Source organism: Myxococcus hansupus (assembly GCF_000280925.3).
Lineage (GTDB): Bacteria > Myxococcota > Myxococcia > Myxococcales > Myxococcaceae > Myxococcus > Myxococcus hansupus.
In genome coordinates, this window is the sequence record NZ_CP012109.1 from 3,960,147 (window position 1) to 4,017,817 (window position 57,671).

Sequence of the window (57,671 nt, forward strand, 5' to 3'; positions counted from 1 at the left end):
ACAGGGGCAGCGAGGAGGCACGGTCCACGGGCACCAGGGGCGGCAGAGCCTTGGCCGGAGAGGTGGGCACGTGCCGCTGTGCATCCAGGAACCCCGCGAGTCCCGCCACGGATGGCGCTTCGAAGAAGGTCCGGAGCGGCAGTTCGACGCCGAACTGCGCGCGCACGCGCACCACGACCTGGGTCGCCAGCAGCGAGTGGCCTCCCAGTTCGAAGAACCCATCGTGGACACCGACGCGGCGCACGCCGAGCACCTGGGAGAAGAGGTCCGCCAGGGCCTCCTCCGTGGGGGTTCTCGGGGCCACGTATTGGCCCTGCTGTGCCGTAGGGGCCTCGGGCGCCGGCAGGGCCTTGCGGTCCACCTTGCCGCTGGGGTTCAGCGGAAGGACGCCCAGGTGCATGAACACCGAGGGCACCATGTGCGAGGGAAGCTGCTTCTGCAGATGCGCTTGCAGTGCAGCGGGCGTCAGCGGCTCCGCGTCCCCCGTCACGTAGGCGATGAGGCGCGCGTCGCCTTGAGCTTCTTGGCGAACGACCGCCACCGCGTCACGCACACCCGGGTGTCCGCGCAGGGCCGCTTCGATTTCGCCCAGCTCGATGCGGAAGCCGCGCAGCTTCACCTGGAAGTCCGCTCGGCCCAGGTACTCCAACGTTCCGTCCGGCAACCACCGCGCCACGTCTCCGGTGCGGTACAAGCGCGCACCCGGTGTTCCGCTGAAGGCGTCCGGGATGAAGCGCTCCGCTGTCAGCTCCGGGCGCTGCCGGTAACCGCGGCCCACCTGCACGCCGCCGATGTGCAACTCACCCGGAATGCCCACCGGCGTCGGCTGCCCGTGCCCGTCCAGCACGTACAGCACCGTGTTCGCCACCGGCCCGCCGATGGGAATCCGCGCCAACTGGGCGTCACGGGGGCAGGGCCAGTAACTGACGTCCACCGCCGCTTCCGTCGGCCCGTAGAGGTTGTGCACCTCCACCGTCCTCGGCAGCCGCGCGTACGCCTTCTTCACCAACTCCGCGTCCAGCGCCTCGCCGCTGCACACCACCCGGCGCAGGGCGCCCAGTCCCTCCAGCCCGGGCTCTTCTATGAAGGCACGCAGCATGGAGGGCACGAAGTGCAGCGTGCTGACGCGCTCCTCCTTCACCACCTTTGCAAGGTACGCCGGCTCCTGGTGGCCTCCGGGACGGGCCACCACCAACCGTGCTCCCACCGACAACGGCCAGAAGAACTCCCACACCGACACGTCGAAGCTGAAGGGCGTCTTCTGCAGCACCACGTCCTCGCCGCCCAGCCCGTACTCCTGCTGCATCCACCTCAGCCGGTTGGCGATGGCTCCGTGCGCATTCATCGCCCCCTTGGGGCGGCCCGTGCTGCCCGACGTGAAGATGACGTACGCCAGCGCCTCCGGGCCCATCTGCGGCACGGACGGACGCGTCACTGGGAGTCGCGACACCTCGTCCCGCTGCGCGTCCAGCAGCACCACCCGCGCCGGAGACGCAGCCAACACGCCCTCGTGCTTCTCATGCGTCAGCAGCACCGTCGCGCCGCTGTCCTCCAACATCCCCGTGAGACGCTCTCGCGGGTACGCCGGGTCCAACGGCACGTACGCCGCTCCCGCCTTCAGCACGCCCAGCAGCGCGACCACCATGTCCACCGAGCGCTCCAGGCACACCCCCACCAGCGACTCGACGCCGACCCTCATCCCACGAAGCTGGTGCGCCACCTGATTCGCCCGGGCCTCCAGCTCCCGGTACGTCACGTGCTCCGACTCGAACGTCACCGCCACCGCATCCGGCGTCCGTTCGGCCTGCGCCTCCACCAACCCGTGCAGCGTGTCCTTCGCCGGGTACACCTCGCGCCGTCCCTGGAACGCCTCCAACACCTGCGCCCGTTCGACCTCGGTGAAGAGGGGCACACGGGACAACGAGAGGTCCGGGAACGCCACGACCTTCCGCGCGAGTTCAACCAAGCGCTGCGCGAGACGCTCCATCGTGTCGCTGTCGAAGAGACTGGACGCGTACTCGAATCGGCAGTTCAGCTCGCTCTTGTTCTCCAGGAGTTCCAGGCTCAGGTCGAACTTGGAAGAGTCCGCGGGAAGCGCGATCTGGCTGAGTTGCAGTGACTGATGCGCCACGTCGACCTTGGGCGTGTTGACCACGTTCAGCACGACCTGGAAGACCGGCGTACGGCTCTGGTCTCGCGGAAGCTGCAGCGCTTCGATGACCCGCTCGAACGGCGCGTCCTGATTCGTGAACGCGTCGAGCGACTGCCGCTTCACGCGGTGGAGCAGCTCCCGGAACGACGGGCCGCCCGCCAGTCGTGAACGCATCGCGAGCGTGTTCACGAAGCATCCCAGCAGGCCCTCCACCTCCGGTTGCGTGCGGCCCGCGATGGGGATGCCCACCGCGAAGTCCTCCTGACCGGACGTCCGCCCCAGCACGGCCTGGAACAGCGCCAGCAGGACCATGAACGACGTGGCGCCCTCGCGCCGACCAAAGGCCAACAGAGGCTCCGTCACATCGGACGGAATCAAGAACGAGCAGGATCCACCCGAGTACGACTGCACCGCGGGCCGAGGCCGGTCCGTGGGCAGCTCCAACGCGGAGACGCCCGCCAGCTCCGACTTCCACCATTGGATCTGCGCGTCCATGACCGCGCCCTCCAGCCACTCGCGTTGCCACACCGCGTAGTCCGCGTACTGCACGGGCAGGGGCGGCAGGGGTGACTCGAGGCCCGCGCTGAAGCACGGGTAGAGCACGGACAGCTCGTTGCCCACGACGAGCGTGCCCCAGGCGTCGGAGATGACGTGGTGCTGCATCAGGCTGAGGACGTGCTCATGGGGGCTGAGGCGCAGCAGCAACGCCCGGATGACCGGGCCTCGCTCCAGGTCGAAGGGCTCCGCGCCCAGCGCCTGGCAGCGGCGCAACATCTCGGCTTCCCGCGCCTCGGCCGTGGCGCCCGGGACGTCTTCCACCGGCAGGGGCAGCGTGAACTCGGGGTGGATGACCTGCACGGCGCCGTGCTCGGTCAGCGTGTACGTGGTGCGCAGGACCTCGTGCCGCCGCACCATTTCGTTCACCGCGGCCCGGAGCGCCTCGGTGTCCAGCGCGCCCACGAGCCGGAAGCTGGAGCCGTTGTTGTAGGCGGTGTTGTCCGGGTCGAGCTGCTGGAGGTACCAGAGCCGCTGCTGCGCGAAGGACAGGGGCAGGGGACGGTCCCTGGGCACGCGAGAAATCGCGGGCGGCGCGGCCGGCACGGGCTGGACCGGCTCAGGCGTCCGCGGCTTCGCGCCGGAGGTCGCGGGTCGGGCCACCGGCGGCTTGATGACTGGCGAGGCCGGAAGCGTCACGGGTTCCACGCGGCCATCCATCCGAATCCGGACGTGGCGCCCCGTGCGGAACAGGCGGGCACTCGCGCGGGCCGGGTGGGGCACCAGCCGGCGGTGCTCCTCCTCCCGCGCGCGCCACAACCGCCCCGGCAACCCGACGCCTTCCAGCGCCAGTTCACCGACGACGCCCGGCGGCACGGGCATCCCGGCGGCATCCAGCACCCACGCCTGGAGCCCATCCGGAATGCGCTCGTTCGGCATGCGCGGCAACAGCACGCCCTCGGACACGTCGCCCGCGAGCAGCACCTTGGTTTCAGACGCCTCCACCAAGGAATGGGCCAGCTCCGCCGACGCACCTTCGAGCACCACCGCGCCCACGGGCTTCAGCGCCTCGCGCGCCTTCGGCAGCTCCGCGAGCGTTCGGGCCAACCGCGCCGACGCCTGGAGCATCACCGCGCCGGACTGACGCGCCAGCTCCAGCAGCTCCTCCACGCCCTGACCGGCCTCCACGCGCACGTGTTCACGCTGATGGACGGCGGCCTGCTCCATCCGCTCACGCATCGTGGCCAGCCGGCGCAGGCCCTCCAGCACCACCGGCGTCTCCAGACCGAAATCGATGAGGCAGGCCACCTCATCCACGTCGGAGCCGCGGACCTGCTCCATCCGCCGCAGCCCGCTCTCCACGGTGCCGATGAGCCCCGTTCCCTTGGCGTGGTGCTCGAAGGTGTGCTCCAGCATGGCCTCGAGGTCGGCCTCGGACACCTTGTCGATTTCGCCCTGGAAGCCTTGGGCCGCCAGCAGCGACGCGGCGATCTCCGCCGAGCTTCGGAAGTAACGCAGCAGCGGCTTGCGGACGGTGTGCAGGACGTCCTGCTCGTCGTCGCCGATGAACGTGTGGAGCATCAACGTGACGTGGCCGCGCCCCGGGTGGCCATTGCGACGCCACGCCTCGCGGTACAGCGCCACCTTCGGCTTCAGATCCTCGAGCGACTGGGTCAGCAGTCCGGTGAGCACGCCCGCGCCTACCTCGCCCGCGAGCCGGAAGGTCTCCGGGCTGCTGGCGGCCGTGAGCCACACGGGGAGCTCTGTCTGGACGGGCTTGGGGCGCAGGCCGACCTCCACCGTCACGCCGCCGCCACCCGTGCGGCGGAGCTTCTCGCCGCGCCACAGGGACCGCAGCGTCTGGAGGTGCCGCATCAGGATGTTGCGGCGGTCCTCGAAGTTCTCCGGCGCGAAGGCGAAGTCCGCCACGTGCCAGCCCGTGGCCACCGACAGGCCCACGCGGCCGCCGGACAGGTTGTCCACCACGGACCACTGCTCGGCGATCTGCAGCGGGTCGTGCAGCGGGAGCACCACGCTGCCGGAGCGGAGCCGCAGGTTGCGCGTCACGGTGGCCAGCGCCGCCGCGACCACCGCGGGCTGCGGATAGAGCCCGCCGAACGAGTGGAAGTGGCGCTCCGGCGTCCACACCGCGGAGAAGCCGTGGGCGTCCGCGAACTTCGAGCCTTCAATCAGCAGCTCGTACTTGGGCCCCGAGAGCGAATCCTCGTCGTTGGCGAAGTAGAGCAGGCTCACGTCCATGGCGCCCTGGCGGGGGCCGCCGGAGTGCAGCCGGACCAGCCGCTCCGTCACCTGGGCGGAGGGGAACGCCACGCGCAGGCCGCGCGAGAGCGCCCACAGGGTCTCCAGTTCAGGCCGGTCCGCCGCGCCGTCCGTCGCCGCCAGCCACGTGGTGCCTTCCGCGGGGTGCAGGCGCGCGTCGAGCCCCTCGAAGAACGCCGCGAGCCCGTGATGGTCCAGGGCCCAGGTGGCCTGGTCCTTCTTCCCGACGGGGAGGAGCCACGCCAGCGAATCCACGGTGGGATGCCCCACCGCGCCACGAGTTCCCGAGGCCGCCCATGCGTCATCGAGGAACACGGTCCGCGCGGCGTCCAATCGGGCGGAGGTCGTCACGTCGTTCTGGGTGATGAGCACCGGCACCCGGGCGCCTTCCGGCGCATAGTCGGACAGCGTGCCGAGCTCGGAAGCCCCCAACGTCACCACGGCGGCGCCTGCTTCGAGCACACCCCACAGCACCGCCAGCTTCTCGGGGGAGGGCGGCAGGCACACCGCCACGGGTTCACCCGCGCGAACCCCCATCGTCCCCAAACAGGTGGCGACCGCGCGGGCCCGCTCGGCCAGCGTCGCCCACGTCCAGTGGGTGGCGCCTTGCACAGTTGCCATGGCCTGCGGCTGCTGCGCGGCGCGCTCCGCCAGCAGGGCGGGCACCGACGTGGAGACCGGCTTCGACCGGGGCGACGGCCAGGTCCGGCGGTCCGTCTCGGTGACGAGGCTCAAGCGGGAGACATGCTCGGACGGCTGGGCCAGCGCCGAGGCGAGCAGGGATTGCAGGTGCTCGCCCATTCGATGAACGGTGGCTTCGTCGAACAGCTCGGTGGCGTACTCCAGCGCGCCGTGGATGCGGCCCGCGTTGTCGCCCAGCACCAGGGTCAGGTCGCCCAGCGTGCCGCCCCACTGGACGGGCGCATTGGGGACCTCCACCACCGTGCCCCGAACGCCGGTCAGCGCCAGCGCCGCGCCGCCGACGCCCTCGTTCGCATGGAAGACGAAGAGCGAGTCCATGATGCGCTCACGGCCAATGTCCTTGCCGGGCACCAACGACGCGACCAGGTACTCGAAGGGCACGTCGGGACGGGATTGGACCTCGTTGACCTCCTGCCGCACGCGGTGCAGCAGCGCGGTGAACGACGGGTCATCGGAGAAGCTCACCCGGAAGGCCACGGAGTGGGCCACGTACCCGATGAGCGGCAACAGCTCCGGCCGCGTCCGGTTGGCGATGGGCGTGCCCACGATGATGTCCGTCTGGCCGCTGTAGCGATGCAGCAGCGCCTTCCACGCGGCCAGCAACACCATGTACGCCGTGAAGCCCTCGCGCTTACCGAAGGCGAGCAGCGCCTGTGAGAGCTCGGGCGTGAACTCCACGTGGATGCGCGCCGAGGTGAGCGGGCACACCGCGGGCCTGGGCCGGTCGGTGGGAAGGCCCAGGTGCTTCGGCAACGCGGTGAGGCGCTGGCGCCACCACTGCTCCTGCTCCTCCTGCAGCAAGCCCTCCTCGAAGACCTGCCGCTGCCAGGCGCCGAAGTCCGCGTACTGCACGGGGAGCGGCGGAAGCGGGGAGGGCAGTCCCTGCTGGAAGGCGACGTAGAGCTGGAACAGCTCGCTGATGAAGAGGGAGATGGAGAGGGTGTCGCAGACGACGTGGTGGATGTTGCCCAGCAGCATGTAGTGCTGGGTGTCCAGTTCGAGCAGCGTGGTCCGGACCACCGGCCCGTTCACCAGGTCGAAGGGACCCGCGGCATCCTCGCGCGCCAGACGCATGGCCTCGGCCTCGCGGTGCTCCTTCGGTCCCGTCAGCGTGACCTGGACCAGAGGGACGTGCATCTCCGCGTGGAACCGCTGCACGGGCTGGCCGTCCACCTCCGCATACGTGGTGCGCAGGGCTTCGTGGCGGCGGACGACCTCCTGCACGCAGCGTTCGAGCAGTCGCGTGTCGATAGCGCCTTCGAGCCGCAGGACGAACGGGATGTTGTAGGCGGAGAGGCCAGGGATGTGTTGCTCCAGTCGCCAGACGCGCTCCTGAACGAAGGACAGGGGCAGAGACTGGGTGCGCGGCCGAGGCGCGAGGGCCAGCATCCTCGTGGCCTCCGCCGCCGGAGCCTGACTCAGCAGCGGAACGATCCGCTCCGCGATGCCCGCGACCGTGGGGGCCTCGAACAAGGCGGCCAGGGGGAGCTGGACGCCGAAGGTGCTCCGGACATGGTTGAGCAACTGCGCCGCCATCAGCGAGTTGCCGCCGATCTCCAGGAAGTTGTCGTCTCGTCCGACGAACTCCACACCGAGGCGGTCTCTCCACAGTGCGGCGAGCCGCTCCTCGATGTCGCCTCGCGGCGCGTCCTCGCGAACGGGGAGAGCCCCCTCACTGGCGGAGGAGCTGACCGTGCTCGCACCGGAAGTTCCCGGCGCGAGGTGGGGCGCGGTTCCCGCCATGCCCGGAGAGTTCCCGCTCAGGGACGCTGCGGCGGTGACCGCTTCGGCGCCCGGCGTGGGGATGTGTGCCGGTTGAGCAAGGAGCGCCGAATGGGCCTGAGACGCCGAGTGAGGCTGGAGCCCCGAGTGAGGCTGGAGCCCCGAGTGAGGCTGGGGCGCCGAGTGAGGCTGGAGCCCCGAGTGGGGCTGGAGCCCCGATTGAGGCTGGAGCCCCGATTGAGGCTGGAGCCCCGAGTGAGGCTGGCGCCCCGAGTGAGGCTGGCGCCCCGAGTGAGGCTGGAGCGCCGAGTGAGGCTGGAGCGCCGAGTGAGGCTGGAGCGCCGAGTGAGGCTGGAGCCCCGAGTGAGGCTGGAGCCCCGAGTGAGGCTGGAGCCCCGAGTGAGGCTGGAGCCCCGAGTGAGACTGAGACACTGCATGGGCCTGGGGCGCCGAGTACGCCTGGGGCGCCGATTGGGCTTGGGGCGCCGAATGAGCGCGGAGCGCTGAGGAATCCTGGGGCGCAGAGCGAGCCTGGGACGCTGGGTACGCCTGAGGAGCTGAGTGAGCTTGGGACGCCGATTGAGCCTGATGCGCTGGGTAAGCCTGGGGGGCTGAGTGAGCGTGGGGCGCCGAGTACGTCTGGGGCGCCGACAAGCCCCGAGGCACCACGGTCGCGGCGCCGGTCGCGGGCGCCTCCACCCAGCAGCGCTTCTTCTGGAAGGGATAGCTCGGCAAGTGCAGCTTCTGGCGCTGCTCATGCCGATAGAACGCGCTCCAATCCACGGGCACGCCTAGCGTCCACAGCTCACCCACGGAGGCGAGCAGGCTCGCGTGCTCCGGCGTGGAGCCACCCCGGCGCAGGGTGGCCACGGCCTTGACGCGCGCCTTGTCCGCGCCCAGGCAGGCACGCACCAACGGCGTCAGGTCCTGCCCGGGGCCGACCTCGAGCAACAGGCTGCACCCGTCTTCCAGCAGCGAACCCACCGCGTCCAGGAACCGCACCGGCTCGCGCATCTGGTCGGCCCAGTACTCGGGCCGGGCCAGGGTGCCCGGCTGTGCCCAGCGTCCGGTGACGCTGGAGGCGTAGCGCAGCGACGGCTCCTCACGCTTCAGCGAGGCGACCACGCTCGCCATCGCGGGCATCAGCGGCTCCACATCGGCCGAGTGGAAGGCATGCGGCGCGGGCATCCGGACGGCGCCCACCTCCTGTTGCTTCAGCGCGGCCTGGAGTCGCTCCACCTCCGGAATGGGCCCCGCGACGACGCACCGGTCCGGCCCGTTGATGGCGGCCAGGGACAGCCTTCCGGTCACCATCGGACGAACCTGCGCCTCCGGCAGCGCCACCGCGAGCATGGCGCCCGGGGGCATGCGGTGCATCAGCTCACCGCGCGCCACCGCGAGCCGGAGCCCGTCCTCCAGTGACAGCACCCCGGAGAGGTGCGCCGCCGCGTACTCACCGAAGCTGTGGCCCAGCACGGCATGCGGCCTCAGTCCCCAGTCCATCCACATCCGCGCCAGGGCGGACTCCAGGATGAACAGCGCGGGCAGTGCCACGCGGGTATCGGCCAGCCAGGCCGCGGTCTCCGCGTCCTCGCTCGATGCGGCCAGCATCAATCCGCGGACACGCGCACGCAGGTCGGGGTCGAGCAACGCCAGGCTCGCGTCCACGGCGCCGCGGAACGCGGGCTCGGCTTCGTACAGCTCGCGCCCCATGCCGGCTTGCTGCGCCCCCTGGCCGGGGAAGATGAAGGCCACCCGGCGTCCGCGCACCAGGTCATCTGGCTTGAGCCGCACGGGCGTGTACGGCTTGCGCAGGACACGGGCCAGCTCCTCGGCGTCGCGCGCCACCACGGTGCGCCGGACCTCGAAGCCCTTGCGGCCCACCGCGTGCGTGAAGGCGAGGTCCGCCAGGGACAGGTTCCCCGCCTGCGCTTCCGCATGCGAGGCGAGCCGCTGGGTCGCCGCCTCCAGCGCCTCGGGCGTCCTCGCCGACAAGGTGACGACCTGATGGGAGCGGGTGGTAGTGCCACTGTGGGCCACGGGAGACTCCTCGAGCACGGCGTGGGCGTTGGTGCCACCAATGCCGAAGGAGCTGACGGCCGCGAACCGCGGCGCCTCGCCCCTCGGCCACGGCCGGAGGGTGGTGTTGACGAAGAAGGGACCGGAGTCGAAAGCGATCTGCGGGTTGGGGCGCTCGAAGTGCAGGCTGGGAGGGACTTCGCCATGGTGCAGGGACAGCGCGACCTTGATGAGGCCCGCGAGCCCGGCCACCGTGTCCAGGTGCCCGACGTTGCTCTTGAGTGAAGCCAGGGCGATGGTGCCCCGGTGCTCCGCGCCCAGGCCGTACGCCCGCTGGAGCGCCGCGACCTCGATGGGGTCGCCCAGCGGCGTCGCCGTGCCGTGGGCTTCCACGTAGCCAATGTCCTGGGGCTTCACGCCGGAACGAACGAGCGCCTGCTGGATGACCGCCGTCTGCCCCTGCACGCTGGGCGCCATGTAGCTGGACTTGTGGCGGCCGTCGTTGTTCGTCGCGCTGGCCTTGATGACGGCGTAGATGGCGTCGCCATCCCGCTGCGCATCCTCCAGTCGCTTGAGCACGACACACGCGACGCCACTTCCAATGACGGTGCCCTGCGCCTTGGCGTCGAAGCTGCGGCAGTGCCCATCCGGAGAATGGATGAGCCCCTCCTGATAGACGTAGCCCGTGCGCTGCGGCACCGCGATGCGCGTCGCGCCCGCCATGGCCACGCCGGACTGCCCCGCCAACAGGTTCTGGCAAGCGAGGTGGACCGCGACCAGACCCGTGGAGCACGCCGTGTGGACGAGCACGCTCTCGCCGGTGAGCCCCAGCTTGAACGACGTCTTCGTGGCCAGGCTGTCGTGCGTGGTGCTGCCGTAGATTTCGAACAGCGCCGCGCCGTCGAGTGGCACCGTCGCGTGGACGGACTCGGCGTACCCGGAGTCCATGGCCCCCGCGTAGAGCGAGATGGCCTCCGGGAAGCGCTCCGGATCGACGCCAGCGTCCTCCAGCGCCGCCCAGGCGCACTGGAGGAAGAGCCGCTGCTGCGGGTCCATCCACTGCGCCTCACGGAGCGACACGTCGAAGAAGCCCGGGTCGAACGCGTCGATGTCGTCCAGCACGCCGCCCGCTGGCACGAAGGCGGGGTGCTGTGACAGCTCCACGCCGTCCGGGAGTCCCGGCAGCCGATCCACCTCCTCGGGGGCGAAGCGGGAGATGGATTCGACACCCTCCCGCAGGTTCTTCCAGAACGCCTGGACGGAGTCCGCGCCCGGGAAGCGGCCCGACATGCCGATGATGGCGACAGCGCCGGAGACCGAGGCGGGCCGCGCTGGTTCGCGCGGGGCCTTCGGCTCGGGCGCCGCAGCGTGCGTGGGTGCCTCGCTCGAAGGCTGCGCGGCGGGCGCGCCCCGGGAGTCCGACTCCAGGATTCGCGCGAGCCGGTGCACGGTGGGGTGCTCGAAGAGCCACACCACGGGGATGTCCCGAGCCAGCGCCTCTCGCATGCGTGCAGAGATGCGGACCACTGACAGGGATGTGCCACCCAGGTCATCGAAGAGATGGTCGTGGACGCCGATGCGCTCGGCGCCCAGCTCCCCGGCCCACAGGCTCGCGAGCTGAGACTCCAGGGGGCTCGCGGGCTCCACGAAGCGGCCTTCGCGTCCGGTGGACACACGGTCCGGCGCGGGCAGGGCCTTCCGGTCCACCTTCCCGCTGGTGTTCAGGGGAAGCGCCGGGAGCACCACGAAGAAGGACGGCACCATGTACTCGGGAAGCCGTTCCCGCATCCCGGCGCGCAGGGACGACGCGTCCAGCACCGAGGCCCCCGCGCCCATGACATAGGCCACCAACCGCTTGTCGCCGGGGCTGTCCTCACGCACCACGGCCGCGGCATCCACCACGCCCGGCAGCGCACGCAGGCCGGCTTCGACATCCGCCAGCTCGATGCGGAAGCCGCGCACCTTCACCTGCTGGTCCGTGCGGCCCACGAACTCCAGCAGCCCGTCCGGCCGCCAGCGCACGATGTCGCCTGTCCGGTAGAGCCGTTCACCCGGCTGGGTGGCGAAAGGGTGGGGGACGAAGCGCTCCGCCGTGAGGTCCGGGCGGGAGACGTAGCCGCGCGCGAGGCCATCACCGCCGATGAACAGCTCGCCCGGCACGCCCACGGGGACGGGCTGAAGCTTCGTGTCCAGCACGTACGTCCGCGTGTTGTGCAGAGGCCCGCCAATGGGGACCGAGGCCCCCACCTGGGAGGCCTCCGTCATGGCGAAGGTCGTGGTGGCGACGGTGTTCTCCGTCGGGCCGTAACCGTTGATGACGGTGAGGCCCGGGGCGTTCGCCAGCGCGCGCCGGGTGTGCGGCGCGGACAGCACATCGCCGGCCACCTCGACGGTCCTCAGCTTCTGGAGCAGCGACGGCCGGTGCTCCACGGCCTGGGTGAAGAGACCGGTCGAGAAGTGGGCGAACGTGACGCGGTGCCGCTCCACGACCTGTTCCAGGCGGTCCAGGTCGCTGGGCAGCGCGCCCTCCGGATAGAGCACCAGCCGTCCGCCATTCAGCAGCGGTGCCCAGAGCTCCAGGACGGAGCCGTCGAAGGCCGTGGGAGACAGGTGGAGACTCGTCTCGCGGACGCCGATGCCGGCGTGGGGCTCGCTGTAGACGACACGCAGGAGACTCCGGTGCTCGATGCCCACACCCTTGGGACGCCCGGTGCTCCCGGACGTGAACATGACGTAGGCGAGCTGCCGCGGCCCCGCGCCCGATTCCAAGGCCGTCTCGGGCCAGGCCGTGAGGTCCAGTTCCTCCAGGAACAGCGTCTGGAGGTCTTGCTCCGGCAGGCGGAGCTTCTCGCGCAGTTCACGCGACGTGAGCAGCAGGCGAGGCGGCGCGTCCTCCAACATCGCGGTCAACCGCTGGGCGGGGAACGACGCGTCCAGGGGAACGTAGGCGCCTCCGGCCTTGAGGATCGCCAGCAGCGTGACGGCCCAGCCGGGGCTGCGCTCCAGGCACACGGCCACGAGGACCTCGGGGCCCACGCCGTGTGAACGCAGCAGGTGCGCAAGCTGGTTGGCTCGGGCCTCGAGCTGCCCGTACGTCAGGACCGTCTCGCCCGCCTCCAGCGCGATGGCGGAGGGTCGCAAGGTGGCGTGACGCGCGAACATCTCCGCGACAGAGACGTCGGACGGGTACGGCTTCGTGGTGGCGTTCCAGGTCACCAGCACCTGCTCGCGCTCGGACGGCGTGAGCAGGTCCAGGGTCCCCAGTGGGCGCTCGGGAGCGGCGGCCGCCGAGACGAGGAGCGACTGGAAGTGACCGGCGATTCTCCGGACGGTCGCGACCTCGTACAGGTCGGTGCTGTACTCGATGACACCGTGAAGGCCATCCGGGCCCTCCGTCAGCACCAGGCCCAGGTCGAACCGCGCGGTGGCGTTCTCGACTTCGACCGGGCGCAGCGTCAGGCCCGGTGCGCGCAGCGCCTCCGTGGGCGCGTTCTGGAGCGAGAAGAGGACCTGGACCAGCGGCGTGCGGCCCAGGTCGCGCTGGGGTTGCATCGCCTCGACGAGCCGCTCGAAGGGCAGCTCCTGATGCGCGTAGGCCCCCAGCGTCGTGTCCCGAACCTGCGCGAGCAGGGAGCGGAACGAGTCCCCCGGCCGCACCTTGGCTCGCAACACCAGCGTGTTGACGAAGAAGCCGATGAGGCCCTCCAGGTCACCGTGACGGCGCCCCGCGATGGGGGAGCCCACGAGCAGGTCTTCCTGCCGGCTGTACCGGGACAGCAGCACCTGCCACGCGGCGAGCAGCGCCATGAAGGGCGTCACCCCGGCCTGCCGTGCGAGCGCGAGGAAGGGCTCCGCGACCTGCTTCGGCACATGGATGGGATGAAGCTCACCGAACTGCGAGCGGAGTGACGGACGCGGCTTGTCGGTGGGCAGGTCCAGGAACTGGGGCGCCCCCTGGAGCTGCTGCTTCCACCACGCGACTTCCGATTCGAACGTGTCGCCCTGGAGCCACTGCCGCTGCCAGACCGCGAAGTCCACGTACTGGACCGGCAACGGCGGCAGCCTCGGCGCCTTCTTCTGGGAGAAGGCCTCGTAGGCCTGGGCCACCTCGCGAACCATGATGGCCAGGGACCAGCCGTCCGACACGATGTGGTGCATGACGAGCACCAGGACGTGAAGCTCCGGCTCCAGTTCGAGCAGGTGCGTGCGCAGCAGCGGCCCCTGGCTCAGGTCGAAGGGGCGTCCCGCCTCTTCGGAGGCGAACCGCTGCGCCTCCGTCTCCCGGTCGTGTCCGGACAGGTGGGTGAGGGAGGTCAACGGAAGCGTCCACGCCGCGGGCCCCTGGATGACCTGAACCGGGGCTTCGCCCTTCAACGCGAAGGTGGTGCGCAGCGACTCGTGGCGGGTGACCAGCCAGGACAGCGCCTGACGCAGGGCCTCCACGTCCAACACACCTTCCAGCCGCAAGGCGCCGGAGACGTTGTAGTTGCTGCTTCCGGGCTGGAGCTGGTCCAACACCCACAGCCGATGCTGGGCGAAGGACAGCGGCAGCGCTCCGTCCCGAGGGACGGGCCGGAGCTGGGGGCCCTGCGGCGGCGCGGCACGGAAGAGCATGCCCTCCTCGACGAGCTCGGTGACTCGCGCAACCGTCGACGCATCGAAGAGCGCCTGAAGCTCCAGCTCCACACCGAACATCGCGCGCACCCGCGAGACGAGCTGCGTCGCCAGCAGCGAGTGACCGCCCAGCGCGAAGAAGTCGTCGTGCAGGCCCACGTGTTCCACGCGGAGCAGCTCGCGGAACATGCCCGCGACGCGTTGCTGGAACGGCGTCAGTCGCTCCTTCACGGCGGGCGCCGGGGCCGCGCCAGTGGGAACAAGGGTAGGGGCGGGGAGCGCCTTCCGGTCCACCTTGCCGCTGACCGTCAGGGGCAGGGCCGGCAGGAGCATCACCGCCGAGGGCACCATGTAGGAGGGGAGCTGCTCCGCGCTCCGGGCGCGCACGGCGGCCACGTCCAGCTCGGCGTTCCCGGTCACGTAGGCGATGAGTCGCGCATCGCCCTGCGTCTCTTCGCGGACGACCGCCACCGCGTCGCCCACTCCGGGGTGGGCGCGGAGCACCGCCTCGATTTCGCCCAGCTCGATGCGGAAGCCGCGCAGCTTCACCTGGAAGTCTGTCCGGCCCAGGTACTCCAACGTTCCGTCCGACAGCCACCGCGCCACGTCACCGGTGCGGTACAGGCGTCCGCCCGGGACCTCGCTGAAGGCGTCCGGGATGAAGCGCTCCGCCGTCAGCTCCGGACGCCGCAGGTATCCACGGCCCACCTGAACACCGCCGATGTACAGCTCGCCCGGAATGCCGACAGGCGCCAGTTGCCCGGCCGCGTCCAGCACGTACAGCGCCGTATTCGAAATGGGCTTGCCGATGAGGACGCGCTGCAGCCGTTCGTCACGGGGGCAGGACCAGTGGCTGACTTCCACCGCCGCTTCCGTGGGGCCGTAGAAGTTGTGGACCCGCACCGTCTCCGGCAGCCGCGCGTGCGCCTTCTTCAGCAGCTCCGGGTCCAACGCCTCGCCGACGCACATCAATCGGCGCAGGGCACTCAGCCCTTCCAGCCCAGGCGCCTCCAGGAACGCGCGCAGCATGGAAGGGACGAAGTACACCGTGCTGACACGCTCCTCCTTCAGCACCTTCGCCAGGTACGTCGGGTCCTGGTGGCCTCCCGGCTTCGCCACCACCAGCCTCGCGCCCACCGACAACGGCCAGAAGAACTCCCACACCGACACGTCGAAGCTGAAGGGCGTCTTCTGCAACACCACGTCATCGCGGCCCATCGTGGGGTCATGCCGCGTCCACCGCAGCCGGTTGACGATGGCACGGTGTGCGTTCATCGCGCCCTTGGGGCGTCCCGTGCTCCCCGACGTGAAGATGACGTACGCCAACGACTCCGGTCCCACCCGCGGCAACGAAGGCCGCGTCACGGGATGACGGGACACCTCGTCCCGCTGCGCGTCCAGCAGCACCACCCGCGCCGGAGCATCCGCCAGCACGTCACGGTGCCGCTGGTGCGTCAGCACCACCGCCGCGCCGCTGTCCTCCAACATCCCCGTGAGCCGCTCTCTCGGGTACGCCGGGTCCAACGGCACGTACGCCGCTCCCGCCTTCAATACGCCCAGCAGCGCCACCACCATGTCCACCGAGCGCTCCAGGCACACGCCCACCAGCGACTCGACGCCGACCCCCATCCCACGAAGCTGGTGCGCCACCTGGTTCGCCCGGGCCTCCAGCTCCCGGTACGTCACGTGCTCCGACTCGAACGTCACCGCCACCGCATCCGGCGTCCGTTCGACCTGCGCCTCCACCAGCCCGTGCAGCGTTTCCCCAGCCGGGTACGCCTCCTGCTGCCCCTGGAACGTCTTCAGCAACTGCTCCCGCTCGGCGTTCGGCAACAAGGACAACTCGTGGAGCGGTACACGCGGGTCCAGGACCACGGACTCCAGCACCGTTTGGAAGTGGCGGACCAGTCGCTCGGCGGCCTCCGGCGTGAAGAGGTCCAGGCTGAACTCCAACGTGCCGTCGAGGCTCCCGTCGCGAAGCTCCATCATGGACAGCGTGAGGTCGAGCCGAGCCGTCTCGGTCGCAGAGTCCAACAACTCGAGCTCCACGCCCGGCCATGACGGCGCCTGCATGGGCGCGTTCTGGAGGATGAACATCGCCTGGACGAGCGGCGTCCGGCCCCCTCCGCGCTCACCGCCAATGGCCTCCACCAACCGGTCGAAGGGCACGTCCTGCCGCACGTACGCGGCGAGGGACTCCTCGCGCACCCGGGCCACCAACTCCGCGAAGGTCGGCGCGCCGTTCAACCGGGCCCGCAGCACCAGCGTATTGACGAAGAAGCCGATCAACGGCTCCAGCTCGGTCCGCGTCCGGTTGGCGATGGGACTGGCCACGCAGAAATCGTCCTGCCCCGAGTACCGGGACAGGAGCGTCTCGTACGCCGCCAGAAGCACCATGAAGAGCGTGGCGCGTTGCTCGCGGGCAACCGTGTTCAACGCCGTCGCCAGTTCAGGAGGCAGCGAGAAGGAGATGCTCGCCCCGCGAGCCGTCCGCACTGCGGGCCGGCCGAGGTCGCCTTGCACCTCCAAGGCAGGCGCTGCCTGGAGATGGGCACGCAGCTCCGCGAGCTGCGATTGGATGCCCTCGCTGCGCACCCACTCCTGCTGCCAGGCCGCGAAGTCCGCGTATTGCACCGGCAGCGGCGGCAAGGGCGAGGCCTGGTCCTCACGGAACGCCGAGTAGAGGGCGGCGACCTCTCGCATCAGCACGCCCATGGACCAGCCATCCGAGACGATGTGATGGAGGCACAGCAGCAGGACATGCACCTCCGCGTCCATGCGCAGCAGCACCGTGCGGAGCAACGGCCCCGTGGTCAGGTCGAACGCGTGGTGTGCCTCCTCGCCCACGCGCTGACGCAGGCGCGCTTCCCGGGCCGGGGCCTCGCACTGTGCCAGGTCCTCCACGGGCAGCGACCACTGCTCCGGGGCGGCGTGAATCTGCTGCGTGGGGAGTCCGTCGCGCGCGGAGAACGTGGTGCGAAGGACCTCGTGCCGACGGACCAGCTCCGCGAAGGTCCGCCGCAGCACGTCCACGTCCAGCGGGCCGGTCAACTTCAAGGCGAAGGGCACGTTGTAGACGGCCTGGCCCTTCTGGAGCTGCGCGAGGAACCACAGTCGCTGCTGCGCGAACGACAGCGGCAGCTCCGAGCCCCGCGGCACCCGCAGCAAGGGCGGCATGGACGCGCGCGACGACAGCAGCATCAACGCTTCAATGCGCTCCGCCAGCCCGGCGAGCGTCGGCGCCTCGAAGAGCGTCCTCAGCGGGACCTCCACGCCCAGCTCCGTGCGGACCCGCGTCACCAACTGCGTGGCCAGCAACGAGTGGCCGCCCAGCTCGAAGAAGTCATCCTGCGGGCGGATTCGCTCCACGCGGAGCACTTCACGGAAGAGCGCGGCGAGCTGTTGCTGAAGCAAGGGCAGCGAAGCCGCGTCCGCATCGTCCGCGCCCACCGACGACAGGTCCGGCGGCGGCAGCGCCTTCCGGTCCACCTTGCCGTTGGAGGACAGGGGCAGGGAAGCCAACGGGACCAGGGCCGAGGGCACCATGTACTCGGGGAGCCGCTGGCGCAGGTGTTCGCGCAGCGCCGTGGTGTCCACGTCGTCGGGCGTGACGTAGGCCACCAGTCGCTTGTCCCCGGGCGCGTCCTCACGCACCACCGCGACGGAGGACTCCACCGAGGGATGAAGCCGCAGCGCGGCCTCCACTTCGCCCAACTCGATGCGGAAGCCGCGCAGCTTCACCTGGAAGTCGGCGCGACCCAGGAATTGGAGCGTTCCATCCGGCAACCAGCGCGCCCGGTCTCCGGACCGGTACAGCCGGGAGCCAGCAGGGCCGAACGGGGAGGGCACGAAGCGCTCGGCGGTGAGCGCGGCGTTCCCCAGGTAGCCTCGCGCCAGACCGTCGCCGCCGATGAACACCTCGCCGGGCACGCCCACGGGAACGGGCTGCATCCCGGCGTCGAACAGGTACACCTGGGTGTTCGCGATGGGCCGGCCAATGGAGACCGAGCTCCCCACCGCGTCCCCGGGCCGCAGACGGTGGCAGGCACTGAAGGTGGTGCCCTCCGTGGGACCGTAGCCATTCACCAGACCGACGCCCTGGGCCAGTCGCTCGCGGACTCGCTCCGCTGGGAGCACGTCGCCGCCAGCGAGCAGTTGTGGCACGCGGCCCAGCGCCTCCGGCTGATGCTGCTGCATCTGGTCGAAGAGAGCCGCCGTCAGCCAGAGCACGGAGACGCGGTGCCGCTGGAGCGCTTGCCCCAGCTCCGCGAGGTCCGGCGTCCGCTGGGAATGCAGCACCAGCCGCGCGCCGTGGAGCAGCGCGCCCCAGAGCTCCAACGTGGACGCATCGAAGGCCAGGGGCGCCAACTGGAGCACCACCTCGTCGGGCCCCAGGTCCACGAAGCGCGAACCGATGAGCAGGCGCACCACGCCTCGGTGCGGAATGGCCACGCCCTTCGGCGTCCCCGTGGAGCCCGACGTATAGGTGATGTACGCGAGCTGCTCCGCACCCACCTGCGAGTCCGTGACGGGAGCGTCGGACTGAACGGCGATCCGCGCCCAGTCCGCGTCCAGGCTCACCACGAGCTGTGAACCCGCGGGCAGTTCGTCCTCCAGCGCTGACTCGGTGAGCACGACGGAGACGCCGGCGTCATCCGCCATGAACGCCAGTCGCTGCGCCGGGTAAGCCGGGTCGAGCGGCACGTAGCAACCGCCCGCCTTGAGAATGCCCAGCAGCCCCACCAGCAGGTCCACGCCTCGGTGCATGAAGACGCCGACGCGCGACTCGGCCCCGATGCCCAGCGAGCGCAGGTGCCGCGCGAGCTGATTGGAGCGCGCATCCAGTTCCGCGTACGTCAGGGTGCGGTCTTCGTGCGTCACGGCCACCGCCGTTGGCGTCCGTGCGGCTTGCGCCACGAACAGGGACGGAATCGTCGCGTCCTGCGGGTACGCGACCTGGGTGGCGTTCCAGGTCGACAGCACCTGCTCGCGCTCCCGCGCGTCCATCAACGGCAGCGCGCTGAGCCGCCGCTCCGGGGCGCCTTCTCCAATGGCCGTCAGGAGGACGCGCAGGTGCTCGACCATCCGCCGCGCGGTGTCCTCCGTGAAGAGGTCCAGGCTGTATTCGAGCTGTCCCTCGAGCCCTCCGTCACGCGCCATGAGCGACAGCGTCAAGTCGAACCGGGCCGTGTCCGTCGCGTGCGGGAGCACCTGCACGTCCACCCCTGGCAGCGCGGGGGCCTGGAGGTCCGAGCTCAACAGCACGAAGAGCACCTGGAACAACGGCGTGCGGGACAGGTCCCGTTCTCCGCCCAGGGCATCGACCAACTGCTCGAAGGGCACGTCCTGGTGAGCGAAGGCGCCCAGGGCTTCCTCGCGAACGGAGGCGAGGAGGTCCGCGAAGGACGGATCCCCAGCGAGGCGGCAGCGCAACGTGAGCGGATTGACGAAGAGGCCGACGAGGCCCTCCAGCTCCCGGTGGGCGCGCGCGGCCACGGACGTGCCCACGGTGAAGTCCGTCTGGCCGGAGTAGCGCGACAGCAGCGCCTGCCAACCGGACATCAGCACCATGTACAAGGTGGCATTGCTCGCCCGGCCGACGTGCTCGAGACGGGCGACCAGCTCGGCGGGAAGGGTGAAGAAGTGCGTCGCGCCCTTGGCGCTGCGCATGGGCGGCCGGGCATGATCGGTGGGAAGCTCCAGCGGCGGAGCCCCTTCGAGACGCGAGCGCCACCAATCCAACTGGGACTCCAGCGCCGGCCCCTGGAGCACGCGCCGCTGCCATTCGGCGTAGTCGGCGTACTGCACCTCCAGCGCGGGCAGCGCGGCGTCACGACCCAGCGCCAGGGCCTCGTACAGCGCGCCGACCTCACGCACCAACACGCCCATGGACCAGCCGTCCGAGACGATGTGGTGCATGCCCAGCAGCAGGACGTGGACGTCCGGGCCCGTGCGCAGCAACACGGTCCGGAACAGCGGCCCGGTCTCCAGCGGGAAGGCGCGGTGCGCCTCCTCGTTCATCCGGTCCTGGACGGCGGCTTCGCGCGCGGACGCGTCCAGCGTGCTCAGGTCCTCGACAGGCAGAAGCCACTCGCTCGGCGCCGGGTGGATGCGCTGGACGGGCTGGCCCTCCTTCGCCACGAAGGTGGTGCGGAGCGACTCATGGCGGCGCACGACCTCCGTGAAGGTGCGTCGCAGCAGGTCCACGTCGAGGGGGCCCGTCAGCCGAAGGGCCACGGGCATGTGGTTGACGGCGAGTCCCGGCTGGAGCTGCTCCATGAACCACAAGCGCCGCTGGGCGAACGTCACCTCGAAGGTGCCTTCGCCTTGACGGGTGCGCGGCAACGCCTTCAGCGGGTGCTCATTCACGGAGGGCGAGGCGCCCGCGTCTCCGTCGAGCCGGGCAGCGAGCTCCGCCACCGTGGGGGCCTCGAAGAACGCGCGGAGCGGCAGCTCCACTTGGAGCGCCGCGCGGATGCGAGCGACGACCTGCGTGGCCAACAGGGAGTGACCGCCCAGTTCGAAGAAGTTGTCGTTCCGGCCCACCACGGGGAGGTGGAGCACCTCTTTCCACACCTCCACCAGCCGCGCCTCCGTCGGCGTGGCGGGCGGCTCCGCGGAGGTGGTGCGTGCCAGTCGCGAGGTGTCGGGGGACGGCAGCGCCTTGCGGTCGACCTTGCCACTGGGCGTCAGCGGCAGGGACGTGAGCGAGACGAAGGCAGAAGGCACCATGTACTCGGGCAGCCGCTGTTGGAGATGCTGGCGCAGATGCTCCGGCGCGACGGTGGCTTCGGCGGCCTCGACGACATAGGCCACGAGCCGCTTGTCTCCGGGCACGTCCTCGCGAACCAGGGCGACGGCATCCCGGATGCTGGTATGTGCCTTCAGGGTGGCTTCGACTTCCCCCAGCTCGATGCGGAAGCCACGCAGCTTCACCTGGAAGTCCAGCCGGCCCAGGTACTCCAGCGTGCCGTCCTCGCGCCAACGGGCCTTGTCGCCCGTTCGGTACATCCGCGCTCCCGCCGTGCTGGCGAAGGGGTTGGGCACGAATCGCTCGGCGGTCAGGTGCGGCCGGCCCTGGTAGCCTCGCGCCAGTCCTTCGCCCGCGAGGTACAGCTCTCCCGCCGCGCCCAGGGGAGACAGGCGCAGGTCCTCGTCCAGGACGTACACCTGCGTTCCCGCCAGCGGCTGGCCAATGACGGGGACCGTCCCTCGGGCCTGCTGCACTGGAGCGAAGGTGGCGTACACCGTGCTCTCGGTGGGGCCGTACGCGTTGAACGCAGCCGTGCGTTCCGATGCCGCCGCCAGCCGCTGCCAGAGCGAGGCATCCATGGCCTCGCCCGCGCACACAATCCTCGCGGGCACGTGAGCGCGTGTGAGAAGGCCCGCCTGGATGAGCAGCGTCAGTTGCGCGGGCGTGCAGTCCAGGACGTCCACGCGCTGGGCCTCCAGCCACGACACCATGGCCTCCGGGTCCTTTCGCGTCGCCTCCGGAACCAGGCACAGGCAGTGGCCTCCATCCGCCAGGTGGATGAGCTGCCCAAGGCTGACATCGAAGTAGAGGGGCGCGTTGAGGCTCAGCCGTTGCCCGGAGGGCAGTCCTTCGAAGAAGGCCCGGGCCGTGGCGTGGTGCAGTGTCGCCAGTGCGCGATGCTGCACCACGACGCCCTTGGGCGTGCCCGTGGAGCCCGAGGTGTAGAGAACGTAGGCCGCATGGTCATCCTGGACAGTCCCTGGGACGTCCTGCACCGACAACGCCGCCAAGCGCGAGGCATCCGTGTCGAGAAGGACGCGGTGCCGAACCTGGGGCCGCCAGTCGTCGACGAGCCGCTGGTGCGCCACCAGCACGGAAGCCTGGCTGTCCTCGAGAACGAAGGACTTCCGCTGAGCGGGCGCCGCTGGGTCGACGGGGACGAACGCGCCCCCAGCCTTCATCACCGCCAGGACCGCGATGACCGCATCCGGAGTGCGATCCAGGCACAGGGCCACGCGCGACTCCGGGCCGACGCCCAGCGTCCGCAGGTGCGCGGCCAACTGATTCGCCCGGGTGTTGAGCTGGGCGTACGTCAGGACCTCGTCGCCCAGCACCACGGCGGGTGCCTCCGGAGTCCTCGCGGCCTGCTGCTCGAAACGCAAGTGGCTCAGGGCGCTGAGTCGTGGCGCGTCCTGCCCCAGCCGCTCGTGCGCCGGGGGCGCTGCCCGCCAGCGCCGCTCCACTCCACGAGCAACCGCTGACGCTCCAGCTCCGTGTGCAAGGGCAGGGTGGAGGTAGCGCGGTCCGGCGAAGCCACCGCGGCATCCAGCACCAGCGCCATGTGGGCGATCAGCCGCTCCACCCGAGCAGGCTCGAACAGCTCGGTGCTGAAGATGAGGTCTCCTCGGAAGCCATCCGGCGCCCGCGTCAGCGACAGCTCGAGCTCGAACTTGGTGACCGCGTGGGTCGGCTCCAGGGTTCGAATGGTCAGCTCCGGCAGTGACAGCTCGCTGTCCGGAGCGTTCTGCAAGGCGAACAGCACCTGGAACAGCGGACCGCGGCCCAGGTCGCGCGCGGGCTGAAGTTCCTCCACCAACCGCTCAAAGGGCAGGTCCTGATGCTCATAGGCGCCCAGGGTGGTGTCGCGCACTTGCGCCAACAACTGGCGGAAGCTCAGCCCCGGCGACAGCCGCGCGCGCAGCACCAGCGTGTTGACGAAGAAGCCAATCAGGCCCTCCGTCTGCGCATGACGCCGGCCCGCGATGGGCGAGCCCACCAGCACGTCCTCCTGCCCGGAGTGACGAGCCAGCACGCACTGGAAGGCGGCCAACAGCACCATGAACGGCGTGGCGCCTTCACGCTGCGCCAGCGCCTCCACCGCCTCGCTCAACGCCAACGGCAGATGCACCGGGACGGAGGCACCGTGGTGACTCAGCACCGCTGGGCGAGGCTTGTCCGTGGGCAACTCCAGCGCATGCGGCGCTCCCGCCAACCGCTGCCGCCACCAGTCGAGCTGCCGCTTCAGCGTCTCGCCCTGCATCCACTCCCGCTGCCACACCGCGTAGTCCGCGTACTGCACCGGCAGCTCCGGCAGCGGCGCCGGCTTGCCTCCGCAGAAGGACTCGTAGAGCGAGGCCACCTCCCGCACCAGCACGCCCATCGACCAGCCGTCCGAGATGATGTGGTGCATGCACACCAGCAGCACGTGCTCGGACGTCTCCAGCTTCAGCAGCGTGACTCTCAGCAGCGGGCCACGGGCCAAATCGAACGGGCGCTGGGCGTCTTCCGTGGCGCGCTTCACGGCCTCCGCTTCCCGCTGGGCTTCTCCCTGAAGCCCCGACAGGTCCACCACCTCCAGCGACACGGCAGTCGGTGGATGGATGACCTGACGCGCTTCACCGTTCTCATCGCGGAACGTGGTTCGAAGCGACTCATGCCGCCGCACGAGCTCAGTCATGACGCCGTGCAACGCATCGAGGTCCAGGGTCCCCGACAGCCGCAGCGCCGCGGACATGTTGTACTCAGACCCACCGGGCTGGAGCTGGTCCAGGAACCAGAGCCGCTGCTGGGCGAAGGACGGCGGGACCAACCCCTCTCTTGGCGCACGCGTCAGGGGCGGAAGCTGAGGCCCCACGGTGTCGCCCCGCAGGCGCTCCGCGAGCGCCGCCACGGTGGGCGATTCGAAGAAGGCGCGGAGGCTCAACTCCACATCGAAGGCTTCACGGATACGGGCGACGACTCGCGTGGCCAGGAGTGAATGCCCACCCAGCTCGAAGAAGTTGTCCCGCCGGCCCACCCCCGGGGTGCGCAGCAGCTCCTTCCAGATCTCGACGAGCCGCGCCTCGGTGGGCGTGACGGGGGGCTCCGCATCCTTGCCACCGGACAGGTCCGAGGCTTCGGGCGCGGGCAAGGCCCGGCGATCCACCTTGCCACTGGGCGTCAGGGGCAACGCCTCCAGGGACACGAAGGCGGCGGGAACCATGTACTCGGGCAGGTCGCGGCGAAGGTGCTCTCGCAGCGCGGCCACGTCCATGGGAAGCGCCGAGGACCGCTCGGGGCGTGGCACGACATAGGCCACCAGTCGCGTGTCGCCGGACACGTCCTCACGCGCCATCACCACGGCGTCGTGAACCGAGGCGTGAGCGCGGAGCGCGGCTTCGATTTCCCCTGGCTCGATGCGGATGCCGCGGACCTTCACCTGTGCATCGCCGCGACCGAGGTACTCCAGGCAGCCGTCTTCCCGCCACCGAGCCAGGTCTCCGGTCCGGTACAGGCGCTCGCCTACGCCGAAGGGGGAGGGCACAAAGCGCTCCGCCGTCAGCTCCGGCCTGCCGTGATAGCCGCGCGCCACGCCACTGCCGCCGATGAAGAGTTCCCCCGGCACGCCCACGGGAACGGGCGCCTGTTCACGGTCCAGCACGTACAGCCGCACGTTCGTCAGTGCGCGGCCAATGGTCACCTCACGCGTGGCGACGTGGGGCTCGGTGGACAGGTCCACGGCGGTGGCCACGGCCGTCACCTCGGTGAGGCCGTAGGTGTTGAGCAAGGGGACCCGAGTGCCCACGCTCCGTCGCCACTGCGCCACGCGTTCGGCGGCGGCACGCTCGCCGCCGATGACCACCCACTTCAGGTTCGAAGGAAGGCAGGCCGTTCCGGCATCGAGGCTCGCCGTCACGTCATGCCAGAACGCCGTGGGCAGGTTGAGCTGCGTCACGCCTGCCGCCTCGCACTTCGCGAGGAACACGCCGGGGACGTCGAGCATGTCCGGCGTCCGGAGGACCAGCGTCCCGCCGCGTGTCAGGCAGGGGTAGATTTCCTCCGCGCTGGTGTCCCAACTGATGGAAGCGAACTGGAGCACCCGGTCCCCGGGCTCCACCGGGAAGGCCGTCCAGGCCGAACGCGTGAAGTTGACCAACGACTGATGCGCGACGACCACGCCCTTGGGCCGGCCCGTCGAGCCCGACGTATAGAGCGCATACGCCGCGGCACCCGCGGGCACCGAGACAGCAGGGGCCGCGCGCTTTTCCTCCACGGACCGAGCATCCACGTCCAGCCAGACGCGGCCCGGTGCATCCCCCAATCGCGCACGGAGCGCCGCGCGCGCCATGACGACCTGGGCACCGCTGTCCTCCAACATGAAGCCCAGGCGCTCCGCCGGGTACTCCGCATCGAGCGGCACGTAGGCACCGCCCGCCTTGAGCACACCGAGCAGCGCGGCCAGCAGCTCCACCGAGCGATCCACGCACACCGCGACGCGCGACTCCACGCCCACGCCTGCTTCGCGCAGACGCCAGGCCAACCCGTTCGCGTGCGCATCCAGCTCCCGGTACGTCACCGTCCTGGCCCCATCCACCACCGCCACCGCATCCGGGGTTCGAGCGGCCTGAGCCTCGAACAAGGCGTGAATGCGAGCGTCGTCCGGAAGCGCCTCGATCGGGCCTTGCCACGCCTCGAGCAACCGCTGTCGTTCCGAGGCCGCCATCATCGGCAGCTCGGCGATGCGCGCATCCGGCTGCGCCACGATGCCGGTCAAGAGCTGCTGGAAGTGCGCGAAGAGCCGCTGGGCCGTGCCGGCGACAAACAGGTCCGTGTTGAAGTTGAGCGTGCCCGTGAACCCTTCCGTCGCGCGGGCCAGGTCCAGGCTCAGCTCGAACAACGCCACGCCGGTGTCCTGAACCTCCGCGGGCCGAGCCGTCAGACCAGGGAGGTCAAGCGCCGGCAGGGGAGCGTTCTGGACCGTGAAGAGCGTCTGGAACAACGGCGTGCGGCTCAGGTCGCGCGCGGGCTGGAGTTCCTCCACCAGCCGCTCAAAGGGCAGGTCCTGGTGCTCGTAGGCGCCCAGGGTGGTGTCGCGCACTTGCGCCAACAACTGGCGGAAGCTCAGCCCCGGCGACAGCCGCGCGCGCAGCACCAGCGTGTTGACGAAGAAGCCAATCAGGCCCTCCGTCTGCGCATGACGCCGGCCCGCGATGGGCGAGCCCACCAGCACGTCCTCCTGCCCGGAGTGACGAGCCAGCACGGTTTGGAACGCCGCCAGCAGCACCATGAAGGGCGTGGCCCCTTCTCGCTGCGCGAGCACCTCCACCGCCTCGCTCAACGCCAACGGCAGATGCACCGGGACGGAGGCACCGTGGTGACTCAACACCGCCGGGCGAGGCTTGTCCGTGGGCAACTCCAGCGCGTGCGGCGCTCCCGCCAACTGCTGCCGCCACCAGTCGAGCTGCCGCTTCAGCGTCTCGCCCTGCATCCACTCCCGCTGCCACACCGCGTAGTCCGCGTACTGCACCGGCAGCTCCGGCAGCGGCGCCGGCTTGCCTCCGCAGAAGGACTCGTAGAGCGAGGCCACCTCCCTCACCAGCACGCCCATCGACCAACCGTCCGAGATGATGTGGTGCATGCACACCAGCAGCACGTGCTCGGACGTCTCCAGCTTCAGCAGCGTGACTCTCAGCAGCGGGCCACGGGCCAAATCGAACGGGCGCTGGGCGTCTTCGGTGGCGCGCTTCACGGCCTCCGCTTCCCGCTGGGCCTCTCCCTGAAGCCCTGACAGGTCCACCACCTCCAGCGACACGGCAGTCGGCGGATGGATGACCTGACGCGCCTCGCCGCCCTCTGCCTGGAAGGTCGTGCGGAGCGAGGCATGCCGCCGCACGAGCTCAGTCATGGCGCTGTGCAACGCATCGAGGTCCAGGGTGCCCGACAGCCGCAGCGCCGCCGGAATGACATAGAGCGCCTGACCGGGCTGGAGCTGGTCCAGGAACCAGAGCCGCTGCTGGGCGAAGGACAGCGGCATCGGTCCTTCCACCTTGGCGGGGGCCAACGGCGGCAGGTGGCTCGGGGCGCTGGCCGCGCCCAAGCGCTCGGCGAGGGAGGACACCGTGGGCGCATCGAAGAAGTCGCGGAGGCTCAGCTCCACATCGAAGGCCGCGCGGATGCGAGACACGACCTGCGTCGCCAGCAGGGAGTGCCCACCCAACGCGAAGAAGTCGTCCTTCGCCCCCACGCGGGCCTGCCCCAGGATCTCCCCGAAGACACGGGCCACGGTCTCCTCGGTGGGATTCCGAGGCGTGACGAAGCCGTCCTCGGCGCCGAGCCGCTCCGCTTCCGGGGCGGGGAGGGCACCTCGGTCCACCTTGCCGCTGGGCGACAGTGGCAACGAGGGGAGCACCACGAAGGCCGACGGCACCATGTGCGCGGGCAGCGACTCCGCCAGCGCATTCCGGAGCTGTGCCACCGCGCGAGCGCTCCGGGCACCGCGTAGCGGGTCGCTCGCCAGTCCCTCCAGGGACGTGCGCGCGCTCGCGGACAGCGGTGTCAGGTCCCAAGTCGCCGCGGTGCCGGGCCGCGCGAACACCACGTCCATGGCGCCATCCCGGTGCGCGGCAGCCCAGCTCACGCGCACCTCGTAGCCAGCCTCCGCCCCCAGCGAGTACAGCGCTTCGGGCTCCACGCCGCGCGTTCCAGCGTCATCGCGCAGAACCTCGCGGAGGCCCGCCACCGTGGGTGGCCGAACCGCCGCCGCGAGCAACTCGACGAGCCGGGTGTGCTCCACCACGCGCGCGTTCGGGAGCTGGCGCACGGCGAGCTGTTCGGGCCGTGTGGCCAGACGCTCGCGCAAGGTGTCCAAGGTGAGGCCGGAGCCGTCCACCCAATCGGGGCGCGGCCACTGAACCGACGACCCGTCCGGCGTCCCAACGTGGAGGATGACCTCGTAGCGGAAGCGGCTCAGTTCGTTGTCGTAGCCACCGTGCTTGGGCAGCACCTCCACCCGCGCGATTCCAGGAATGATTTGGGGGAGCGTGGTGAAGAAGGCAGGGGAGAGGACCAGCTCCTTGTCCGCCAGGATGTCGCGCTGGATGCGGTAGGCGAGCTGGGACGTGGAGACCTGTGGCGCGGTCCGATGCAGTCGCACCGACGCCCGGAACGCCTCCAGCAGCTCCAGACTGCGCACGTCGCCCAGGAACACCCGGCCCCCTGGCTTCAGGACGCCCACGGCGCCCCGAAGCACGTTGAGCAAGAAGTCCACGCTGGAGAAGGTCTGGATGACCGAGTTGAGGACGACGGTGTCGAACGTGCCCGGCTCCAGGCCAGCGAAATCCTCCGCGCTCCGGTGCAGCAGGTGGACGGAGTCGAGCGCCCCGCCCATCCGCTCCCGCTGACGCTCGATGCGATCCAACGCGGGCCGGGCGAAGTCGACGCCCCAGTACGCTTCGCAATGCGGCGCCAGGCGGTACAGCAACAGTCCCGTGCCGCAGCCCAACTCCAGCACGCGCTTTGGCCGGAGCGCGAGGATCTGCGAAACGGTGGTGTCCACCCACTCGCGCATCTGCTCGGCGGGAATCGGCGCCCCGGTGTAGCTGTCGTCCCAGCCGATGATGTCGAACGTCGGGTCCACGTCCTCCGAGGCATCGCGGGCGTAGGCCTCGTCGTAGATGGCCTTCCATTGCGAGGACGGATCCCCGGCCTCCACCGGCGCCTTTTCGTCGAGGACGACATACGCCACGAGGCGCGTATCTCCAGGCGAGTCCTCCCGCGCCATCACGACCGATTCACGAACGGCACGGTGCGTGTGCAGCGCCGCCTCGACTTCACCCAGCTCGATGCGGAAGCCGCGCAGCTTCACCTGGAAGTCCGCTCGGCCCAGGTACTCCAACTTTCCGTCCGGCAACCACCGCGCCACGTCTCCGGTGCGGTACAGGCGCGCACCCGGCGTGCCGCTGAAGGCGTCCGGAATGAAGCGCTCCGCTGTCAGCTCAGGACGCTGCCGGTAACCGCGGCCCACCTGCACGCCGCCGATGTGCAGCTCGCCCGGAATGCCCACCGGCGTCGGCTGCCCGTGCCCGTCCAGCACGTACAGCACCGTGTTCGCCACCGGCCTGCCGATGGGAATCCGCGCCAACTGGGCGTCACGGGGGCAGGGCCAGTAACTGACGTCCACCGCCGCTTCCGTCGGTCCGTAGAGGTTGTGGACCTCCACCGCCTCCGGCAGCCGTGCGTACGCCTTCTTCACCAACTCCGCGTCCAGCGCCTCGCCGCTGCACACCACCCGGCGCAGGGCGCCCAGTCCCTCCAGCCCGGGCTCCTCCAGGAAGGCGCGCAGCATGGAGGGCACGAAGTGCAGCGTGCTGACGCGCTCCTCCTTCACCACCTTCGCCAGGTACGCCGGCTCCTGGTGGCCTCCGGGACGGGCCACCACCAGCCTCGCGCCCACCGACAGCGGCCAGAAGAACTCCCACACCGACACGTCGAAGCTGAAGGGCGTCTTCTGCAGCACCACGTCCTCGCCGCCCAACCCGTACTCCTGCTGCATCCACCTCAGCCGGTTGGCGATGGCTCCGTGCGCATTCATCGCGCCCTTGGGGCGGCCCGTGCTGCCCGACGTGAAGATGACGTACGCCAGTGCCTCCGGGCCCGCCTGCGCCACGGACGGCCGCGTCACTGGGAGTCGCGACACCTCGTCCCGCTGTGCGTCCAGCAGCACCACCTGCGCCAGGGACGCAGCCAACACGCCCTGGTGCCGCTCATGCGTCAGCAGCACCGTCGCGCCGCTGTCCTCCAACATCCCCGTGAGCCGCTCTCGCGGGTACGCCGGATCCAACGGCACGTACGCCGCTCCCGCCTTCAACACGCCCAGCAGCGCCACCACCATGTCCACCGAGCGCTCCAGGCACACGCCCACCAGCGACTCGACGCCGACCCCCATCCCACGGAGCTGGTGCGCCACCTGGTTCGCCCGGGCCTCCAGCTCCCGGTACGTCACGTGCTCCGACTCGAACGTCACCGCCACCGCATCCGGCGTCCGCTCGACCTGTGCCTCCACCAGCCCGTGCAGCGTCTCCCCGGCCGGGTACTCCTCACGCCGTCCCTGGAACGCCTCCAGCACCTGATGGCGGTCCTCGGCTGTCATCATCGGCAGCTCGGACAGGAGCGCTCCGGGCGCCTCCACCATGCCGCGAACCATTCGCTCAAGCTGGGCGAGCAGCCGATCCGCAGTCTCCGCGTCGAAGAGGTCCGCGGAGTACTTGCAGCCGATGAGCAAGCCCTCGGGGCGATGCGTCGCCTCGAAGGTCATGTCCAACTCCGCGGTGTGGTTGTCCACCAGCGACACGTCGAGCGTCAGCGCTCCACGAGCGGACAGCCCCCGGGGCCACGCGTAGTCGTCGAGGATGAAGCCCACGTTGTACAGTTCGCGCCGCTCCGCGCCGGGTTGCTGCACGGCCGCGAGCACCTGCTCGAAGGGCACATGCCCGTGGGCCAACGCGCCCAGCGTGCGAGACTTCACCTCCGCGAGCACGTCCGTCACGGTCGCCCCTCGAGGCAGGCGCACGCGCAACGGAACGAAGTTGGTGCAGTCACCCATCAACTCGCGAGTCCCCGCGGCGTCGCGTCCCGCGATGACCGTTCCAACGACGAAGTCGGACTGACCGCTCCACCGGTGCAGCACCGTGGACAGCGCGGACAGCACGCCCATGAAAGGCGTGGCGCCCTCACGCCGTCCCAAGGCGTGCAACCTCGCCACCAGCGACGCAGGCAACAGCCGAACCCTGCGCGCCCCATGCACGGAGAGTCGCTGAGGCCGAGGCCTGTCGGTGGGCAGCGCCAGCAACTGTGGCGCACCGGCGAGCGTCTCCCGCCACCACGTGAGCTCTGTCGAGAGGGCCTGGGGCGTGAAGTGGGCGCGCTGCCAGGCGGCGAAGTCTCCGTACTGGAACGCGGGCTCGGGGAGCGGTGACGGCGTGCCTTCCGTGAACGCGCCATACAGCGCGGCCAGCTCCCGGACGAACAGCGCCACGGACGTGCCATCCACCACCAGGTGGTGCATGACGGCCAGCAGGACGTGCTCCTCCGGCCCGAAGCGCAGCAGGGAGCACCGGACCAGCGGCCCCGACTCCAGGTCCATGGGCCGCCGCGCATCCAGCACGGCTTGCGCTTCGAGCGTGGCCTGCCGCGCCTCACCCGTCAGCCCGTTGAAGTCCAGGCACGGCAGGGACACGGGGGCCGGGGGCGACACCCGTTGCAGCAGCTCGCCATCGCGCGACACGAAGGTGGTGCGAAGGGCGTCATGGCGGCGCAGCACCTCCGACAGCGCCCGTTCCAGCGCGGACACGTCGATCGCGCCACGCAGCGACAACCCCACAGGGAGCTGGTTCGACGTCCACGCCGGGTCCAACTGAAGGAGGAACCACAGCCGCTGCTGCGCGAATGACGCGGTGGCCAGGCCCGCACCGTCCGGCCGGCGCTGAAGCGCGGGCAACCGCCGCCCGGGGCTCTCGGCGGACACCGTCTCTACCAGCGTCCGCAGGCTCAAGTCCTGAAGCAGCGCCGCGATGGAGACGCGCACGCCCAGCCGCTTCTCCAAACGGCCCTGAAGGTCCGCCGCGCCCAGCGAGTCCAACCCCAGCAGCGTCAACGGCGTCCCCGCGTCGTGGCCCACGGCCTCGCTGCCCAGGACGGCCACCAGTTCCTCACGCAGCGCCGCTTCCACGGCCTCCCGGGAGAGCGCCGGTTGGATGACGGGAGCAGGGGAGACCGCCGGGCCCGACTTCCCCCCCGTCCCGCTCCGCCACACCGTGGCCAGCGTGCCGGACGTCAGCGCCTCCCGGCAGGCGAAGCGCTGAATCTTCCCGCTCGACGTCTTCATCACCGCGCCCGGCGGCAAGAGCGCCAACGTGTGCGGCTGCACCTGGAACTCCGCGACGATGGCCTGCCGGAGCGTGTCCGCCACGGCCCCCAGCGCCGAGGCATCCGAACCTTCGGCCAGATCTCGCGCGACCTCCGCGACCACCGCGAGCGCCTCACCGTCCGGCGTCTCGATGGAGAACGCGGCGACGCAGCCGGGCCGAACCTTGCGGTGGGCCCGCTCGACGACGCTCTCCACGTCCTGCGGATAGAGGTTCCGGCCGCGCAGGATGATGAGGTCCTTGCGCCGCCCCGTGACGAGGAGCTGTCCGTCCTCCAGGAGCAGCCCCAGGTCCCCGGTGCGCAGGTACTTCGGACCGTCCTCCGCGCCCACGGGGACGGCGTGAAAGAGGGCCTCGCTGTCCTCGGGCTTGCGCCAGTACCCCTGCGCGACGCTCCCGCCCGACACCCAGATTTCGCCCACCTGGCCCGCGGCGCGCGGCACCCGCGACTCCGGGTCCACGATGAGCAGGCGCTGCTCCGCCAACGTGGTGCCGCAGCCGATATGCGTCCGGGCGCCCTCCGTCCCAGCGGCGGCATGAACCGCCTGACCCCGGCTCAGCGCGGCGGCATCGAGCACGTGCGCGCGCGGCACGCGGCCCTTCTGCTCACCGGTGACGATGAGCGTGCCCTCGGCCAGGCCGTAGCACGGGTAGAAGGCTTCGCGACGGAAGCCGCTCGGTGCGAACACCTCCGCGAAGCGGTCCAGCGTGGCGGCGCGAATCGGCTCCGCGCCACAGAAGGCCACGTCCCATGAACTCAGGTCGAGCGCCTGGACGTCCTCGGGCGTGGCCCGGCGCGCGCACAGCTCGAAGGCGAAGTTGGGCCCGCCGCTGACGGTGGCCCGGTACCGCGACACGGCCTCCAGCCAGCGCATGGGCCGCTGGAGGAAGGACATGGGCGACATGAGCGTCACCGGGAAGCCGGTGAACAGCGGCTGGAGGATGCCGCCGATGAGCCCCATGTCATGGTACGGCGGCAGCCAAATGACGCCGGAGCTCGCGGGCCCCGTCTGGAAGGCGCCCGTGATGAGCCCCAGGTTGTGGAGCAGGTTCGCGTGGCTGAGCATCACCCCCTTGGGCGTGCCCGTGGAGCCGGAGGTGTATTGCAGGAAGGCCAGCGAATCCGGGCCCACGCCCGGATCGCGCCAGGACGCGGCGCCCTCCGCGGGCAGGTCATCCGTGGCCAGCCAGTTCAGCGCCCGGAAGTCCGGGGCCTGTTCGAAGACGAAGTCCGCCAGCGACAGGATGCCGGAGGTGGTGAGCACCACCGTGGCCTGGGCGTCCTCGATGATGGCGCGCAGGCGGGGCAGGGTGCGCTCCAGCCGCATCGGGTCCGGGGGATACGCGGGCACCGCCACCGCGCCGGCATAGAGGCACCCGAAGAAGCCCGCGACGTAATCCAGACCGGGTGGATAGAGCAGCAACACACGCTGCCCCTGCGCTCCCTGGGATTGCAGCAACGCGCCGATTCGCGCCGCCTGTTCATGCAACGCCCTCGCGCTGAGCGCGCCCTCTTCACCTTCAGCGTCACCGAGGAAGACGTACTGTTTCCGGTGCGCCGCCTCTCCAAAGGCGCGGTGAGTGAGGACCTCGAGAAGGGTTCGCGGTGACTCGTGCATGGAGCGCGCTCAACAGTCCAGAAGTGGGCGAGGCGCTACACATAGCAGGCAATCTCAGATGCTCAGGATCTGTTACAAATATCGAAAAATTCCCCAAAACCCGATTCATGCGCGACCGAAGAGGCCCTTGAGCCACTCCATGAAACCGCGTTGCTTCGGAGTCGCAGTGGCCGACACGGACTGTATGGACGGCGGAGCGCGGAGGGCTGACTGCACCGGCCTGCTGGCACCTGGGAGCGCAGCGGACGCTTGCGCCCCCGTGCCTCCGACAGGCTTCACGGGCGCCGCGGGGCCCGTGGCCACCGCACCCGCATGCGCCGCGACCCGGACTGGCGCCACCGAGGGCCGCGCCGGAGCGGGAGCGATCTCCTCCTCCGCCAGCCGAGCCTTCACCGCTTCGGGGGTATCGCGCGTGGAGAACGTGCTCGTCACCTCGCGTCCGGAAGAGGCCTCACGCGCGGTGACCTTCAGCAGGGACTCGTTGCTGACCTCGAAGGTGACGTTCACCTGCACCGCGCCGCGCGGCAGCTTGGGCAGCCCCTCCAGCTTCAGCGTGCCCAGGTACTCGTTGTCCGCCGCCTTGTCGGAGTCACCCTGGAACACGGTGAGCTCCAGCTCCGTCTGGCCGTCGCGGTGCGTGGCCAGGGTGTAGCTCTTGGTGGACGGCAGCGACGTGTTGCGCTCCATCACCGCCTTGAAGCGCCCGCCGGGCAGCCCCACGCCAATGGCCATGGGGAGCACGTCGATGAGCACCACGCCTTCGAGCTGTCCCAGGCTGTGCGCCAGCAGCGCCGCGCCCAGCGCCACGGCCTCGTCCGGGTGGACGCCCTTGCTGGGCGGCTTGCCGAAGAACTTCGTGATCTTCTCGTGCACCAGCGGGAAGCGGCTCTGGCCACCCACCAGGATGACCTCGTCGATGTCCTTCGGCGTCAGCTTCTTCGCCGCCAGCACCTCTTCGCAGACCTGGATGGTGCGAGCCACCAGCCCCTCGGTCAGCTCGATGAGCTTCTGCCGCGACAACATGACGTCCAGGTCGCAGGGCTTGTTGTCGATCATCGTCACGAACGCGACGTGCACCCGCACCTCCGAGCGCTCCGACAGCGCGCACTTGGCGCGCTCGGCCGCGTCGTTGATGCGCTGCATGGCCACGCGGTCCCCCTGGAAGGGCCGGCCCACGACCTTCTGGAACTCCTCCAACAGGTACGTGACGATGGCGGTGTCGAAGTCGATGCCGCCCAGGAACGTGTCGCCGCCGGTGGAGATGACCTCGTAGACGTTGTCGTTCAGCTCCAGCACCGACGCGTCGAACGTCCCGCCGCCCAGGTCGTACACCAGCACGCGCTGGTTCAGCTTGCGCCCGTAGCCGTACGCCAGCGCCGCCGAGGTGGGCTCGTTGAGGATGCGCTCGATGTACAGGCCGGCCAGCTTCCCGGCCTCGCGCACCGCCTGGCGCTGGTTGTCGTTGTAGTAGGCCGGAACGGTGACGACGGCCCGGGACACCGGGTGGCCCAACTGGTTCTGCGCCACCTCCCGGACCTCACGGAGGATGAGCGCGGAGATCTGCTGGAGCGTGTAGACGTGCTCGCCCAGCTTCACGCCCGCGTCGCCATTCTCACTGGCGGCGATCTCGTAGTGGAACCGGTCCTTGATCTGCTCCACCACCGGCGACGCGAAGGGACGACCCACCAGCCGTTTGGCGCCGTACACCGTCTGGCGCGGGTTGGTGAGCATCTGCCCCTTGGCGGGGTGGCCCACCACCAGCTTGCCGCGCGTGTTCACGGCGATGATGGACGGAACCGTGTTGTGACCTTCGCGGCTGGGCAGGACGCCCGGCTTGCCGTTGCGCACGTACGCGGCACAGGAGTTCGTCGTCCCCAGGTCGATGCCGATGACGACCCCCGCGCGGCGCGGCTCCTCCGAGCTCAGGTTCAGCGCCGAGTTCTCGATCATCACCGGCGCCGCGGGAGCCGCCGTGCCGGCCTCACTGGAAGCCGCGGGCGGGGGCGTCTCGGGGAGGACCGCGACGGGGGCCTGCTCCTGGGGTGGGACGTTGTAGTCAGGCGGCCCCACACCGGAAGGCACCGGGGGGACGTCCGACTGGGCGTGGGGCAGGGTGACGACGACGGAGTCGAGGAAGCGACGGGTCGGGGCGTCGACGTTCAGGAAGCGCAGCCCCATGCCGGGCACGCCCTCGCCCCCCTGGCCTGTGACGAAGTGAACAACCGCCGCCGCGTGGATGATGCGTTCCCCGCCCGCCAGTTTGAGGTCCAAGGTGACAGCCGTGCCCGGCGGCTTCACCGCGCGTGCGCGCAAGTAGATGCCACCCCGGGTCACATTGGGGCCGTACTTCGCCAGAAACTCCTCGGGTGTCGAGAAGGGCAGTTTTACGACGAGCCCGACCGCACCCTGATTCGAATCCGTCAATGCCCGGTTCCTGAGACGAGAGGGGATACTGGGTTGCGATTATCGCCCGAACTCCGAGGGAACGGGCGTCAAAATCAGCGCCCTTCTCCGTTGCGCCGGGGCAGCGTACCTCGTATGGAACCGCACCCGCGGGCTGTGGTGCCCCGCGGGCATCTGCCCACGGGAGCGCCGCTCATGCTCAACCCCGATATCCGGCTCGCCCTCACTTTCGACGACGTCCTGCTGGTCCCGGCCGAGAGCTCGGTCGTCCCCAAGGACGTCGACCTCACGACCCGGCTCACCCGCAATCTCCGTCTCAATATTCCGCTCCTGTCGGCGGCCATGGACACCGTCACGGAGTCCCGGACGGCCATCGCCATGGCGCAGGAGGGCGGAATTGGCGTCATCCACAAGAACATGACGCCCGAGCAGCAGGCGCTCGAGGTCCTCAAGGTCAAGAAGTTCGAAAGCGGCATGGTGGTGGACCCGGTCACCATCGAACCGGGAGCCCCGCTGGGCCGCGCGCTGGAGCTGATGCGCCTGCACGGCGTGTCCGGCGTCCCGGTGGTCCAGGGCCAGCGCCTGGTGGGCATCGTCACCAGCCGTGACGTGCGCTTCGAGACCAACCTCACGCAGAAGGTCGAAGCGGTGATGACGCGCAAGCTCGTCACCGGCCGCGAGGGCATCACCCAGGACGACGCGCAGAAGCTGCTGCACGAGCACCGCATCGAGAAGCTGCTCGTCGTCAACGAGGCCTTCGAGCTCAAGGGCCTCATCACCATCAAGGACATCGAGAAGCGCCGCACGCACCCCAACGCGGCCAAGGACGGCAAGGGCCGCCTGCTGTGCGCCGCCGCCGTGGGCGTGTCCGCGGACCGCGAGGCCCGCGTCGAGGCGCTCCTCAAGGCCGGCGTGGACGTCATCGTCGTGGACACCGCGCACGGGCACTCCACCGCGGTGCTGGACGGCGTGCGCGACACCCGGAAGAACTTCCACGGCTTCGAGCTCATCGCCGGCAACGTCGCCACCGCCGAGGCCACCCGCGCGCTCATCCAGGCCGGCGTGGACGCGGTGAAGGTGGGCATTGGCCCCGGCTCCATCTGCACCACCCGCGTGGTGGCCGGCGTCGGCGTGCCCCAGGTCACCGCCGTGGATGACTGCGTCCGCGAGGCCCAGAAGCACGACGTGCCCGTCATCTCCGACGGCGGCATCAAGTACTCGGGCGACATCGTCAAGGCGCTGGCCGCGGGGGCCAACACGGTGATGATCGGCTCGCTCTTCGCCGGTACCGAGGAGTCCCCCGGCGACGTCATCCTGTACCAGGGCCGCAGCTACAAGAGCTACCGCGGCATGGGCAGCCTGGGCGCCATGAAGCAGGGCGCCAAGGACCGCTACTTCCAGGCGGACGTGGAGGCCGTGAAGCTGGTGCCGGAGGGCATCGAGGGCCGCGTGCCGTACAAGGGCTCCCTGTCCATGAACGTCCACCAGATGCTGGGCGGCATCCGCAGCGGCATGGGCTACGTGGGCTGCGCCTCCATCGACGAGCTGCGCACCAAGGCCAACTTCGTTCGCATCACCTCGGCCGGGCTCAAGGAGAGCCACGTGCACGACGTCATCATCACCGAGGAAGCGCCGAACTACCGCGTCGAGTAGGCCCCACCTGCTGAACGGATGCAGGCGCCGCATGGGCGCCTGCCGCCTCGCCCGGAGTGGGCGTTCGGGCACGAAAAAAGGGCCCGCGCCGCATGGGCGGGGCCCTGGTTGCCAGCCCGGAAGGGGCCGCGCGACCTACCGGCCGCGCTTCCGGCCACCGCCCGACGCGGGCGTGGCGGGCTCATCGGCGGCGGGGGTGGAGGGCACCACGCGCTTCTCCGCGGCGGCCACCCGGTTGAGCAGCGTCTCCTTGTCGTCCGGCTCCAGCGTCTCGATGGCCTGGCGCAGGGTGTTGAAGTCGAGCCGGGCGATGGTGACGGTGTTGCCGCCCTTGATCTCCTGGACCGTGGGCACGTCCACCAGCTCGCGCATGTAGGTCTCGAACTCCACCCGCACGTCGGCCGTCTGCTGGATGCAGGTGTCCTTCGCGTTGACCAGGTGCTGGGTGCCCTCGCGGTAGCTGAGGTCCGGGTTGCGGGTCATCGCATCCTCGAACGTGGCGGTCCGCTTCTTCAGCGAGGAGAACAGCTCGATGTAGTCCACCAGGCGGTCCGTCTCCGGGCGGTTCACGTTGCGCGCCTTGGCCAGCGCCTCCGTGGAATCCTCACAGGAAATCTTCTCGAGCTCGGCGGCCCCCGGCGTTTCCTTCACCGAGAGATTCTGGGTTTCGCGGTCCAGCCGCTCATCCGAGGAGATCTCCTTCACGCATCCGGTGGCGGACAGTAGGAGTAGGGTCGCTGCAGCAGTAGGGGCGAACAGGCGGCGCGGCATCCAGGCCTCGAACAATTGAAGGTACTTGGGCGTTGAATTCCGGAAGTTTGTAGCGATAAGGGCCCCCAGCCGTCAACGACGCCCCTCTCGGAGACCTCCCAGGTGGACCTGCACGCCGAAAAAATCCTGATCCTCGATTTTGGGAGCCAGTACACCCAGCTCATCGCCCGGCGCGTCCGCGAGCTGGGCGTCTACTGCGAAATCCACCGTCCGGACCTCCCGGCGGACGACATCCGCAAGTTCGCCCCCCGCGGCATCATCCTCTCGGGTGGGCCGGCCTCCGTGGAGGCGCCTGACTCCCCCCGCTGCGACCCCTTCGTCTTCGAGGCGGACGTCCCCGTCCTGGGCATCTGCTACGGCCTCCAGCTCACCGCCAAGCTGCTGGGCGGCAAGATTGACCGGAGCGCCCACCGCGAGTTCGGCAGCGCCGAGGTGGAGGTCCTCGCCCGCCGGGGCCCCTTCGCCGAGTTCACCCCGGGGGACAAGGTCCAGGTCTGGATGAGCCACGGCGACCGGGTGGAGGAGCTCCCCCCTGGCTTCGAGGCCATTGGCCGCAGCGGCAACTCGCCCTTCGCCGCCACCGCCCATGCGACGAAGCCCTGGTTCGGCTTCCAGTTCCACCCCGAGGTGGTCCACACGCCGCAGGGCAAGGCCATGCTGCGCGCCTTCCTCTTCAACGAGTGCAAGGTCACCGGCTCGTGGACGATGAAGGGCTTCATCGACGAGGCCGTGGCCACCATCCGCCACCAGGTGGGTGAGCACGGCCGCGTCATCTGCGCCCTGTCGGGCGGCGTGGACAGCTCCGTGGCGGCGCTGCTGCTGCACCGGGCCATTGGCCCCCGGCTCCAGTGCATCTTCGTGGACAACGGCGTGCTGCGGCAGAACGAGCGCGGCCAGGTGGAGGCGCTCTTCGTGGACCGCTTCCACGTGCCCCTGAAGACGGTGGATGCCCGCCAGCGCTTCCTGGACAAGCTGGCCGGGGTGACGGACCCGGAGAAGAAGCGGAAGATCATCGGCCGCGAGTTCATCGCCGTGTTCGAGGAGGCCTCCCGCGACGTGCAGGACGCGGAGTTCCTCGCCCAGGGCACGCTGTACCCGGACGTCATCGAGTCCGTGTCGTACAAGGGGCCGTCCGTCACCATCAAGAGCCACCACAACGTGGGCGGCCTGCCGGAGACGATGAAGCTCAAGCTGGTGGAGCCCCTGCGCGAGCTCTTCAAGGACGAGGTCCGCGCCCTGGGCCGCGAGCTGGGCCTGCCGGACGAGATGGTGTCCCGCCAGCCCTTCCCGGGCCCCGGCCTGGCCATCCGCGTGCTGGGGGAAGTCACCGAGCAGCGGCTGGAGCTGGTGCGGCGCGCGGACGCCATCGTCCAGGAGGAGATTCGCAGCGCCGGCCTCTACAAGGAGGTCTGGCAGGCGTTCGCGGTGCTCCTGCCGGTGCAGAGCGTGGGCGTCATGGGCGACGAGCGCACCTACGAGTCCACCTGCGTGCTGCGCGCCGTCACCAGCGTGGACGGCATGACGGCGGACTGGGCGCGGCTGCCGTTCCCCGTGCTGGAGCGCATCTCCACGCGCATCACCAACGAGGTGCGCGGCATCAACCGCGTCGCCTACGACATCTCGTCCAAGCCCCCCGCGACCATCGAATGGGAGTAGGGCGGAGGCGGGCAGGGCGCCTGCCCGGCTGAAATGAAAGAGGCTGCCCGGAACGAACCGGGCAGCCTCTTCTGCTTCCGGGGCCCTGGCGTCATGCGCCGGGGCCCCTTGCCGCGGTGGGAATCAGCCCGCCGGGTTCGCCTTCACGGGCGGGACCTTGGTGCTGCCCGGGCGCAGCTCCTCGAGCAGCCGCGTGGCGCCGTAGATCTTCGTCAGCGACTCGATGATGGCCGCGCTGTGGACGCTGACGGCGCGGTTCACGCTCTCGTCGAAGCCGTACTCGCCGCCCAGGGACTGGATGTTGCCGTCGAACACGATGCCGACGATCTCCGCGTCCTTGTTGATGACCGGCGAGCCCGAGTTGCCACCGATGATGTCGTTGGTGGAGACGAAGTTCATCGGCGTGGTGCCGTCGAGCGCCTTCTCGTTCTTCAGCCAGGACTTGGGCAGCGCGAAGGGCTCCTCACCCGTGGCGTGGTCGAAGGTGCCGGCCATCTGGGTGATGGGGGCCACCTGCTTGCCGTTCTCCGTGTAGCCCTTCACCGAGCCGTAGGACAGGCGCAGGCTGAACGTGGCGTCCGGGTACTGGTTGGTGCCGTAGATTTCGAACTTCGACTTGGCCACCAGCTCGCTGTTCTTGCGGATGACGGACTCGACGTTCTCCTCGTAGGTCTTGCGCACGGCGCGCATGTCCGGGTCCAGCGCGACGGCCAACTGGATCATCGGGTCCTTGGACGCGGTGACGGCCGCCTTGCCGCCCTTGTAGAGGGCCTGACGCGCCTTCACGTCACGCAGCTTGGTGCCCTTCACCAGACGGGCGGCCAGCTTCTCCGGGGACTCCTTGCCCAGGACCTTCTTCACGAAGGGGTGGTCCGAGCCGAGCTCCTCGCGCATCTTGGTGAGGCTGAACGTCAGGCGGGCGATCTCCAGCTCCGGGTAGATGGGGGCCGGGCTGAACAACTGGGCCTCCAGCGCCGGGACGTTGGCCTGATTGAACTCACGCAGACGCTGGCCGTTCTCCTTGGGCAGCTCGTCCGCGCCGCGCACCAGCGTGCGGGCCAGCGAGAAGAGCGACGAGGACAGGCCGCTGCCGCTCTCCATGAACGACAGCTCCTTGCGGATGTTGCCAAGCTGCACCTGGGCCTTGGCAATCTCCTCCCACGCGGCGCCGTACTTCTTCTTCATCTCCGGGTTCGCGTCGACCTTCTTGCGCAGCTCCTGCTCGGCGGCGACCTTCTGCGCGAAGAACGTCTTGTCCAGCAGGGCCTCGTGACGGCCCTTGAGCGCCTTCACCGAGTTCTCCACGCCGAACAGCATGTTGGTGGAGATGCGGCGCTGCTCGGCGCCACGGCGGCCGAACTCCGTCAGCATGCCGCGCATCTCGGACAGCGTCATGAGCGTCTTGGGCAGCACCACGTCGCGCTGGAACTCCAGCTCCGCGATGGTGAGGCCACGCGACGTGCGACCCGGGTGGCCGGAGATGAAGGTCAGCTCGCCTTCCTTGGCGCCCTTGTCGGACCACTTGAAGAAGTTGTTCGTGGTCGCCGGCTTGCCGTCCTCGTAGACGCGCAGGAACGTCACGTCCAGGTCGTACCGGGGGAACGTGAAGTTGTCCGGGTCACCGCCGAAGAACGCGATGCCGTGCTCGGGCGCCATCACCAGACGGACGTCCTGGAAGCGCTTGTACTCGTAGAGGTTGTACTGGCCGCCCTGGTACAGGGTGACCACGTCACAGCGCGCCTTGGCGTTGCCCGAGGAACAGGCCTGCTCCAGCTCGGACATCTTCGCCTTCAGGGTGTCGGCGTACTGCTTGCCGGACAGGCCCTGCGTGGCCTTGTTCAGCGTCTCCGTGACGTCGGTGATCTTGACGAGCTGGTTGAGCTCCATCGCCGGGCACTTCGTCTCCTCGGCCTGCGCCTTCGCGTAGAAGCCGTTGGCGATGTAGTCCTTCTTCGCCGTGGAGAGCTGGTCGATGCAGCCGCGGGCGCAGTGGTGGTTCGTCATCACCAGGCCGTTTTGCGACACGAAGCTCGCCGAGCATCCGCCCGCGAGCCGCGCCGACGACAGGCGCACGTTGTCCAGCCACTGCTGGGAAGGCTCGAAGCCGTACTTCTCCTTCACCTTCGCGGAGGGAAAGTTGTTGTAGGTCCACATGCCCTCGTCGGCCATCGCGGGAGCCGCGCCGAGGAGGGTGGCAATCACGAACAAGCGCTTCATGAAACGGTCCTTTCCAGGGCCATGGGTGTCGCGGTTCTGCGGGAAGCTCCTGGCTGGGTCAAGCCAGTAAAGAACGGGGAATTTTTCCCGGCGAACTCAACATGCGAGCGGGCTCGAGATTCCCGCCGTCAGGGGTTGGATTGCGAGGCGAAATGGACCTCATCGCAAGCCACCGGTGGAACAACGTGACGCGGCGGAAAAAGCCGCGAATGTGACGGGTTTTCCTGTCAACGCGACGTGTCAACCTGGCGCGTTCCATGACTGGGATTCCGCATCCCAGGCGTGGGACGCGCCTCAGTCTTTTCGAAGCGCCTGGAGTGGGTCCATCCGGGTCGCCCGCCGGGCTGGAACCCAACAAGCGAACAACGCCACGGCGGCGAGCAGTGCCGCCACGACCCCGAACGTCCAGGGATCCCGCGCACTCACGCCGTGAAGCTGGCTCGCGAGCACCTGGGACAGCCCGAGCGCCGCCCCCAGGCCCACCCCCAAACCCACGGCGGTCATTCCCGCGCCCTGGTGCAGGACAAGCCGGAGCACGTCCGCCGGCCGGGCGCCAAGCGCCATCCGGACCCCCAGCTCCCGCGTGCGCTGGGCCACCCGGAGCGAGACGACCCCGTAGAGGCCGTACGCCGCGAGCACGACGGCGAGACCCGCGAAGCCGCCGAGCAACCCCAGGGCGAGCCTGCGCGTCGCCAGGGACTGCGAGATGACCTGCTCCAGGGTGAGCGCCCTGTAGATGGGCACGGTGCCATCCACCCGGCGGATGGCCTCCCGGATGGCCGGCAGCAGCGTCTCCGGCGGCACGGAGGTCCTCGCAACCAGGACGAGCCCGTCGTCGCCCCAAGGCCTGCCATGGGGGACATGGAATTCGGCGAGGGGTTCGCGCTCCAGCCCCGCCTGGCGGACATCGCCCACGACACCGACGATGGCGTACGTCGTGGCCCCGACGTGCAGCCGCTGGCCCAGGGCACCTCCGGCCGGAAAGTGCCGGCGGGCCAGGGTTTCATTGACGATGACCACACCGGCCTGGTCCGGAGCGGCGTCCAGGGCCGTGAAATCGCGCCCTTGGAGCAAGGGGATGCCCATGGTGGAGAAGTAGCCCGGACTGGTGGCGCGCCGCTCGGCACGGGGCTCGTCGCCGGGCTCTGGCAGCGGGGCTCCTTCGACTTGATACCGGGCGTTGTTCCAAGCCCGTTGGATGGGGAGCACCGACGTCATGCCCGCCGCGGTGACGCCCGGGAGCGCGCGAACGGCTTCCAGCACGGGCTCCAGGAGCCGTCCCGGAAGCTCCGCGTCCAATGCGCCATCCTTGAAGAATCGGTCGTCTGGGATGGCGAGATGCAGTGTGAGCACCTGGCCCGGGGCGAGTCCGGAGGACGTCCCGAGCAGGTGCAGGAATCCGCGTCCGAGAAGCCCAGCGCCGACGAGCAGGACCAGGGAAAGGGCGATCTCGACAACCACGAGCGAGGCCCCCAGGCGACGGCCGAGGCCCGGCACCGAGCCGCCATCGCCCGCGGCGGCGAGCCCGCCACGGACGTCCAACCGGGAGACCTGGAGGGCCGGAAGCAGCCCGAAGACCAGTGCGCTGACGCTGGTGATTCCCAGGAGGAACAGGAACGCCGCGCCGTCCAGCGCGATGTCCTGACGCCGAGGCAGGCTCTCCGGAGCCAGGGCCAGGAGCGCGTCCAGACCCCAGCGCGCCAGGAGCGTGGCCAGCGCGCCGCCCAGGAGCGCCAACAGGAGGCTTTCGACCAGGAGCTGCTGGACGACTCGAGCCCGGCCGGCGCCCAGCGCCAGACGAACGGCCAGCTCGCGGCGCCGAGTGCCCGCACGCGCCAGCAGCAGGTTCGCGACATTCGTACAGGCGATGAGAAGCACCAGGGTGACGGCGCCGAGCAGGACCTGGAGCGGCGCTCGCCAGGACTGCGTCTGGCTTTCGTCGAGCGGAATGACCCGGGCACTCCGACCCCGGTGGGATTCTGCCTGGGCCAACGCGGCATTCGCGGCGACTTGCTTCAAATGGGCCTCGGCGGAGGCCCGTGAAACGCCCGGAGCCAACCGGGCCCGGAGGGACAACACCGTGGACCGGGTCCGGGCGGCGGCGTCCAGAGGCGCCACCAGCGGCAGCCAGACGTCCGTGGAACCATCAAATGAGGCTGGCATCACGCCAATGACGGTGTGGGCCACGCCATCCAGGCTCACGGAACGGCCCAGGACGGACGGGCTCGCGCCAAAACGGGCGCGCCAGAGACGCTCGCCGAGGATGGCGACTGGGGCCTGGCCGGGCAGGTCCTCATCGGGCTCGAACGTCCGGCCCAGCAAGGGCGGCACGCCATGTACCGAGAAGAAATCCGCGGTTCCTCGAACGGCCTGGAGGCGTTCAGGCGCATCCGAGTCCTGGAGCGTGACGCCGCCACCCGTGAACGCCGCCATGTGCGCGAAGGCAGGGCTGTTTTGGCGCCAGGCCCAGAACGTGGGCCAGGACACCGGGCCGCCATAGCCCTGGGGGCGAACCTCGACGAGGCTGACCAGCCGCTCGGGTTCCGCATACGGCAACGGCCGGAGGAGAACGCCGTGGACCACGCTGAAGATGACGGAGTTGGCGCCGATGCCCAGCGCCAGACACAGCACGGCGGCCGCGACGAAGCCGGGTGCGCGGCGGAACGTGCGGAGCGCGAAGCGAACATCCGCGGCGAGCGAATCAAGCAAGGGCAGGTCCGGAGGTCGGGGGTGGAGATCCTGCCGGAACGGGCTGCAATCGATGGACCGAACCTGGCCCGAAAGCGCCCAGGAACCGGGGAGGAGAACGGCCTGGATCAACCCCAGGGCTCGCGCCCGCTTAGTTTACATAACGCATGTTATCAGACCTTGCCTCTAGAGGGAGAGGTCGGGTCGCGGACGTCATCCACGGCCCCATGGCCACCAGGCTGCGGCCCGGTTGGCTGGCCGGCACTCGGCGCTTTCCGGTCCCCCGTTGGGCGCATACCGTGCGGCGCCACATGCGTGTTCTTCGATTCGGACTCGTCGCCGTCACGTGCTGTGGCGCTCTCGTCCTCGCGGGCTGTCCCGACAAGCCGGCCGCTGCTCCGGATTCTGGCGTCGTCGAAGCGCCCCAGGTCCCCGCCGAGCCGCCGCCCACCCGGTTCTCGCTCAGCTACCAGGCCCCGGCGGCCAAGCCGTCCGCCGGGCCTGATACGGGTTCCGGCACCACGGGCGCGGCCCTGGCGGACTCCGGTACCCCCGCCGCGAACCCCGGAACCGCCCAGGTGGCGCTTTCCGACGTCTCCCTCGCGCCAGATGAAGAATCCGTCATCGAGCCGACCACGCTCCTGGAGCTTCGGACGACGCGGCTGCTCAAGAACTACCGGGTCCGGCTGTTCGACGAGGCCGACCGGGCCATGATTTCCGACGACGCTGTCGAGGAAACCGACAACGGCCTCGTCTACCGCATCCAACTGCCGCAGCCGCTCAAAACGGGCTTCAAATACACGTTGGTCGTCGACGCCCAAACCGGCACCGGTTTCACCGATGCCCTCGGCCGCGACGTCGACGAGTTCCGGCAAACCCTTCAGATTGCTGGCGAAAAGGAAAAGCCCACGCCCCCAGCCAAGCAGACCGGCAAGAAGAAACGCCGGTAGCGCGGCCGGCCGGCGGGCTCAGGCGCGACGCCTCCGCAACGCGCCCGATTCAATCCGCGCCGCCTTGCTCAGCGGTCCGCGACTGGCGGCAGTCCCAATGAGCTCTTCAGGTCCCGCAGCTTGGCTTGAATGAGCCGCATGTTCTTGGGCCCCATTCGCAGCAAGTGCTTCTGCGCGGGGCTCAGGTCCTCCAGCTCGGGCGCCGCGTAGGCATGGAGCGCGCCCTCGGGAATGACTTCCACGGGGCCTTCCTGCACGGGCACCTTGAGCAAATGCTGGATCGCCGCGCTCAACGAGCTGTTGAACGTCTGTCCCGGCGGCGCAATCTCGGCATTGGCCTGGTCAATCAAGGGCTTCAGCTCGCGGTACACGCTGGCCGCGGACTGCGTGTCGATGGACCCGATGACCCGGGCCACCGTGTCGTAGCGCGCGTAGCTCGCCGGATCGATGACCGTCGTGCCATCCACCTCGGTCACCGAGAACGCCCCGGTGGGCGCCAGGAACCCGAGCATCGTCCGCGGGCTCGCGCCCTCCGCGATGCTCGTCACGGCCGCCGTGAAGCGCCGGACCAGATCCTTCTCGTTCATCCAGCGCGCGAGCTCGGGGTCTGGTGAGAGCTGGCTCGCATGGCTGCGAATCTCGGCATCCTGTTCGGTCAGCGACACCTCGGGAACGGTCGCGGGCGCCGGGGCGACATCCGCGACGCGCTCCGTGGGCGCGGCCGGAACCGCGTCCGTCGGCTGGGACTCCATTCGCCGGAGCCCAAAATACGACGCGACCAACGCCAGACCGGCCAGCCCGAGGACGACGGCCAACGTCTTGCCTTTCGAACTCGAAGTGGACTCAGGAACCTCGGCTGGCGTCGGATTCGTCGGGTCGCTCATTCATTCCTCCGTGGTGGACCCTACAAGCTACAAACGCCCCCCCAGGGCATTCCACCGCACCCACGCCTTTCGCGACCCCGGGTGTTCACCGTCCGGAAGTCACGAATGCACGGCTGCTGTCGGGACGGTGAACCGGGCACAGTCACCCTGCCCGCTCAGCCGTCCTGCTCCATGGCCCGGACCCGAGCGAGCGTCTGTTCGTCGCGCTCCGTCGGGCCCAACTCGAGGATGATCCGGCTCACGTCATAAAGCACGTCGCCGCGCTCGAACACCGGCAGCCGGGGAACATCCTGGTTCAGCTCGTCCGCGCCCCGGTTGTACGCCACGTCCATCAACGTCCGGAGCTGGAAGGCGTCGTAGAGGTTGTATTCGACGAGGAACCGCAGGGCCTCCACGTCACCGCGGCGCTGATACGCGCGCCACAGCAGCACCGCGTCGTAGCCGTTCACGCCCTTCATGTGCGGCGGGCGCTCGGCGCCAATCTTCCCTTCGATTTCCTTCAGGCCGCCGCCCATGCCCAATCGCCGCGTCACGAACCGCAGGTCGATGTGCGCGTCCGGCACCGGAAAGCGGCCCGCGCCGAAGTAGTCGCGGAGCACCGGCACGTCGAAGCACGAGCCGTTGAACGTCACCCACAGCCGGCGCGCCGCCATCGCCTCCGGCAGCGCGTCCATGTTCCGGCCCTGGATGAAGACGTGGAGCCCCTTCGAATCAAACAGGCTCACCACCGTGGGCGCCTGCGCCTCCCGGCCGTCCGTCTCGATGTCGAAGTAGACGGCGTCGTCCTGGAACTCAGGGTACAGACGCCAGTGCTCACGGGATGGGAGCAGCTCCGCGAGCTTCCTCAAATCCCTGCGGGCCAGCGCGTCCCGCGTCTCGGCGATGCGCGCCCGGGCCACGTCGTCCGACTTCCGGTTGAGCGCCACGCCTTCACCGGCGGCCGGAAAGTCATCCCAGGTCCGGATGCCGCGGGACCAGAGGTCCTTCTCCCGCCACGGCCCGACGCCCGGAATGTGCTGGAACGTCCGCTGAAGCATCAATCGAGCGAGCCCAGCCTTCCCGCCACCAGGTCGTCCAGGAGCGGAATGTCCGCCTCGCAGAACGGCAGTGACAGCATCTGCGCCGGCGTCTGGAACGCCAGGGCGTGGGCCCCCAGCGGCCGAGGCTCGCCGGAGACAATCCGGGACAGGTACAGCACCAGCTCCACCGTCAGGTCCGGATACGTGTGCTTCCCCTCCCAGAGCCGCCGGCCCACGGCGAGGTCCACATCCAGTTCCTCGCGGCACTCACGGGCCAGCGCGGCCTCGTCGGACTCCCCGGCTTCCACCTTGCCACCGGGGAACTCCCACAACAGGGCGCGGCTGCCACCGGGGAGCCGCTGCTGCACCAGGAACTGGCGCCCGTCGTCCGGCCGAGGAATCAGGGCCGCCACCACGCGGACCGTCCTGCGCGCCGGCGCCGTCACCCCTGAATCCCGTTCAGGTCAATCGAATACAGGAAGCCGTTGTTCGACAGCACGAAGACCTGCCGGCCGGCCACGAACGGCGGCGCGGTGATGCCGCCGCCCGGATTCCAGGCGATCCGGGAGCGGCCCGTCTTGGGCTCCAGGAACAGCAGCGAACCGGACGTGGGCACCATGAGCATTCCCTTGGCGAACACCGGAGTGAACGCCGCCCGTTCCCCCAGGGGATGCGACCAGAGAAGCCGGCCCGTCTCCGCCAGATAGGCGTCCACACGGCCGTCACCGGTGGCGAAGAGCACCTGGCCGCTGAGGAGCAGCCCCGTCATCCCCGGCACCGAGGTGCTCCAGACGACGTCCCCGGAGTCCGCCTCGAGCGCGAAGATGCCGCTCTTGTACGACGTGACGTAGAGCTGCCCGTTGGCGTCCATCACCGGGCTGCTGTCCACGTCCAGGAACTCGGAGCCCGAACCGGACAGCGAGCGCTCCCAGGTGACGCCGCCGTCGTCGGCGCTCAGCGCCACGATGTAGCCGTCCGAGAAGCCGATGTACGCGACGCCCTCGCGGACCAGCGGCCGGGACGCGCCACGAACCGTGAAGCCCGTCGGGGGATCCCTCCGGTACTGCCAGGCCCACTGGCCGTCCGTGACCTTCACCGCGAACAGCGTGTCGCTCTCGGAGGCCACCAGGACCAGGCCCTCGGACACCACGGGCACGGTCGCCAGGGCCTCGCCCGCGACGTACTTCCACTTCTCGTCGCCGGTGGCCGCATCCAGCGCGTACAGCACGCCGTCACCGCCCGGCACGTAGACGATGCCGTCCACCACGCGGGGACCCGCGCTGAAGCGGCTGGCCGTCTTGTACAGCCACTTGACCTTGCCGTCCGGCCCCACGCCCCGGGCGTACCCGTCGCGGGTGAGCGCGATGGCCGTCCGGCTCACGGGGTCATACGCCGGCGACGCCGTCTCGCGCGGCCCGTACTCCAGCGTGGCTGGGGGCGACAGGGACGCCCACCAGTTCACGGAGAAGTAGTCGAGCGGCGTCTGGGACGCCGGCCGGGGGTACTCCGGGTTGCCATAGAACTGCGTGCCACTGCAGCCGCCCAGAAGCCCCGCCACCAAGGTGCTACCCAGCCAACGCTTCCAGCTCACGAGCCGCATCGTCATGGCGTGTGTTTCTACTCCGCGACCGGAGCGGGCGCAGCCGCCGGTGCCGCGGGAGCCTCCGGGGCAGGAATCTTCACACCTTCGGACGCCAGCACCGCCAGGCGCTCACCGGCCTGGCGTGCCGCGGCCGTGTTCGGGTGCGCGGCGGTGAGCTTCGTCAGCACCTGGGCCGCCTCCTCCTTCTTGCCCAGGAGGATGAGCATGCGGGCCTTGTGGTAGTCGCCCATGCCCACGAGGAACGCGCCGCCGGCGGCGTTCATCTGCTCGAAGGCCTTGATGGCGTCGTCGAACTTGCCCTCGGCCTCGAGCGCGTAGCCCTGGCCCTCGAAGGCCTCGGCGCGGAGCGGATCGTTCTGGGCCGCGCCCTTGAGGAACTCAGCGAAGGCCGCCTGCGCGCCCGGGTAGTTGCCCAGCCGGAACTGCGCGTTGCCCTCGGTCAGGGCCGCCGTGGCCGAGGACCGGGTGCCGCCGTGCTCCTTGCGGAACGCGTCCAGCGCCTTCACCAGTTCCTGGTCACGCTCCGTCACGGACGCGAAGGGCTTCTCGGTGTCGCCGGGCTGCGCGGGCTGCACGCCTTCCACGGGCCGGTCGAGGATGGTGAGCGCCTGGCCCAGGGCCATGGCGGCCTTCTCCTCGCCGCGCTTGGACACCTCGCTGGCGATGGCCACGCCCACGCCGCCCAGGATGAGCACACCGGCGGCGAGGCCGATGATCTTCTGGCGCTGGGCAAGCCAGTCGCTCGCCTCGGTGCCCGCCTTCTGGAAGGTGTCCGGCTGGCTGAGCTCTTTCTGGCGAATCTTCTCGGTCTTGGTGGTTCCGGCCACGTCTGGAAACCTCTGTATTTAGAGCGGCGCACTGTATGGAGCGCGCGCTACGAGTGTCAACGCACTGACGCCTCAGCGCTTCCCCTGGCGCTGCGGCCGTTTGCGGGCCTCGCGCTTGGCCTGCCCGGGCCGGCCCTTGAAGATGAGCCGGATGGGCACGCGCAGGTCGAACGTCTTGCGCAGTTGGTTGGTGATGTACCGCTTGTACATGTCCGGAACGCCTTCCGGATGGTTCACGGTGAGCGCGAAGGTCGGCGGCGCCGCCGCCACCTGGGCGATGTAGTACAGGCGCAACGGCTTGCCCCGGACGATGGGCGCCGGGTTGTTGTCGACCATGTGCTCCAACAGCCGGTTGAGCTGCGGCGTGGGCGCCCGGAAGCGGAACTGCTCGGCGAGCTCCGTCGCCACGTCCACCACCTTCTCCACCTTGGAGCCCGTCAGGGCCGAGGTGAAGAGGATGGGCGCGTAGCCCACGAACTTGAGCGCGTACTTGAGGGACTCGCGGTAGGTCTCCTGGCGGCGTTGGTCCGCGCCCACCAGGTCCCACTTGTTCACCACGATGACCAGCGCTCGGCCGCGCTCCTCGGCCAGGCCCGCCAGCTTCGCGTCCTGGTCCACCGCCGGCTCCGTGGCGTCCATCAGCAGGACCGCCACGTCACTGCGCTCCATCGCCTTCAGCGCGGCGATGACGGAGAACTGCTCCACGCGCTGGGCAATGGACTTCTTGCGCCGGATGCCCGCCGTGTCGGTGAGCACGATCTTGCGGCCCTTGTACGTCAGCTCGGAGTCCACCGGATCGCGGGTGGTGCCCGCCACCTCGCTGGCCACCACCCGCTTCTCCTTCAGGATGGCGTTGACCAGGGTGCTCTTGCCCGCGTTGGGCCGGCCGATGATGGCCATGCGGATGAGCCCGTCGTCCGGCGGAGCCTCTTCGTCCTCGCCCTCTTCCTTGGGCGGGAGCTTGGCCGTGACGGCGTCGAACAGCTCCTGCATGCCCAGGCCGTGCTCGGCGGACAGCGCCTGCACGTCGCCCAGGCCCAGGCGGTAGAACTCACCAGCCAGGGCCAGCATCTGCCCGGTGGTGGTGTCCAGCTTGTTGGCGGCCAGCACCACGGGCTTGCCGCTCTTGCGCAGGAAGTTGGCCACGGCCTCGTCCGCCGCGGTGAGGCCCGCGCGGGCGTCCGTGACGAAGACGATGACGTCGCACTCGTCCACGGCGAGCTGGGCCTGCTCCCGCACCTGCTGCAGGAGCTGGTCCTCGTCACCGGGCACGAAGCCGCCGGTGTCGATGAAGGTGAACTTGCGGCCTTCCCACTCCGCGTCCGCGTAGTGGCGGTCCCGCGTCACGCCGGGCTCGTCCTGCACCAGCGCGAGCCGACGGCCCGCGAGCCGGTTGAACAGCGTGCTCTTGCCCACGTTGGGGCGTCCGACAATGGCGACCAGGGGCTTCATCTCAGTCGTATCCCAGCTTCTTGAGGCCTTCGGGGCGCTCGCTCCAGCGCGGTTCCACGCGCACGCGCAGGTCCAGGTAGACGTGCGCGCCCAGCAGCCGCTGCACGGACTTGCGTGCGTCGGTGCCAATGGTCTTCAGCATCTGCCCCTGCTTGCCAATGATGATGGCCTTCTGGCTGTCGCGTTCCACGAAGATGGACGCGGCGATGCGGATGAGTCCGCCCAGTTGGTTCGGCGGCGTTCCCGGCCGGGGCTCACGCTCCGACTCGTCGAAGATGTCCACCACCACCGCCGTGGAGTACGGAATCTCCTGGCGGCAGTGCCGCAGCACCTGCTCCCGGATGTACTCCGCCACCAGCACGCGCTCCTGCTGGTCGGTGAGCATGTCCTCGTCGAAGACGTTCTCTCCTTCCGGCAGGTGCCGCAGGACGATGTGGAACAGGTGTTCCACGCCGTCCTTCTCCCGGGCGGAGATGGGCACCACCTCCGCGAAGGGGAACTCGTTGCGGTACAGCTCGATGAGCGGCAGCAACTGCGACTTGGGGACGCTGTCGATCTTGTTGATGACCAGGAAGGTCGGCTTGCCGATCTTCTGCAGCCGCTCGAGGATGGCGCGGTTGCCCGGGCTCACCTCGGGCTTCTCGCCCGCGGGCGGCTCGATGAGGAAGAGCACCAGCTCCACCTCCTCGGCGGCCTGGAGCGCCACCTCGACCATGTAGCGGTTCAGCTCGCCCTTGGCCTGGTGGATTCCCGGCGTGTCGATGAACGCCACCTGCCCCTCCGGGCGGGTGACGACACCGAGGATGCGGTTGCGGGTCGTCTGCGGCTTGGGCGAGACGATGGCGATCTTCTCGCCGGTCAATGCATTGAGCAGCGTGCTCTTGCCCACGTTGGGGCGCCCGATGAGGGCGGCGAAGCCGCTGCGGTGGTTCTTGGTTGAGGCCATTGCTTCGAAGGTGGTCTGGGACGCCACGTCGCCGCGGGGTCCCGAAAAAGAAACGTCTGAACTACCGCCCTATCACAGCCCACCGCCCGGCCACGGAAATCCGGCACGGGCGGCGAGCAGTCAGGCTACGGCTGGGTCGTCGAGATGGTCAGCTTGTTGATGACGACGTCCTGGCGGGGACGGTCGTTTCCGTCGCGGGGCGCGCCGGCGATCTTCTCCACGACGTCGTAGCCGCTGAGCACCTCACCAAAGATGGTGTGCTTGTTGTTGAGGTACGTCGGCTTGGACGTGGTGATGAAGAACTGGCTGCCGTTGGTGTTGGGGCGGCCCACGTTGGCCGTGGCGAGCAGACCCACTTTGTCGAAGGTCCGGCCGCTCTGGTACTCGTCGTCCACGTTGAAGCCCGGGCCGCCGCGGCCGGTGCCCGTGGGGTCACCGCCCTGAATCATGAAGCCCGGGATGACGCGGTGGAAGATGATGCCGTCGTAGTACGCGCGCTGGGTCTTCTCGCCCGTCTTCGGGTCCTGGAAGGGCATCTCGCCCGTCGCCAGCCCCACGAAGCTGCTCACCGTCTTCGGCGCGTCCTTCGCGAACAGCTTCACCACGATGGTGCCCAGCGTGGTGTCAAAGGTGGCGTAAAGGTCATTGCCCGCGCGGGCCTCGTCCAACATTCCCATGCTGCCCTCCCGTGTGGGGGCCCGTCGAAACGACGGACCCGAATGGTGTCACGGCCTTGGTGAAACCGTCTTCGCGCCCGCCGCCTTCGGAGGCGCTGCTTCCTTGCCCGCCGCGGGGGCCGTCATGCCCGCGGGAGCCTTGTCCCCCAGCACCACCCGGTTGAGCATCACCGCGGTACGGGGACGGTCCCGGTTGTCCCGGGGCACCTTGCCAATCTTCTCCACCACGTCATAGCCCACAACCACCTCACCGAAGATGGTGTGCTTGTTGTTCAGCGAGCCGGGCGTGGAGGTGGTGATGAAGAACTGGCTGCCATTCGTGTTGGGGCCGGCGTTGGCCATGGCCAGCAGGCCCGGCTTGTCGAAGGTCCGGCCGCTCGTGAACTCATCCGCGAAGCGGTAGCCCGGGTCTCCGAAGCCCGAGCCGGTGGGGTCGCCGCCCTGAATCATGAAGACGGGAATCACCCGGTGAAACACCGTGCCGTCGTAGAGCGGCTTCTTCGACATCTTCCCGGACTGGGGATCCCGCCACTCCTTCTCACCGGCGGCGAGCCCCACGAAATTGGCCACCGTCTTGGGCGCCTCCTTGGAGAACAGCCGGACGGTGATGTCGCCCTCGCTCGTCTGCAGCGTGGCGTAGATGTCCTTGCCGGCCGCCACCTTGCGGGTCCATTTGCCCGAGTCCGCGGCCAGGACGGAGCCCGCCCACAGGCAGGTGACCAGCGCGAGCGACTTTCGGAGGGAGGCGGGGGGCATCGTGGCGCGGCACCTTACGCGCCGCCCCCTGCCCCATCCAAGGGGTTTCACGCCGACGTGTCGTGTCCTGGCGTTCCGGGAGGGGGCGAGGTGGGACAGGCGGCCCCTTCCTGGAGCTTGTCCAGGGTGGCCTGCGCGGCGGACTGCTCCGCCTCCTTCTTGCTCCGCCCGGAGGCCCGGGCGAAGGCGGTGTCGCCCAGCATCAGCTCCACCTCGAACACCTTGGAGTGTTCCGGACCGGACTCGGACACCACCCGGTAGCGGGGCTGGAGCTTGAGCCGCTCGTGGGCCATCTCCTGGAGCAGCGTCTTGTAGTCGAGCCGCCCCTGCCCGCTGGACACCTCGTCCAGCAGCTCCGCGAAGTACCGGTCCACCAGCGCGACGGCGGGCTCCAGTCCGCTGGTGAGGAACACCGCGCCGAAGACGGCCTCCAGCGCGTCCGCCAGCACGGAGTTCTTCTCCCGGCCCCCGGACATGAGCTCGCCCCGACCCAGCAGCAGCAGGTCCCCCAACGGAATGGTCCGGGCCACGCGGGCCAGGCCGTCCTCGTTGACGACGCGGGCGCGCATCTTGGTCAGGTCGCCCTCGGGCAGGCCCGGGCAGCGCGCCATCAGCCGGTGGCTGACCGCCAGGTTGACGACCGCGTCGCCCAGGAACTCCAGGCGCTGATTGTCCTTCAGCTCCTTGTCCCGGGACTCGTTGACGTAGGTCTTGTGCGTCAGGGCCTCGAGCGCCGTCTCCATCCGGGAGAACTGCAGGCCCAGCCGTGACTCCAGCAACTGAACCCGCTCCGACGGGTTCATCTTGTCCGCACCACTCAACGCAATCACTCCTGAGGCGTGTCCGGACCCACCAGCCTCACGGCCGTGGGGGCGACCTTCAGGAGGTCCGCCACCATCCGCACGATGCCTGGAAACTCATCCAGTTCGAACCGTCCCGCCCACTCCTTGCCCTGCGGCCCGGCCAGCAGCCCGCGGAACGTGCGGCCCGCCACCCGGGCGGCCGCGAAGCGATACGGACGGCCCTCCACCTGCAACTGCGCCAGCAGCTCCAGGCTGCTGCGAGGCGGCACCAGCGCCTCGGCGCCGAACTTCTCCACGATGTCCGAGAAGCGCACCAGCCCGGCGCCCACCGGCGCGGCCTGAGGCCGGGACGCAGGCTCCCCGAAGAGCGCGACCAGGTAGCCCGTCAGCGCGGCCCGCTCGCGGAACTCCGACAGCTCCAGCGTGTGCCCCATGCCGGAAGGCAGGTCCTCCCGCCCCCGGGCGACGCGTGCCACCCGGAAGTTGCCCAGCCGGTCCGACACCAGCGTGACGGCCAGCTCGCCGTCCGCCACGTCCGTGGACAGCTCCAGCGTGTCCGGCTCCACGCGCGGCGTCAGCCCCAGGACCTGGAGCTCCGCCGAGCGGCGCTGGACATGGAAGATGTGCTCGTTGAACGCGTCCGCGAGCAGCGCCTCGATGTCCGCCACGTCACTGAGCGCGCCAATGAGGATGGGGGCCAGCCCCACCACCGCCGGCGGCGAGATGGGGATGAGCCGATCCCCCATGACCTGAAAGGTCACCTCCGGGATGAAGGCCCGGGTGACGGGATTGACCAGTGGCGACGCCTCGAGGTCCAGCACCGCCTCGGTGCCGGCCGCGTCCTCTCGCAACTGCAGCCCGAGGCCTTCCAGCCGCGCGGTGTCCATCAAGCCCCTTTGAAGGTTTCCCGGGCGATGATTGTACGCTGGATCTCGCTGGTGCCCTCGCCGATCTCACACAGCTTCGCGTCGCGAAGGTAGCGCTCGACGGGGAACTCGCGGGTGTAACCGTACCCACCATGAATCTGCACGGCCTTGTTGCAGGCCCGCATGGCGGACTCGGAGGCGAAGAGCTTGCCCATGGACGCCTCGCGCGAGTACGGCTTGCCCTCGTCGGCCAGCTTCGCCGCGCGGTGGACCAGCAGCCGGGCGGCGTCCAGCTCCGTCTTCATGTCCGCCATCATCCAGCGCAGGCCCTGGAACTCGCTGATGGGCTGACCGAACGCGGTGCGCTCGCGGGAGTAACCGACGGACTCCTCCAGGGCACCCCGGCCCAGGCCCACCGCCAGCGCGCCAATGGTGATGCGGCCGCGGTCGAGGATCTTCATGGTGTCGATGAAGCCGTGGTCGACCTCACCCACGCGCGCGGAGTCCGGCAGCTCGACGTTCTCCAGGATGAGCTCGGCGGTGTCCGAGGAGCGCATGCCCAGCTTGCCGTGGATGGCGCGCTGGCTGAACCCCGGCACGTCCTTCTCCAGCACGAAGGCGGTGATGCCCTTCTGGCGCTTCTCCGGGGACGTGAGCGCGAGCACCACGAAGACGTCGCCCACGGTGCCCTGGGTGATGAACATCTTGGTGCCGTTGAGCACCCATTTGTCGCCCTTGCGCACCGCCGTCGTCTTCATGCTGGACGCGTCCGAGCCGGACCCGGGCTCCGTCAGGCCCCACGCGCCCAGGAACTCGGCGGTGGCGAGCTTGGGTAGGTAGCGCTGGCGCTGCGCGTCGTTGCCGAAGACGCGCAGGTGGCTGGTGCCCAGGCCGTTGTGGCTGGCCACCGTCAACGCGAGCGAGCCGTCGTAGCGGGCAATCTCCTCCACGGCGACCGCCACGGCGAGCGAGTCCATGGCGGCGCCGCCAAACTCCTCGCCCACCAGGATGCCCATCACCCCGAGCTGCCCCAGCTCCTTGACGACCTCCATGGGGAATTTCTCGTCCTTGTCCCACTCGCGTGCGTAGGGCTTCACCCGCCGTTCACAGAATTCGCGGATGGAGGACTGGAGGGCGCGGTGGCTTTCAGGAAGTTCGAAATCCATGGTGTCGGCAGGATCTATCGCAAACGGCCCGGATGCAGCCCGGGCCTTCAAGGTGAAGTAACGCTACCTACTCAAACCGGATAGACGCCGTGCTTCTTCTCGGCACGGGGCGCGTGGCGCTGCGAATACACGCCATAACGCTGGGCCAGCTCCTGGCGGAGCTGATTTCCCGGAATGATGTCGTCGATGACGAGCTCGCTCGCCAGTTTGTAGATGTCCACGTCCTGCTTGTACTCGTCGCGCAGCTTCTGGACGTAGGCGGGACGCTCCGCCTCGGGCAGCTCTTGAATCTTGTTGTAGTAGACGGCGTTCACCGCCGCCTCCGGGCCCATGACGGCGATCATCGCGCCCGGCAGGGCCAGGGTGGCATCCGGCGCGAACCCGGGGCCGCTCATGGCGTAGAGGCCGGCGCCGTAGGCCTTGCGGACCACCACGCAGATGCGGGGCACGCTGGCTTCCGACACGGCGGAGATCATCTTCGCGCCCGCGCGGATGATGCCGGCGCGCTCCACCTTGGTGCCAATCATGAAGCCCGGCACGTCCGCCAGGTAGAGCAGCGGGATGTTGAATGCATCACACAACCAGATGAAGCGGGCCGCCTTGTCCGCGCTGTCCACGAACAGCACGCCGCCCTTGTACTTGGGCTGGTTGGCGACGATGCCCACCGGGCGGCCGTCGATGCGGGCCAGGCCAGTGACCAGCTCCTGGGCGAAGAGCTTCTTCACCTCGAACCAGCTCCCCTCGTCGATGAGCTCGTAGATGAGCTCATGGATGTTGAAGGGCTTGTTCTGGTCGACGGGGACGATCTCCTCCACCTTCTTGCCGCCGGCCTTGGGGGCCTTGGGCTCGGCGCGCGGCGGGGCCTGGGAGAAGTTCTCCGGGAAGAAGCCGATGTACTTCTTGGCCGCCTCGATGGCCTCCTGCTCCGTCTTCACCAGCACGTCGCCCACGCCGGAGATGGAGCAGTGCATCTTCGCGCCGCCCATCTCCTCCAGCGTCACCTTCTCACCAATGACCATCTCCGCCATGCGCGGGCTGCCCAGGTACATGGAGGCGTTGCCCTCCACCATGATGAC

22 protein-coding genes (2 of these 22 cut by a window edge) are annotated in these 57,671 nt (G+C 69.6%); 3 read left to right on the top strand and 19 right to left on the bottom strand.

Translation table 11 applies throughout. The features are described 5' to 3' along the window. The 3 genes from A176_RS15195 to A176_RS15205 form a co-directional block, all read right to left on the bottom strand. Positions 1-22,201, bottom strand: partial view of a hybrid non-ribosomal peptide synthetase/type I polyketide synthase gene (locus A176_RS15195; RefSeq protein ID WP_049872310.1) — the 5' portion only. Its footprint begins 10,424 nt before the window's first position; 22,201 of the gene's 32,625 nt are visible here — the first part of the coding sequence; its start codon is at positions 22,199-22,201; its stop codon lies off the left edge, out of view. Then, positions 22,126-33,258: a non-ribosomal peptide synthetase gene (locus A176_RS15200; protein ID WP_049872311.1), complete on the bottom strand. Its 11,133-nt coding sequence runs from the start codon at positions 33,256-33,258 to the stop codon at positions 22,126-22,128. Before A176_RS15200 ends, A176_RS15195 begins: the two co-directional genes overlap by 76 nt. Positions 33,259-33,363: 105 nt before the next feature. Further along, positions 33,364-35,682: a TIGR02266 family protein gene (locus A176_RS15205; RefSeq protein WP_002640014.1), complete on the bottom strand. Its 2,319-nt coding sequence runs from the start codon at positions 35,680-35,682 to the stop codon at positions 33,364-33,366. Between the two features lie 174 nt (positions 35,683-35,856). Here A176_RS15205 and guaB point away from each other — a divergent pair, with 174 nt between their 5' ends. Further along, entirely contained in the window at positions 35,857-37,314 is a 1,458-nt protein-coding gene (gene guaB, locus A176_RS15210; RefSeq protein ID WP_002640016.1) for an IMP dehydrogenase, read from the top strand. Between the two features lie 135 nt (positions 37,315-37,449). Here guaB and A176_RS15215 read toward each other — a convergent pair whose 3' ends face one another. Next, a complete protein-coding gene (locus A176_RS15215) occupies positions 37,450-38,100 on the bottom strand; it encodes a hypothetical protein (RefSeq protein ID WP_044890922.1) in 651 nt (216 codons plus the stop codon). An 87-nt stretch (positions 38,101-38,187) separates the two neighbouring features. On the opposite strand from A176_RS15215, the gene guaA reads away from it, so the two are divergent. Continuing rightward, positions 38,188-39,741, top strand: coding sequence for a glutamine-hydrolyzing GMP synthase (guaA, locus tag A176_RS15220; RefSeq protein ID WP_002640018.1), 1,554 nt, complete (start codon positions 38,188-38,190; stop codon positions 39,739-39,741). 123 nt (positions 39,742-39,864) lie between these two features. On the opposite strand, the gene A176_RS15225 is transcribed toward guaA, so the two are convergent. Continuing rightward, positions 39,865-41,958: a S46 family peptidase gene (locus A176_RS15225; protein WP_002640019.1), complete on the bottom strand. Its 2,094-nt coding sequence runs from the start codon at positions 41,956-41,958 to the stop codon at positions 39,865-39,867. 294 nt (positions 41,959-42,252) lie between these two features. Continuing rightward, a complete protein-coding gene (locus A176_RS15230) occupies positions 42,253-44,667 on the bottom strand; it encodes an ABC transporter permease (protein ID WP_002640021.1) in 2,415 nt (804 codons plus the stop codon). A 290-nt stretch (positions 44,668-44,957) separates the two neighbouring features. Between A176_RS15230 and A176_RS15235 the strand changes: the two genes are divergently transcribed. After that, positions 44,958-45,596 (top strand): PHP domain-containing protein, encoded by a 639-nt coding sequence (locus A176_RS15235; protein ID WP_002640022.1) that lies wholly within the window; start codon positions 44,958-44,960, stop codon positions 45,594-45,596. 68 nt (positions 45,597-45,664) lie between these two features. Here the strand turns inward: A176_RS15235 and A176_RS15240 are convergent, their stop codons facing one another. The 13 genes from A176_RS15240 to A176_RS15300 form a co-directional block, all read right to left on the bottom strand. Then, positions 45,665-46,480 carry a DUF3014 domain-containing protein gene (locus A176_RS15240; protein ID WP_021781575.1) on the bottom strand — a complete coding sequence of 272 codons (816 nt, stop codon included), beginning with the start codon at positions 46,478-46,480 and terminating at the stop codon, positions 45,665-45,667. Positions 46,481-46,635: 155 nt separating this feature from the next. Continuing rightward, positions 46,636-47,517 (bottom strand): ribonuclease H-like domain-containing protein, encoded by an 882-nt coding sequence (locus A176_RS15245; protein ID WP_002640024.1) that lies wholly within the window; start codon positions 47,515-47,517, stop codon positions 46,636-46,638. After that, a complete protein-coding gene (locus A176_RS15250) occupies positions 47,517-47,945 on the bottom strand; it encodes a (deoxy)nucleoside triphosphate pyrophosphohydrolase (RefSeq protein WP_002640025.1) in 429 nt (142 codons plus the stop codon). Before A176_RS15250 ends, A176_RS15245 begins: the two co-directional genes overlap by 1 nt. Continuing rightward, positions 47,942-49,105, bottom strand: coding sequence for an outer membrane protein assembly factor BamB family protein (locus A176_RS15255; RefSeq protein WP_002640026.1), 1,164 nt, complete (start codon positions 49,103-49,105; stop codon positions 47,942-47,944). The genes A176_RS15250 and A176_RS15255 overlap by 4 nt, the downstream gene beginning before the upstream one ends. Before the next feature lie 11 nt (positions 49,106-49,116). Beyond that, on the bottom strand, positions 49,117-49,929 hold the full coding sequence (locus A176_RS15260; RefSeq protein WP_002640027.1) for a tetratricopeptide repeat protein: 813 nt from the start codon (positions 49,927-49,929) through the stop codon (positions 49,117-49,119). A gap of 72 nt (positions 49,930-50,001) precedes the next feature. Next, positions 50,002-51,381, bottom strand: coding sequence for a ribosome biogenesis GTPase Der (gene der / locus A176_RS15265; RefSeq protein ID WP_002640028.1), 1,380 nt, complete (start codon positions 51,379-51,381; stop codon positions 50,002-50,004). A 1-nt stretch (position 51,382) separates the two neighbouring features. Beyond that, positions 51,383-52,327, bottom strand: coding sequence for a GTPase Era (era, locus tag A176_RS15270; RefSeq protein ID WP_044890921.1), 945 nt, complete (start codon positions 52,325-52,327; stop codon positions 51,383-51,385). Between the two features lie 125 nt (positions 52,328-52,452). After that, complete coding sequence (locus A176_RS15275) at positions 52,453-53,004, bottom strand: peptidylprolyl isomerase (protein WP_002640030.1); 552 nt, start codon at positions 53,002-53,004, stop codon at positions 52,453-52,455. Between the two features lie 48 nt (positions 53,005-53,052). Further along, entirely contained in the window at positions 53,053-53,760 is a 708-nt protein-coding gene (locus A176_RS15280) for a peptidylprolyl isomerase (RefSeq protein ID WP_002640031.1), read from the bottom strand. A 47-nt stretch (positions 53,761-53,807) separates the two neighbouring features. After that, positions 53,808-54,590: a ribonuclease III gene (rnc, locus tag A176_RS15285; protein WP_002640032.1), complete on the bottom strand. Its 783-nt coding sequence runs from the start codon at positions 54,588-54,590 to the stop codon at positions 53,808-53,810. After that, positions 54,587-55,450 (bottom strand): hypothetical protein, encoded by an 864-nt coding sequence (locus A176_RS15290; RefSeq protein ID WP_193409845.1) that lies wholly within the window; start codon positions 55,448-55,450, stop codon positions 54,587-54,589. Before A176_RS15290 ends, rnc begins: the two co-directional genes overlap by 4 nt. Continuing rightward, positions 55,450-56,595 carry an acyl-CoA dehydrogenase family protein gene (locus tag A176_RS15295; RefSeq protein WP_002640034.1) on the bottom strand — a complete coding sequence of 382 codons (1,146 nt, stop codon included), beginning with the start codon at positions 56,593-56,595 and terminating at the stop codon, positions 55,450-55,452. The genes A176_RS15290 and A176_RS15295 overlap by 1 nt, the downstream gene beginning before the upstream one ends. Before the next feature lie 71 nt (positions 56,596-56,666). After that, positions 56,667-57,671: the 3' portion of an acyl-CoA carboxylase subunit beta gene (locus tag A176_RS15300; protein WP_002640035.1), read on the bottom strand. Its footprint extends 525 nt past the window's final position; the window shows 1,005 of its 1,530 coding nt (coding positions 526-1,530); its start codon lies beyond the right edge, outside the window; its stop codon occupies positions 56,667-56,669.

What these genes read in the sequence shown, in the direction of transcription:
- der (WP_002640028.1), bottom strand. Translation starts at nt 51,381, where the DNA reads ATGAAGCCCCTGGTCGCCATTGTCGGACGCCCCAACGTGGGCAAGAGC.
- A176_RS15280 (WP_002640031.1), bottom strand. Translation starts at nt 53,760, where the DNA reads ATGCCCCCCGCCTCCCTCCGAAAGTCGCTCGCGCTGGTCACCTGCCTG.
- A176_RS15240 (WP_021781575.1), bottom strand. Translation starts at nt 46,480, where the DNA reads ATGAGCGACCCGACGAATCCGACGCCAGCCGAGGTTCCTGAGTCCACT.
- era (WP_044890921.1), bottom strand. Translation starts at nt 52,327, where the DNA reads ATGGCCTCAACCAAGAACCACCGCAGCGGCTTCGCCGCCCTCATCGGG.
- A176_RS15235 (WP_002640022.1), top strand. Translation starts at nt 44,958, where the DNA reads ATGCGTGTTCTTCGATTCGGACTCGTCGCCGTCACGTGCTGTGGCGCT.
- A176_RS15255 (WP_002640026.1), bottom strand. Translation starts at nt 49,105, where the DNA reads ATGACGATGCGGCTCGTGAGCTGGAAGCGTTGGCTGGGTAGCACCTTG.
- guaB (WP_002640016.1), top strand. Translation starts at nt 35,857, where the DNA reads ATGCTCAACCCCGATATCCGGCTCGCCCTCACTTTCGACGACGTCCTG.
- A176_RS15275 (WP_002640030.1), bottom strand. Translation starts at nt 53,004, where the DNA reads ATGGGAATGTTGGACGAGGCCCGCGCGGGCAATGACCTTTACGCCACC.
- A176_RS15225 (WP_002640019.1), bottom strand. Translation starts at nt 41,958, where the DNA reads ATGAAGCGCTTGTTCGTGATTGCCACCCTCCTCGGCGCGGCTCCCGCG.
- A176_RS15295 (WP_002640034.1), bottom strand. Translation starts at nt 56,595, where the DNA reads ATGGATTTCGAACTTCCTGAAAGCCACCGCGCCCTCCAGTCCTCCATC.
- A176_RS15200 (WP_049872311.1), bottom strand. Translation starts at nt 33,258, where the DNA reads ATGCACGAGTCACCGCGAACCCTTCTCGAGGTCCTCACTCACCGCGCC.
- A176_RS15290 (WP_193409845.1), bottom strand. Translation starts at nt 55,450, where the DNA reads ATGGACACCGCGCGGCTGGAAGGCCTCGGGCTGCAGTTGCGAGAGGAC.
- A176_RS15245 (WP_002640024.1), bottom strand. Translation starts at nt 47,517, where the DNA reads ATGCTTCAGCGGACGTTCCAGCACATTCCGGGCGTCGGGCCGTGGCGG.